55 protein-coding genes and 1 tRNA gene (2 of these 56 cut by a window edge) are annotated in these 57,671 nt (G+C 33.9%); 28 read left to right on the top strand and 28 right to left on the bottom strand.

The features are described 5' to 3' along the window. The 13 genes from ACSHW7_RS10095 to ACSHW7_RS10155 all read left to right on the top strand — a co-directional run. A protein-coding gene (locus tag ACSHW7_RS10095; protein WP_435679230.1) for a hypothetical protein crosses the window boundary here: on the top strand, window positions 1–195 show its 3' end. 657 nt of this gene lie to the left of the window's left edge; 195 of the gene's 852 nt are visible here — the last part of the coding sequence; its start codon lies beyond the left edge, outside the window; the stop codon is at window positions 193–195. Window positions 196–254: 59 nt separating this feature from the next. After that, complete coding sequence (locus ACSHW7_RS10100; protein ID WP_435679231.1) at window positions 255–6,602, top strand: LamG-like jellyroll fold domain-containing protein; 6,348 nt, start codon at window positions 255–257, stop codon at window positions 6,600–6,602. Between the two features lie 90 nt (window positions 6,603–6,692). Further along, the gene (locus tag ACSHW7_RS10105; protein ID WP_435679232.1) at window positions 6,693–7,958 is read left to right on the top strand and encodes a T9SS type A sorting domain-containing protein; all 1,266 of its coding nucleotides are present in this window, start codon (window positions 6,693–6,695) and stop codon (window positions 7,956–7,958) included. Between the two features lie 3 nt (window positions 7,959–7,961). Further along, complete coding sequence (locus ACSHW7_RS10110; RefSeq protein ID WP_435679233.1) at window positions 7,962–8,591, top strand: hypothetical protein; 630 nt, start codon at window positions 7,962–7,964, stop codon at window positions 8,589–8,591. A 50-nt stretch (window positions 8,592–8,641) separates the two neighbouring features. Continuing rightward, a complete protein-coding gene (locus ACSHW7_RS10115) occupies window positions 8,642–8,908 on the top strand; it encodes a hypothetical protein (protein WP_435679234.1) in 267 nt (88 codons plus the stop codon). 2 nt (window positions 8,909–8,910) lie between these two features. Next, the gene (locus ACSHW7_RS10120) at window positions 8,911–9,303 is read left to right on the top strand and encodes a hypothetical protein (protein ID WP_435679235.1); all 393 of its coding nucleotides are present in this window, start codon (window positions 8,911–8,913) and stop codon (window positions 9,301–9,303) included. Between the two features lie 321 nt (window positions 9,304–9,624). Beyond that, complete coding sequence (locus ACSHW7_RS10125) at window positions 9,625–10,869, top strand: tyrosine-type recombinase/integrase (protein ID WP_435679236.1); 1,245 nt, start codon at window positions 9,625–9,627, stop codon at window positions 10,867–10,869. A gap of 9 nt (window positions 10,870–10,878) precedes the next feature. Further along, entirely contained in the window at window positions 10,879–12,027 is a 1,149-nt protein-coding gene (locus tag ACSHW7_RS10130; protein ID WP_435679237.1) for a hypothetical protein, read from the top strand. Window positions 12,028–12,130: 103 nt separating this feature from the next. Next, on the top strand, window positions 12,131–12,475 hold the full coding sequence (locus tag ACSHW7_RS10135) for a helix-turn-helix domain-containing protein (protein WP_435679238.1): 345 nt from the start codon (window positions 12,131–12,133) through the stop codon (window positions 12,473–12,475). Then, a complete protein-coding gene (locus ACSHW7_RS10140) occupies window positions 12,465–12,851 on the top strand; it encodes a helix-turn-helix transcriptional regulator (protein ID WP_435679239.1) in 387 nt (128 codons plus the stop codon). The genes ACSHW7_RS10135 and ACSHW7_RS10140 overlap by 11 nt, the downstream gene beginning before the upstream one ends. 29 nt (window positions 12,852–12,880) lie before the next feature. Further along, window positions 12,881–13,285, top strand: a complete 405-nt coding sequence (locus ACSHW7_RS10145) for a hypothetical protein (protein ID WP_435679240.1) — start codon at window positions 12,881–12,883, stop codon at window positions 13,283–13,285. Between the two features lie 3 nt (window positions 13,286–13,288). Further along, entirely contained in the window at window positions 13,289–14,335 is a 1,047-nt protein-coding gene (locus ACSHW7_RS10150; RefSeq protein WP_435679241.1) for an AAA family ATPase, read from the top strand. 63 nt (window positions 14,336–14,398) lie between these two features. Further along, the gene (locus tag ACSHW7_RS10155; protein ID WP_435679242.1) at window positions 14,399–15,313 is read left to right on the top strand and encodes a DUF6371 domain-containing protein; all 915 of its coding nucleotides are present in this window, start codon (window positions 14,399–14,401) and stop codon (window positions 15,311–15,313) included. Between the two features lie 38 nt (window positions 15,314–15,351). Here the strand turns inward: ACSHW7_RS10155 and ACSHW7_RS10160 are convergent, their stop codons facing one another. From ACSHW7_RS10160 to ACSHW7_RS10225, 14 genes are all read right to left on the bottom strand, one after another. Continuing rightward, a complete protein-coding gene (locus ACSHW7_RS10160) occupies window positions 15,352–15,942 on the bottom strand; it encodes a hypothetical protein (RefSeq protein ID WP_435679243.1) in 591 nt (196 codons plus the stop codon). Between the two features lie 5 nt (window positions 15,943–15,947). After that, entirely contained in the window at window positions 15,948–17,888 is a 1,941-nt protein-coding gene (locus ACSHW7_RS10165; protein ID WP_435679244.1) for a DUF262 domain-containing protein, read from the bottom strand. Further along, window positions 17,881–19,221, bottom strand: a complete 1,341-nt coding sequence (locus tag ACSHW7_RS10170; protein WP_435679245.1) for a DUF262 domain-containing protein — start codon at window positions 19,219–19,221, stop codon at window positions 17,881–17,883. Before ACSHW7_RS10170 ends, ACSHW7_RS10165 begins: the two co-directional genes overlap by 8 nt. 17 nt (window positions 19,222–19,238) lie before the next feature. Next, window positions 19,239–20,162 (bottom strand): restriction endonuclease, encoded by a 924-nt coding sequence (locus tag ACSHW7_RS10175; RefSeq protein WP_435679246.1) that lies wholly within the window; start codon window positions 20,160–20,162, stop codon window positions 19,239–19,241. A 27-nt stretch (window positions 20,163–20,189) separates the two neighbouring features. After that, complete coding sequence (locus ACSHW7_RS10180) at window positions 20,190–21,359, bottom strand: hypothetical protein (RefSeq protein WP_435679247.1); 1,170 nt, start codon at window positions 21,357–21,359, stop codon at window positions 20,190–20,192. Continuing rightward, a complete protein-coding gene (locus tag ACSHW7_RS10185; RefSeq protein WP_435679248.1) occupies window positions 21,346–23,211 on the bottom strand; it encodes a hypothetical protein in 1,866 nt (621 codons plus the stop codon). The genes ACSHW7_RS10180 and ACSHW7_RS10185 overlap by 14 nt, the downstream gene beginning before the upstream one ends. Continuing rightward, a complete protein-coding gene (locus ACSHW7_RS10190; protein ID WP_435679249.1) occupies window positions 23,208–23,378 on the bottom strand; it encodes a hypothetical protein in 171 nt (56 codons plus the stop codon). The genes ACSHW7_RS10185 and ACSHW7_RS10190 overlap by 4 nt, the downstream gene beginning before the upstream one ends. A gap of 129 nt (window positions 23,379–23,507) precedes the next feature. After that, on the bottom strand, window positions 23,508–23,645 hold the full coding sequence (locus ACSHW7_RS10195; protein ID WP_435679250.1) for a hypothetical protein: 138 nt from the start codon (window positions 23,643–23,645) through the stop codon (window positions 23,508–23,510). 54 nt (window positions 23,646–23,699) lie between these two features. After that, window positions 23,700–23,972, bottom strand: a complete 273-nt coding sequence (locus ACSHW7_RS10200; RefSeq protein ID WP_435679251.1) for a hypothetical protein — start codon at window positions 23,970–23,972, stop codon at window positions 23,700–23,702. Window positions 23,973–23,997: 25 nt separating this feature from the next. Continuing rightward, window positions 23,998–27,105, bottom strand: a complete 3,108-nt coding sequence (locus ACSHW7_RS10205) for a type I restriction endonuclease subunit R (protein WP_435679252.1) — start codon at window positions 27,103–27,105, stop codon at window positions 23,998–24,000. Further along, the gene (locus ACSHW7_RS10210; protein WP_435679253.1) at window positions 27,092–28,318 is read right to left on the bottom strand and encodes an AAA family ATPase; all 1,227 of its coding nucleotides are present in this window, start codon (window positions 28,316–28,318) and stop codon (window positions 27,092–27,094) included. Before ACSHW7_RS10210 ends, ACSHW7_RS10205 begins: the two co-directional genes overlap by 14 nt. A 3-nt stretch (window positions 28,319–28,321) precedes the next feature. Beyond that, window positions 28,322–29,623 (bottom strand): restriction endonuclease subunit S, encoded by a 1,302-nt coding sequence (locus ACSHW7_RS10215; RefSeq protein ID WP_435679254.1) that lies wholly within the window; start codon window positions 29,621–29,623, stop codon window positions 28,322–28,324. 2 nt (window positions 29,624–29,625) lie between these two features. Continuing rightward, window positions 29,626–31,170, bottom strand: coding sequence for a type I restriction-modification system subunit M (locus ACSHW7_RS10220; RefSeq protein ID WP_435679255.1), 1,545 nt, complete (start codon window positions 31,168–31,170; stop codon window positions 29,626–29,628). Window positions 31,171–31,490: 320 nt separating this feature from the next. Next, window positions 31,491–31,567: transfer RNA gene (locus ACSHW7_RS10225), tRNA-Arg, on the bottom strand. Between the two features lie 202 nt (window positions 31,568–31,769). Here ACSHW7_RS10225 and ACSHW7_RS10230 point away from each other — a divergent pair. Further along, the gene (locus tag ACSHW7_RS10230) at window positions 31,770–31,958 is read left to right on the top strand and encodes a hypothetical protein (RefSeq protein WP_435679256.1); all 189 of its coding nucleotides are present in this window, start codon (window positions 31,770–31,772) and stop codon (window positions 31,956–31,958) included. 1 nt (window position 31,959) lies between these two features. On the opposite strand, the gene ACSHW7_RS10235 is transcribed toward ACSHW7_RS10230, so the two are convergent. The 7 genes from ACSHW7_RS10235 to ACSHW7_RS10265 all read right to left on the bottom strand — a co-directional run bounded on the left by ACSHW7_RS10235 (window position 31,960) and on the right by ACSHW7_RS10265 (window position 37,946). Continuing rightward, entirely contained in the window at window positions 31,960–32,235 is a 276-nt protein-coding gene (locus tag ACSHW7_RS10235; RefSeq protein ID WP_435679257.1) for an ATP-dependent Clp protease adaptor ClpS, read from the bottom strand. Between the two features lie 33 nt (window positions 32,236–32,268). After that, window positions 32,269–33,105, bottom strand: a complete 837-nt coding sequence (gene prmA / locus ACSHW7_RS10240; protein ID WP_435679258.1) for a 50S ribosomal protein L11 methyltransferase — start codon at window positions 33,103–33,105, stop codon at window positions 32,269–32,271. Between the two features lie 26 nt (window positions 33,106–33,131). Beyond that, window positions 33,132–33,884, bottom strand: coding sequence for a triose-phosphate isomerase (tpiA, locus tag ACSHW7_RS10245; protein ID WP_435679259.1), 753 nt, complete (start codon window positions 33,882–33,884; stop codon window positions 33,132–33,134). Window positions 33,885–34,085: 201 nt separating this feature from the next. Then, the gene (locus ACSHW7_RS10250; protein ID WP_435679260.1) at window positions 34,086–34,481 is read right to left on the bottom strand and encodes a hypothetical protein; all 396 of its coding nucleotides are present in this window, start codon (window positions 34,479–34,481) and stop codon (window positions 34,086–34,088) included. Between the two features lie 75 nt (window positions 34,482–34,556). Then, complete coding sequence (locus ACSHW7_RS10255; protein ID WP_435679261.1) at window positions 34,557–35,630, bottom strand: ABC transporter permease; 1,074 nt, start codon at window positions 35,628–35,630, stop codon at window positions 34,557–34,559. A 3-nt stretch (window positions 35,631–35,633) separates the two neighbouring features. Continuing rightward, window positions 35,634–37,301, bottom strand: coding sequence for a BT_3928 family protein (locus ACSHW7_RS10260; protein WP_435679262.1), 1,668 nt, complete (start codon window positions 37,299–37,301; stop codon window positions 35,634–35,636). 84 nt (window positions 37,302–37,385) lie between these two features. Continuing rightward, on the bottom strand, window positions 37,386–37,946 hold the full coding sequence (locus ACSHW7_RS10265; protein ID WP_435679263.1) for a DUF1599 domain-containing protein: 561 nt from the start codon (window positions 37,944–37,946) through the stop codon (window positions 37,386–37,388). 52 nt (window positions 37,947–37,998) lie between these two features. On the opposite strand from ACSHW7_RS10265, the gene folP reads away from it, so the two are divergent. Genes folP through ACSHW7_RS10280 form a run of 3 tightly spaced genes read left to right on the top strand, consistent with a single transcriptional unit; the run spans window position 37,999 to window position 40,504 of the window. Then, complete coding sequence (gene folP / locus ACSHW7_RS10270; RefSeq protein WP_435679264.1) at window positions 37,999–38,835, top strand: dihydropteroate synthase; 837 nt, start codon at window positions 37,999–38,001, stop codon at window positions 38,833–38,835. A gap of 36 nt (window positions 38,836–38,871) precedes the next feature. Then, window positions 38,872–39,654 carry a diadenylate cyclase gene (locus ACSHW7_RS10275; protein ID WP_435679265.1) on the top strand — a complete coding sequence of 261 codons (783 nt, stop codon included), beginning with the start codon at window positions 38,872–38,874 and terminating at the stop codon, window positions 39,652–39,654. A gap of 4 nt (window positions 39,655–39,658) precedes the next feature. Then, window positions 39,659–40,504 (top strand): DUF3667 domain-containing protein, encoded by an 846-nt coding sequence (locus tag ACSHW7_RS10280; RefSeq protein ID WP_435679266.1) that lies wholly within the window; start codon window positions 39,659–39,661, stop codon window positions 40,502–40,504. On the opposite strand, the gene ACSHW7_RS10285 is transcribed toward ACSHW7_RS10280, so the two are convergent. Then, entirely contained in the window at window positions 40,468–42,234 is a 1,767-nt protein-coding gene (locus tag ACSHW7_RS10285; protein WP_435679267.1) for an ABC transporter ATP-binding protein, read from the bottom strand. The two genes, ACSHW7_RS10280 and ACSHW7_RS10285, sit on opposite strands and share 37 nt — an antisense overlap. A gap of 77 nt (window positions 42,235–42,311) precedes the next feature. Beyond that, a complete protein-coding gene (truA, locus tag ACSHW7_RS10290; protein WP_435679268.1) occupies window positions 42,312–43,058 on the bottom strand; it encodes a tRNA pseudouridine(38-40) synthase TruA in 747 nt (248 codons plus the stop codon). 95 nt (window positions 43,059–43,153) lie between these two features. Here truA and ACSHW7_RS10295 point away from each other — a divergent pair, with 95 nt between their 5' ends. Further along, window positions 43,154–43,645 (top strand): metallophosphoesterase family protein, encoded by a 492-nt coding sequence (locus ACSHW7_RS10295; RefSeq protein WP_435679269.1) that lies wholly within the window; start codon window positions 43,154–43,156, stop codon window positions 43,643–43,645. A 68-nt stretch (window positions 43,646–43,713) separates the two neighbouring features. On the opposite strand, the gene ACSHW7_RS10300 is transcribed toward ACSHW7_RS10295, so the two are convergent. Further along, complete coding sequence (locus ACSHW7_RS10300; RefSeq protein WP_435679523.1) at window positions 43,714–44,127, bottom strand: DUF4293 domain-containing protein; 414 nt, start codon at window positions 44,125–44,127, stop codon at window positions 43,714–43,716. Between the two features lie 204 nt (window positions 44,128–44,331). Here ACSHW7_RS10300 and rho point away from each other — a divergent pair, with 204 nt between their 5' ends. Beyond that, window positions 44,332–46,029, top strand: a complete 1,698-nt coding sequence (gene rho / locus ACSHW7_RS10305; protein WP_435679270.1) for a transcription termination factor Rho — start codon at window positions 44,332–44,334, stop codon at window positions 46,027–46,029. A 1,051-nt stretch (window positions 46,030–47,080) separates the two neighbouring features. On the opposite strand, the gene ACSHW7_RS10310 is transcribed toward rho, so the two are convergent. Further along, entirely contained in the window at window positions 47,081–47,980 is a 900-nt protein-coding gene (locus ACSHW7_RS10310) for a T9SS type A sorting domain-containing protein (protein WP_435679271.1), read from the bottom strand. 90 nt (window positions 47,981–48,070) lie between these two features. On the opposite strand from ACSHW7_RS10310, the gene ACSHW7_RS10315 reads away from it, so the two are divergent. Continuing rightward, window positions 48,071–49,879, top strand: coding sequence for a M14 family metallopeptidase (locus ACSHW7_RS10315; RefSeq protein WP_435679272.1), 1,809 nt, complete (start codon window positions 48,071–48,073; stop codon window positions 49,877–49,879). On the opposite strand, the gene ACSHW7_RS10320 is transcribed toward ACSHW7_RS10315, so the two are convergent. After that, window positions 49,847–50,470, bottom strand: a complete 624-nt coding sequence (locus ACSHW7_RS10320; protein WP_435679273.1) for an NUDIX hydrolase — start codon at window positions 50,468–50,470, stop codon at window positions 49,847–49,849. The two genes, ACSHW7_RS10315 and ACSHW7_RS10320, sit on opposite strands and share 33 nt — an antisense overlap. A gap of 7 nt (window positions 50,471–50,477) precedes the next feature. On the opposite strand from ACSHW7_RS10320, the gene pyrE reads away from it, so the two are divergent. Further along, entirely contained in the window at window positions 50,478–51,119 is a 642-nt protein-coding gene (pyrE, locus tag ACSHW7_RS10325) for an orotate phosphoribosyltransferase (RefSeq protein ID WP_435679274.1), read from the top strand. 24 nt (window positions 51,120–51,143) lie between these two features. Beyond that, window positions 51,144–51,536 (top strand): SRPBCC family protein, encoded by a 393-nt coding sequence (locus tag ACSHW7_RS10330; RefSeq protein ID WP_435679275.1) that lies wholly within the window; start codon window positions 51,144–51,146, stop codon window positions 51,534–51,536. Here the strand turns inward: ACSHW7_RS10330 and ACSHW7_RS10335 are convergent. Then, complete coding sequence (locus tag ACSHW7_RS10335) at window positions 51,533–52,264, bottom strand: biotin--[acetyl-CoA-carboxylase] ligase (protein WP_435679276.1); 732 nt, start codon at window positions 52,262–52,264, stop codon at window positions 51,533–51,535. The two genes, ACSHW7_RS10330 and ACSHW7_RS10335, sit on opposite strands and share 4 nt — an antisense overlap. 82 nt (window positions 52,265–52,346) lie before the next feature. Here ACSHW7_RS10335 and rsfS point away from each other — a divergent pair, with 82 nt between their 5' ends. The 6 genes from rsfS (at window position 52,347) to ACSHW7_RS10365 (ending at window position 57,247) form a co-directional block, all read left to right on the top strand. Beyond that, window positions 52,347–52,718, top strand: a complete 372-nt coding sequence (gene rsfS, locus ACSHW7_RS10340) for a ribosome silencing factor (protein ID WP_435679277.1) — start codon at window positions 52,347–52,349, stop codon at window positions 52,716–52,718. A gap of 15 nt (window positions 52,719–52,733) precedes the next feature. Then, window positions 52,734–54,710, top strand: coding sequence for an ATP-dependent zinc metalloprotease FtsH (gene ftsH, locus ACSHW7_RS10345; protein ID WP_435679278.1), 1,977 nt, complete (start codon window positions 52,734–52,736; stop codon window positions 54,708–54,710). Between the two features lie 131 nt (window positions 54,711–54,841). Continuing rightward, window positions 54,842–55,453, top strand: coding sequence for an LUD domain-containing protein (locus ACSHW7_RS10350; protein ID WP_435679279.1), 612 nt, complete (start codon window positions 54,842–54,844; stop codon window positions 55,451–55,453). An 84-nt stretch (window positions 55,454–55,537) separates the two neighbouring features. Further along, window positions 55,538–56,341 carry a phosphatidate cytidylyltransferase gene (locus ACSHW7_RS10355; protein ID WP_435679280.1) on the top strand — a complete coding sequence of 268 codons (804 nt, stop codon included), beginning with the start codon at window positions 55,538–55,540 and terminating at the stop codon, window positions 56,339–56,341. Beyond that, window positions 56,331–56,981 carry a phosphatidylserine decarboxylase family protein gene (locus ACSHW7_RS10360; RefSeq protein WP_435679281.1) on the top strand — a complete coding sequence of 217 codons (651 nt, stop codon included), beginning with the start codon at window positions 56,331–56,333 and terminating at the stop codon, window positions 56,979–56,981. The genes ACSHW7_RS10355 and ACSHW7_RS10360 overlap by 11 nt, the downstream gene beginning before the upstream one ends. Then, window positions 56,978–57,247: an acyl-CoA-binding protein gene (locus ACSHW7_RS10365; protein ID WP_435679282.1), complete on the top strand. Its 270-nt coding sequence runs from the start codon at window positions 56,978–56,980 to the stop codon at window positions 57,245–57,247. The genes ACSHW7_RS10360 and ACSHW7_RS10365 overlap by 4 nt, the downstream gene beginning before the upstream one ends. A gap of 54 nt (window positions 57,248–57,301) precedes the next feature. Here the strand turns inward: ACSHW7_RS10365 and ACSHW7_RS10370 are convergent, their stop codons facing one another. Continuing rightward, window positions 57,302–57,671: the final stretch of a valine--tRNA ligase gene (locus ACSHW7_RS10370; protein WP_435679283.1), read on the bottom strand. The gene runs 2,264 nt beyond the window's last position; the window shows 370 of its 2,634 coding nt (coding positions 2,265–2,634); its start codon lies beyond the right edge, outside the window; its stop codon occupies window positions 57,302–57,304.

Consider the following 57,671-nt stretch of genomic DNA (forward strand, 5'->3'; position numbering starts at 1 on the left):
GTGCAAATACAAACTCCTAATAGCAGCTCCATTACAACAGCAACAACCTTACAAACCTTTGTTAAACCACAAAGTCCATTTACTGCTAGTGATACTCCCATACGATTATTTTCATTAGAGTCAAACAATCCGTTGTTACCTTTTGGGTCTGGTATTTATACTGATATATCTTTAAATGCAGCGCCAATGAGTTAACAGTTGCTATCGGCGGAAATGAGTATGTAATTGCAGGATTTTATCCCTCAGGTGAACTTTTGGCTGATGGAAGTGATGAACTTGTCGCTGTTTCAAACTTCAATAGTTCTTTTGTGCATATTTCGGTGCAAATTTCAGAAGGACAAACACCTATTCTGTTTATTAATGGTCGCCGTTTAAACCAAGCTTATCAAGATGTCTATACTATTGAAAATCCAGATTTTTCAATTACTGAACCTACAGGAACGATAACATTCATGCCAGGTGGAACCCAACTTTTTTGGAATACAATACAAATTGGTGGAGGAAAAGACAGTTTTATGGATGAAATACGTGTTTGGAAAAATATCATTTCAGAAGAAAGAATACGTACGGATTACCGTCGTTTTATTAATGGAAACAATGCTAATTTAATTTCATATTTAAGAGCTAACGAAGGCGTTGGCCCTTTTGCATACGACTTATCTCGCACTGGTTTTAACTATAACAACAATCACGGTGAACTCTATAACCGAAGCACACCTGAAGCAGATAAAGTAACTTGGATAAGTGGTGCAGGTAATGTGCCCACGCAGCAACAACTGGGTGTTCTTGGTGTAACCAATGAAAATGGTAATTACGAAATTACTGCCATCCCCTATTCTGGAACCGGAGAATCCTTTGATATCACGCCACTTTTAGGCGTTCACGAATTTGCCCCCAACCAGCAACTGGTTTTTTTAGGGCAAGGAAGTGAAGTGGTCAATAGTGTAAACTTTACGGATATTTCTTCCTTTAACTTTACAGGACGTGTAATTTATGATTCTCGTAATGTATTTCTGCCAATTACCGGTGCAGAAATAACGAATCCAGATATCGATGAGGTTGGATACAATCAATATCAAGTAGGTGCATTAAAATACCAAAAAGGTGAATATTGGCTCAATGATAATAACACCCCTACGGACCAAACAGATGATTTTCTTGAAAACTATGCCCAAATATTCAGTGAAGGTGTTAATGTTTATATTGATGGAGAAATTGTTCTCGATGAAAACAACACACCGGTAGTAACTGGAACGAATGGAGAATTTAACATAAGTGTTCCTATTGGGAACCATTATATTTCAATTGGAAAAACAGACCATGAATTTGAATTTGAAGGTAGATTTCCTGCTGCTCTAGGTACATTTCAAGAATTTTTTGAAGACCGAAATGATGTAGTAACATTTATTGATAACACAAAAGTTACACTTACGGGACGTGTTGTGGGTGGATCTGTGGAGAGCGCTAAATCCTTAGGATTTGGAGCTGATGGTTTTGAAGAATACCAGTACGTAGATGGAGATGGAATTCAACAATCGTTTGAGTTGTCAAGTAAAAATAATATAGGAGTTTCAAATTTAACCTTAGGCTATACGCCTCCGGCAGGCAATGTTACGAATGATACCCGATTAAACTTTAGCACGGATGAAACTTCAGGAGAATATAAAATATCCTTGTTACCCATAAATTATAAACTTGAAGCCGCAAGAGTAAACCTTAAAACTGGGGAAGACACAAATGGAAATGACATTATCACAAACGTCAATCTATTAAGTGCCCAAGAAGATGTCAATCTCAAAAATATTCCAGAGCTCATTGAGCCAGAAGTAGAAACGCCAGACGGAACCCTTTTAGAAGGTGCCCCATATCATTTAGCAAAAAATGTTATCTATAGAGCAATCCCCACGTTAAGAGTGATTGGGCAAACTTCAGAAGAAATTGTTGAGATAGACATTGATAATGATGGTGTTCTAGATGAAATATCTACTGAAGGTTTTCAATTCCCAGTATATAGACAGTTTTTACCTTATTTTATTGACCTTAAGCGTTTTGAAGAATATACAAATTATGATACGAATCCGCCTGTGGCTACCCAGGACCCTATCATAGATGGGGAGTTGTTGGTAACAAACAATTTGGCACTTGATAACTCAGGATTAATTGAGGTTGATGATGACGACCCTAGTCTTATTCATTATAGTTTTAAGGGAGGATTACCAAGAATTTCATCACCATACACTAGAGACATTACAATCAATTACCGCATTCAAGGAATAGATTACCCGGCTGAAAATGTTTTAACCGAAGGGATTATTCTGGGTGGTGCCAGTGATGGAAGTCAAACGTTTTTAACCGCAGCACCAGATATCCCAGACATTATATTAAGAGACCCTCCAGGATCTAGAAGTAGTGCTACCATTGAAAGCGGTGAGTCTATAAGTTTTATTAAATCTACGACCTCATCAGAATCCAATAACTTAGCAGCTTCAGTAAATATTCTTACAGGGGTTAAGTTGGAAACAGGTGGTGGCTTGGCTGGGCCTGTCATAGATTCGCAATCTGTCAATGAAGCGACTTTGGGAATAGGATTGACTACAAGTTCTGAAGACGCAACAAGTGTACAGAAAACCTATACCTTTTCGCAGTCCATTTCTACAAGTACCGAAACAGATTTTGTTGGCTCGGAAGGCGACCTTTATATAGGACAAAGTGTAAATTATGCCTATGGTTCTTATGATGATATATATGCATCTTATACAGATATTCCAGGAACCGATGATTTGGCATTGACCAATAATGAAAGTGTTCCGCAGACAATTTATATCGGAAAACAAAAGTCCATTTTCTTCAATGAAGAACCTTCTAACACGTTTTATATACTATCGCAGAAAGCAATTCTTGAAACTACCATTCCCGAACTAGAAACCATCATCAATGGAATAATTGCTGGTACGCTGGTACCGGGCGTGGACGGAATTCAATCACAAGCATTCTATGAGCAGCAAAAGTTTTTATGGAGAAAAACAATTCTTGAAAATGAACGAAGTAAATATCAATCATTAAATAGTGCACCACAATACAGAACAGACCTTATTGCAGATATTCAAACCGAGTTTATTGAAATAAATATGACTATCGCTTTTGTACAAGCAGAAATCGATGCACTCGTTGCCATGTTACCCAGTTCACCGGCGCAGGATATTGTGCAATTTCAAATAAGACAATTAGAAAAGAGAATTGCGCTCTTAAATCTCAAAAAGTTAGACATTCAACAGCTTCTTACACTAATTAATGAAAATTTCTCTGATAATATTTCATTTGATTCTGGTGTAGGTAATTTTACAAGAACTGTTGGAACTACAGTAGCTGTGAACACATCTACATCTGTCAATATAGAAACAGATCAGGCATTTGAAGCCCAATTAGGTGTTGTCTTAAATGGAATTGGACTCATTGGAAAAATTGAAGGTAAATATAGCCAAGGCACAAATACTACTTTGGGACAAGAGTCTGAAACAAGCACCGATATAAGTTATACGCTCAACGATCCAGATCCAGATAATTTACTAAGTGTTGATGTTGTTAATCTTTTCAACGGAAACGGACCTGTTTTCGCAACTATTGGTGGCCGTACTTCTTGTCCGTATGAAGATGCAGAAAAAGCCATATTTTACAATCCTGCTACGTATGACCCAACTGCAACATCAATTGAACCACTTCCAGAAGGTGTAGATGTTTTATTGAGTGTAGCAACACAACGTGTGGAAGTACCATTGATAAGTGTGGAGGTAGCGAGTGTGACGAATATTCCAGAATCTCAAAATGCTGAGTTTGTACTTTTATTGGAAAATAATAGTGTTACAGAAACTGACGCAGATTTTGTTCTGAAGGTAGATAATACGACAAATCCATTTAATGCAGACATCAACATTGAACCCAATGGCACTATTGTTACCGTGCCCTACGGTGTGCAAACACCCTACGCTTTGACGCTGGCTAAAGTAATTTCAGATGAGTTTGTGTATGAGGATGTTCGTATTGTTCTTCAATCATTTTGTGATGGTGAGGCAGTCAGTGACGATGTGCTTATTTCAGCAACATTTGTACCTGCGTGTTCTAGTGTTAATATTTCAGAACCTACTGAAAACTGGGTATATAACAGAGAAACAGCCTTTAATCAAGACGGAACCTCTAATCCAGTACAAGTTGATATAAATGGTTTCAACTTATCATTTAATAGTTTTGAAAAAATAGATTTAGAATATCGTTTGACAACTGCTCCCAACTGGAACAGACTTCAAACATATTATACAACACAGGCATTTTTTGACGATGCATTAGCCAATGGTGAAACTGAAATTTCATTGATCAATGGACCTAATCTAATATATCCATTTGATATTGTAGGTGCCGCATTGCAAGATGGAAATTATGAAATAAGAGCCAGAAGTAGTTGTGTTAACGGGACTGAATTCATTTCAGAAAGTATCCCAGGAACAGTTGACCTTACTGCACCGCGCCGTTTTAACGCCCCATCACCGCAAGATGGAATTTTATCATCGGGCGATGATATAAAAGCTAGTTTTAATGAGGATATTTTTTATAATTCAGCCATAAGTCAGATTACAATTACAGGTAGAACAAACCAATTACCCATCAACAATAGTGTTTCGGTAAAGTTTGCAGGAGGTAATGATGAAGCTATAATTGTTGACCCAGATATCATTAATGGAGATTTCTCTTTAGAATTCTGGATGCTCAATGAAACAACAGCTGGCTTTGCTCCAATTATTACCCAAGACCAAGGATTATCTGTTACTCTAAGTCAAACAGATATTTCGTTTGAATTAGGCGGAGTAACCGTTGAAGGAAATGTACCAAATGATGGCCTTTTCCATCACTACACGTTTACGTATGACGAGCAATTGGGCAGAATGAGTGTGTATCGTGACGACATGATACAGCAGGAGTTAAATGGCCTTGGCACTTTACAATACACAAATAGTAACGATTTGATACTAGGTAGTCCAGATTTCCTCGGAAATTTACACGACTTAAGACTTTGGGACAAACCATTGACCTTGACAGATGCCTTTGCAAATATCTACACAGACTACATTGGCAACGAACGGAATCTTATTGGATACTGGCCTATGGACGAAGGGCGTGGCGAAACTGCGGCAGATTATGCGCGTTTCAACAATATGATCATCAACGCAGGTTGGGATATCAAGCCCAAAGGTGAATCGTACCGTTTTGAAGCAGGTCAATTCCAAACATTGGACAACGTTGATTTTGTTCAAATGGATGACGAGACTGATGCTACGATATCGTTTTGGATGAAAACGGCAACCGCTCAAGAAGCAACGCTATTTAGTAATGGGCGAGGTGACGGAAGCGATTTGGTTCAAGCCAACGGACTTCAGAATAAATGGGCCGTAAATCTTGCGGCAGATGGTAATTTGAGTTTCGTTTCAGAAGGAACAAACTATCCTTTGACCACTCAATCGGTGGTTGACGATGATTGGCACCATGTTGCCTTACTTTTAAACCGAAATGGTTCTTTATTGACATATATTGATAGCGAACAAGTATCCTCTAACCCCACTCCAGCGATAGGAGGTTTCTCAGGAAACCGAATTTGGCTGGGAGCACGTGGACAGACTGACAATATAGGAGGTATTACTATTGACAGAGAATATACGGGTCAAATAGACGAATTTAGACTTTGGAACACGCTGCGTAACGTTGAGCAAATTTCTAGAGATCAATACATGGAGGTGGATCCATTTACCATTGGAATGTTGTTATATGCCCGTATGAATGAGCCTGATCCTGCAACCGGTAATGGACCAACCTATTATCATGCATTTAGTAATGGCGACGTGATTACGAGTGAAGCTGTTTTAAATAACGGAGTTGTAAATTACAATACAGATGTCCCTCCTATCAAACCAGAACGCGAAATTGTGAGTTTCCAAGTAAATAGAGTTATCAATGGAGACGAAATGATTATAGAACCAATAATTAGCAATGCCGCTTCTATCGAGGGTCAAATATTGGATATTACTGTGCACCGTATGTTTGATGCTGCTAATAATAGACAGGAATCGCCAATTACGTGGACTGCTTTTGTACAAAGAAATGATGTTTCATGGTTTGCGCCGGGTTACAATGATGTTATTGATATTATAAAAGAGGAAGGTGAAAATGCATCTTTTGATATTACAATCGTAAATCAAGGAGGTATGAATCAACCCTATACTATCACAAATATTCCACCTTGGTTATCTATACCCAATGCTACAGGCGTGCTAATACCAAGTAGTACCATAACGCTTACAGCAACAATTGATTCAGATTTAACATCGGGAGATTATACCGAGGACTTGTATCTAGAAACTGATTTTGGATATGACCAAAAATTGCAATTAGACCTAAAAGTACTTGCCATGGAACCCAATTGGGATGTAAACTCTAACGACTATGAATTTAGCATGAACTTTATAGGAAAGGTAAATATTGATGGTGTGTTTTCAGAAATGCATTTGACCGTATTGGGGCTTTTGTGGATGGAGAGGTTCGAGGTTCTGCAGATTTAGTTTTAGATACAAACTACCAAGAATACTTCGTTTTCTTAACGGTTTATAGTAACATAAGTTCTGGCGAGGATATCAGCTTTAGAATATGGGATGCCTCTCAGGGCAGTGTTTTACATGCGACTGCTAATGGTCAAAACCGCCATCACCTTTATTGAAAATGGCGTGCAAGGCTCACTTTCAAATCCCATTGTATTTGCCAATAATGGCGAGTATTTCCAAGACCTCAGCTTTAATGCGGGATGGACATGGATTTCTATGAATCTTGATGATGTTGATTTTCAAGATATTAATCAGTTGACCGAAACAATGACCTTAGCAACCTCAGACCGTATTACATCAAGTGCTCCCAACGAAAACTTTGTAGAATTATATTATTTAGATCCAGCAAACCCTAATAACAGTGGTTGGAGTGGTAGTATTAGTGCAAATGGCGGTTTGAACTCAGATCAAATGTTCAAAGTATTTACCGCAAATGAGCAGCCTTTGACTATCGAAGGAGTTCCCGTGGACATTGAACTTTGGAGCTTTGATGTTGCACTTGGCTGGAACTGGTTTCCGTATCCATTCAGTAGCAATCACAGCGTTAATGAGTCGCTATCTCTTTTAGAGCCTATGGACGGAGACATTATTAAATCGCAAACACAATTTGCAATTTTTGACCCCTTAAATGGTTGGAGTGGTTCGTTAACTACACTCAAAGGTGGAAAAGGATACATGCTCAAAGCTGCACTTGCACAAACCTTTACGTACCCCAACTACCTAAACAGAGCGCCAATACTTGGGGATAATTCGGTAAATTTTGAACGAGATCAAGTGGTTGAAAATTTTGCCACATTTTCTGGAAACATGAATGGAATTATCCAATTACCAGAGGGGTATAATGAACTTTATATTTATGATTCCCTCGGAAATATTAAAGGGTTTGCATATACACAGTCCATTGACGATAGATCGCTTGCGTTTGTTACTATTTATGGAGAAACGACCGAAAAGTTGAAATTTTTTGTAAGCGACGGAAAAGAAATGCAACCCACCACCCGCGATTTTGAATTCAAAAACAATGGTGTAATGGGAACCTTAAAAGAACCAATCGTTCTAGAATTATTTGAAAATGGAATCAAGTTATATCCCAATCCATTTGAAGATGATTTAACGTTGGACTTCAACGTTTCCGAAGCACAGACTATTACAGTTCAATTATTCTCTTTGACCAATCAATTATTATTGACTAAGGAAATTAGTGTGGATGAAGGCTTGAACAGCTACCAACTCAAAACCGAACTTGCCACTGGAGTATATTACCTCCACATAGCAATGAAGAATCGAACTATTGTTGAAAAAATAATCCGTAAATAAACCATGAAAACGATGAGAACACCATTTAATAATGTTCAAAAAATAGTTGTTTCCATGCTATTTTTTATAATGACCACGAGCATGATACATGCCCAAGACCCTAATTGGCAAGTGAACAGTAATGATTATGAATACAACATGACATTCCTATCTTTCTTGACCATTGACGGAACGAGACTCGCAAGTGAAAATGATAAAGTAGCCGTATTTGTAGATGGCGTTTGTAGAGGTACGACAAATCTAACGTACGTTGCGAGCCAAGATGCCTATTATGCGTTTTTAACTGCATTTTCAAATAATGCGGGTGAGTTGCTCACTGTTAAAGTATATGATTCAACAAATAACCAAGTGCGCGATATCAACACTACAATCCCTTTTTCCATTAATAGTCATACGGGAACATTATTTCAGGCTTTGAGTTGGGCAGATCCTGCTCTCAATGCTGATGCTGAAATCTTAGATTTTGGTTTTGAGGGGATTATCGCATTACAAACCACTTTTGAAAACCGAAATATAAATATCATTTTAGATGATACCGTTGATGTAACATCTTTGACACCAGTGTACCAATTATCAGACAATAGTGGTCTATTTATCAATACTGTTGCACAGACGTCTGGGGTTGATTTTTAAATTTCAGCAGTACCATAAACTATCAAGTAAGATCGCAGGACCAATCTACTTTGAACGAGTGGACGGTCACGGTGGAGCAAATTTCAAACGAGATAATTTATAGGAAACGTGACGCAGTTTGCTATCAAGCTGGGGCTATTAAAGTAACTAACAATCAAGAGGGAGTTTTTGTTCTTTTATCCCAAAATGGAAACCAAATAGATAGCAAGCCCATTATTAATGGGGAGGTCTTATTTGAAGGTCTTGAGGCCGGAGCATATAATGTGCAGTTGGGTGCCTTAAATAAGGAAATCAATATTAATTTAAGAGTCAATTAGTCATGAAATATATATTTTCAATTATAACAATCACACTTTTACTATCCTGCGGAAGCGATGACGAAGCGCCCACTTCAAACCTAACGTATCTTGAAGCGGGAATACAAATTGTCAAGCAAGATGGTAGTCCGTTAGACCCTTCAGATTGCATAGACCCTACGGGCAGTTATGCAGTTAGAATTTCAGTAAATCCAGAGGGAATGGGCGAAATCACTCCCACAAATGTTGCTTATACTGTAAACGGGAATACATCCAGTGTTACGTTTACTACTCCGGAAGATAAAATTATAAATATCGAAATTGTTCCAGGTTTGAATACAGTACAGTTAGTAAATTCAGGAATTACTGATACCGTGAGGCAAATTGCCCCTAGCGAATTTGAAATAGTCACTTAATTTCAACTAAATAACCAAGGGAAGAAAGGTCGTTTCATTAATTTGAAATGACCTTTTGTTTTATAACAAAAAAAAAAGTCTGCACATTGCTGTGCAGACTTTTTACTTTAAGTGACCTCGACAAGATTCAAACTTGTAACCTCTTGAGCCGTAATCAATAACAACCATACACTTTGATTATCTTTTGACTACTTAAATATACTGAAAAACAGACATATAGCGTATTTAACTAATATTTGTTAATATCTATTATAGGTCTATTACGTTATTTTTTCTGCAAATTTTCTGCAAATGATATATATTTACAGAAACATTAAAATAATGGATTACAATATTTCAATAAGGTTAGATAAGCGAAGGAAAAAGGATACAGGTTTGTATCCTGTAAAAATTCGTGTGTATGGTAAAGCTACTACAAAAGAAAAATGGTATTCTTTAAATATTGATTTAACAGAAAAGAAATTTGAGGAAATTTGGATAAATCCTACTAACAAAAATCTAAGAGGCGAGAATAAAGAGTTAAGATTAAAACTTCAAGCAATCGAAAACAGAGCAAATGATGAGGCTAAATCTTTGGATGTTTTTGATTTTAAAAAATTTGAATACAAACTATTTAGAAAAACATCAGATAAAAATAATGTTCAATATCATTTCAATCTAGCGATTAGAAAAAACATTGAAAACAATAAAATTAGTACCTCAGAAAGTTTTAGATATACATTAAACTCTTTAGCTAATTTCAGTTATGAAATTAAGAAATGCCCTATTGAAAAACTAAAATTTCAATATATAGATATTGATTGGTTGAAAGAATACGAAAAATATATGCTTACAAAAGGTAAGAGCTTAACAACAGTATCAATTTACACAAGAACTTTAAGAGTAATTTTCAACAATGCAATTGAAGCTACCGACCTAAATACTGAATACTATCCATTCGGGAAAAATAAATATAAAATACTAAGAACTAAAAAAGTCAAGAAAGCTCTAAATAATAAACAATTAAAAACTCTTTTTGAGGCAAAACCTTCTAATGAAAATGAAGCAAAAGCTAAAGATTTTTGGTTTTTCAGCTATGCTTGCAACGGTATGAATTTAAAGGATATTGCCCTACTCAAAAACTCAGATATTAAAGATGATAAGTTTACTTATTTCAGAGCAAAAACATTCGATAAAACTTCTGAAAAGAAAGAAATATCCATTTATCTTACAGATTTTACAAGAAAGGTGATATCAAAATATGGAACGAAAGATAAAAAAGATTTTGTATTTGACATAGTAGATATTAATGATGACCACCTTGTTCAATACAAAAAAATTAAAAACTTTACACGGTACATAAACGACCATATAAAGAGAATTGCTAAAGCAAATAAATTACCCCACGAAATTTCTACCTATTGGGCAAGACACAGCTTTGCCACAAACTCAATTCGAAAAGGTACTAGCATGGAATTTATTAGCGAAGCTTTAAATCATAGTGATCTTAACGTAACTAAAAATTATTTTGCTGGATTTGAAGATAGTACAAAAAAAGATTTTGCCAATACAATTATGGACTTTTAATTTATGTATATGATTAAGAAATTAGATAATAGGTTCAGTCTATCAAATGAAGAATTTAATGAAACTCTAAAAAAGCTAGATAATCCAGAGGGTATTCAAATGTTATTAGAGGATATTAAAAAATTCATTATTATCATTAGAAGCTACTTATATAAATCTCCTAGTTATGATGATTGGATAAAAATAATTTATGAGAAAATAGATGCATCTATACCTACAGAAATTAAAAATAAATGTAACTCTTGTAATGGGAAAGGCATTAAAAAAGAATGTAAAATTTGTAAAGAGTTTTATGATAATGGCGACTTAAAAGTATTAAATCCAATAATTGCATTTGTGGATTTCATAGAACTTAACAATCATTTATTTACTTCAAAAGAATTAAAATTTTCACTAACCCAAGAATTTTTTTCGAATTTTAAAATTGTTGATGGACAGGTTAGTTTTGATGCTAAAAGATTTGACAAAGTTTTAAATACTAACATTTTAATGTTAGTTAAAGAAAAATTTTCAAAGATGGATTCTTTAGTTGCGATTGATAAAATTAACGATATTCTCGAAGAGCTTGAAAGCCATAAAACAATTGCAGATGTTTCGGGAAGAGAAATGTATCAAATAGTTGAGCCTCAAATTAAGTTGCTTAAAACGATTTTAAATAAACACGAAAACAAATTAAAATTCTTAAAATTAGAATTTGATGCAAAAAGGATTAAAGAAACTGAGGCAGAAGATGAGAATCTAAAAACATCTTCTAATAACAGTAACGATGAAAGTCCTTATGACGAATATGAAAATGTATTTAGAAAAAGTATGTCTTTTCAAACTGTTATTGAACATTTTGAAATATTCACAATTAAAAATAGTCAAAATGGAAAACCTTTTTTGACTAATGAGCAACTTGATTTATTTATAAGAAGAGCATTCTGCGGTGAAATTAATTTACCAAAACAAAAATTCAATCAAATACCCAAAGGAGAAAAATTTATTATTCAATATAGATTTAGGGAATTTTATGACAAGAATTATGAACACTTTGGAACAGTTCAAGTTCAAGATGATTTTATTAAACTCTTGACTGATAATTTTGAAGGGTGGGAGTTTAAAAATGTAAAAAACAACTTTGCAAACAAACCAAAAACTACTCTTCAACTACTTTAGTGATTACCACAACTACATTTGTTACTACTGGTACTACTGGAAGTAAAAAAATCATATAAGAAACGTATATCTATGCACTATTAATAATTTTAAATAGTGAAACATGTACACATTCGAACAAACACAGCAAGATGTTGCAGAGGTTAAAAAAGACCTCAAAGAATTGAAAGCATTATTTTTTGAAAAGGCTGAAATAAATCCTCAAAATAATCAACCGAAGACTATTGACGAAATAGTTAAATTAACTGGGTACACAAAACCTACACTTTATGGTTACTGCCAAAAAAAAACAATCCCACATCACAAGAAAAACGGTCGTCTATTTTTCTTCGAGTCAGAAATAATTGATTGGATAAAACAAGGAAAACAAAAAATCCTTCTTGAAATTGAAGCTGATGCTAACGCTTTATTGTCGAACAAAAGAAAAGCCTCAGAAAATGAAAAATAGATTTATACTGATTGGTATTTCTATGGACCAAGATTTCAAAACTAATAACATAGAAATTATTGATGAATTTTCAGTTGAAGGAATAAAAGTACTTGCTGAAGAAATTTCGAAAAATCTAAGGAAAGATTTAAACTTTGTTGCAAGTACTCAAGAAGAAGCTTTTCTTACAATTGATGAACTTGCAAAACTAATCTCCATGACAAAAGGGAGTATTTATGGATTAGTTCATAAAAATGCCATTCCCTACCACAAAAAAGGAAAACTTTATTTCCTCAAATCCGAAATTTTAGATTGGATTAAGAGTGGAAAGCGTGACTCGAAATCTTCGCTTGAAGATAAAGCAAATGAGTATATCCTAAAGAACCCATTTCAATAAGCGTTAGCCTAACGTTAAAATAACGCAAAATGGAGAAACATAAATACAAATGTCATTATTGTAGTGCTAAATACATTCCAAAAAGAAGACACGTCCAAAAGTATTGCAGCAACAGTTGCAGAGTCAATGCTTTTAAACTTAGAAATAAGTCGAAACAAAACTTACCTCAAGCTAAGAAGGAAAAAAATCTACCTCCAAAAGACAAAATGAGTTTGTCAGGGGTTGGAAATGCAGCCGCAGGAACTTTGGCTGTAAATTTAGCCACTAGCCTATTTACGAAAGAAGAAAATAAACCAGCTACTAAAGGGGATATTCAAAAGTTATTGGATAAGGATTTAAACAAAATTCTTCTCATAAGGAATATGCCTCCCAGATTTGATGGTGCAATACCCTATTTCGATACTCTTCAACAGATAATAGTATATAAGATTTAGATTATGGGAATAGAAAAATCTAAAATTGGAATACCTGAAATATTACTTGAGACTGAAAGTCATATTAAAGCTTTTAATGATAAAAAGGAAGATAAGGGAATCTTTAAGGTTAAACCAGCTAATAAATGGATTGAGGAGGCCAAGACAAGACCAATACCAAAAAAGCTATTTGGAGAGTTATGGTTTGAAAATGAGCTTTGTATTATGTTTGCTGATACAAATTTAGGTAAGTCCATATTAGCAGTACAAATTAGTAATAGCATTAGTAAGGGTTATTTTATAAATGGTTTTAAACTTGAAGCTGAGAAACAATCCGTTTTATATTTTGATTTTGAGCTTTCAGACAAACAATTTGAAAATCGTTATTCAATAAACTTTGAACAACACTACATATTTGATAATGATTTTATTCGAGTAGAAATAAATCCTGATGCAGATATCCCTGAAAAAGAAACCTTTGAAAGCTACTTGTTTTCTTCTTTGGAGCAAAGTATAATAGAAACAAACTCAAAAATTTTAATAATCGACAATTTAACTTACCTCAAAAACGAAACAGAAAATTCTAAAAATGCTTTACCCCTTATGAAGTATTTAAAAGCCTTAAAAAGTAGATATAATCTATCAATACTAGCTCTTGCACATACACCGAAGCGAGATTTATCTAAACCCATTACGAAAAATGATTTAGCAGGGAGTAAAATGCTAATTAATTTTGCAGATAGTTGTTTCGCAATTGGGGAGTGTCATAATGATAAGCAATTAAGATATATAAAGCAGATTAAAGCTCGTAATACAGAAATTATTTACGATACTGAAAATGTAGTTATATGCCAAATTGATAAGCCACAAAATTTTTTACAGTTTGAATTTCTAGATTATGGTAGTGAACAAGACCACTTGAGACAAGTATCTAAAGAAGATAAGGAAATCTTAGAGCAAAATATTATTGAACTAAAATCATCAAATCCAAATTTAAGTTTAAGAGATATGGCTAAGCAATTAGGAACTAATCAAATGAAAATAAAAAGAACGTTAGATAAACATAATTAAGTGTAACAACTGTAACACACGTAACACCTGTTACACTTGTTACATCTGTTACGATTAAACGTTATGAAAGATTACAGATACATACTAGAGCCATATAACGGATTAAAAACTCGTCATACATGTCCAAATTGCAATAAAAAGTATGAGTTTACTAGATACATTGATAATCAGACTGGCGATTATATAAACTTTAATGTAGGTATATGCAATAGACTCATCAAATGTGGCTATCACAATAAGCCGAAGCAATATTTAGATAATAATAATTCAACTAAATCTACTTTCAGAAGAACCTACATTAAAACAGCAAAACCAAAATCCAATGCTGATATTAGTTTCATAAATAGTGAGATTATGCGAAAAAGCATCTCTAGTAACAATCTAAATTACTTTATTAAATATTTAGCAAGTCTTTGGGATTTAGAAATAGCTTATTATTTAGCTGAAAAATATAATATAGGTACGTCTAAATACTGGAAGGGAGCAACAGTTTTTTGGCAAGTTGATGTGAAAAATAATATTAGGAGTGGTAAAATAATGCTTTATAACCCAACCACTGGCAATAGAGTAAAAGAGCCTTTCAATCATATAACTTGGGTACATAAAGTTTTACAACTCAAAAGATTCAATTTGGAACAGTGCTTATTCGGCGAACACTTGTTATTAGAAGATATGAATAAACCTGTTGCAATAGTAGAAAGTGAGAAAACAGCAATCATTGCGAGTATTTATCTACCAGAGTTTATCTGGCTAGCTTGTGGTAGTTTAAACAACCTAAATGAGGCAAGAACAAGAGTTTTGAAGGGTCGTGATGTTGTTTTATTCCCTGATTTAAATTGTTATAATTTATGGAATGATAAAATCCCAAAACTTACTCCCTTTGCTAATTATAGAACCTCTACCCTACTAAGAGATAATGCAACTGAAAGTGAAAAACATAAAGGTTTAGATCTTGCTGATTATTTAATCAAGATATAAAATTTTTAGTTATTAGTTAAAACTTTATTTCTTGATATTTAACGCTCAACATCAATATTGAAAAGAGGAAAATAGTGCCCAATTAAATAATCCTCGACATAAAATCTGTTGACTGCTTCACTATAATAATTCATTGGTTGATAACTTAAAGAAACATTATCTTTAATTTCTTCAAGCATATCTTTATTAAAAACTGTTTCAAGACCTATTCTCATTTGACTTACAGTATTTGGTTTAGTTCCGCTATTTCGTTTTTTTCCATTCCAAAGTGATGGTGTACCCAGTTTCACATGCATTGAAATTCTATCTCTTAAATTTGTCGTTTTACCTACATATAAACAAACCTTCCCTTCGTGTGTAGCATTATTAATCCACTCTTTAGTAAAACAAATTTTAATTTGATTTTTATGGGATTTTTTTCCATTTACTAAAAATGTACTGCTAATAACTATTTTAGTAAAAGTTTCTAAACTTCCTTCCCACCAAAATATGTAAACTCCACTCTCCTTTTCTAATAATGAACTTGATATACCATTATTTTTTATGAATGATTTTATAAGTTTTGCGTTAATAGGTTTTAAAGCCTTTTTCGCTGAGTCAATTTTAACTTCTGAATATTTTGCTTCCATTAGTCTTATTTGCTCTTTTCAAGTAAAAAATCTAACATTTCAGATTCATGATTTTTTAATATTACTGGGTCATCCCAAGAATCAGCGTCTCTCATCATTAGCCATAATTTTAAGCTATCAATATTATTAGAATTTGTGTAAAAACTTTTTTTAGCAATTGGCTCATTATTACTTAGCTGTGAATTTCGTCCTCGATCAATTAAACATAAATTACCAAACCGATCTAAATTATATTTAGCCTTTATACCAGTATTAGAAGTTTGTGGCATAAAATGCTCAACGGAACTTCTAAAAGTGAACTTGAATGAGTCAACCAATTTCAATAAGTTTTTGGGCCAATCAATATTTTCTTGATTTCGCCATAATTTATAATCTAATCTATTAAATATAAAATTCTTTGTATTCACTCCCTCTTCAAATGTATACTCAACTTTATCAATTACACTTTCACATTCGTTTATAAATATTATCGTTTCGTATTTAATAGGAATAGCAATACCACGATCAAAAAAGAAAGAATCACTCATTTTCCATAGGTGCTTTCTAAAATTATTACCTAGTAGTTCGTTATTGACATACCCCCTATTTAAAAAACATAAAACAGCAGTAAACCAATTTTTGTAAATCCTAGTAGGAAAAGATACGTGGAACATAGATTGTAGCATAATAATATCTCTCTGTAACGAAATATTGTCATCTAAGTCAGTTTTTTCTTCGCCAAACGTATCTACCCAATTGTAGCTTGAGTTCTTTTCTCTATCATAATATTTTAACTTTGTAAGAGTCCATTGCAGTTCTCCATTATCTTCAGAATTTTTTATAAAATAACGATCAAATAAAAATTTTGATTTAAATAAAAAATAGCAAAATTCACGAACAAATTCTTCACCACTTTCATATTTCCTTGTTGAGTTCTTGTAAAATTTTTCAAATTGCAGAAGTAGTTGTTTGTCATCTAACATAACACTACCATCAGCTATCATAATACTTAAAACCTGTAATAAAAAATTCGGGAAATTAATTACTGGAGTTAAATGACTTTCATTTTTTCTGATATCATCTTTTTTTTCTGAAATTTCAGAAAGCGTTATTATATCAATTAATTTACTTTTATTTTCTGATCTACTTTTTGTTGGTAAAGTTTCCTTCAACATATCGTCATTAATCTGAGATGTTGATTTCATCAAAAGATTTGAATAATTATCAGGAATAACATCCCACTCATCGCCAAAAATATCTTTACGATAATCTGAATCAAATCCGAGTTGTAGTGATCGAGTTAAATTACTAGAGGCATCCCAAACACGTGCAAACAAAGTCCGTTCGTTCATATCCTCTAATTTATCCATCATTCGTGCTTTTAGAAGCTCATGTTTTTCTAATTGCTCGCCACGTACATTCATTATTTCAAAATAATGATTGAGGTCTGTATGTGGTGGCACTTCTACGTTTAGAAGTACTACTTTTTCTAATAAATACTTTTTAAAATCTACTATAGTGATTTCAAACTCTTCGCAAATTGTTTTTAAATTTTGTGCTATAATGTCTTTAGCATCAAGAATACTTTTTTCTGTATCCTTGGGGATATCTTTAAAATTCCCGAAGACATATTCTAGACTTATTTTTGATGAAGGTCTAGATTCAAATTGTAAGGAGTTTGCATTAAAGTCTCGTTCTTCCATTTTTAAAAGCTCACACATCAATAAATAAAGCGTGGTTAAACGCTGCTGTCCATCAATTACCTCTAACATTGTTTCTCTTTGAAACAACACCAAAGTTCCCAGATAATATAGGGTATCTTTAGAATGGCTTGCATTACTAGCAATATCAGTCAATAATTGCATAATATGTTCTATTGTCCAAGCGTATTCTCTTTGATATAGTGGAATTAAATATTGATTTTTATCAAATACCTTATTTATGGATAAAAAGTTTGGATTATGCATTGATTAAGGTATTTTGATTATTAAATATAACATCTAAGCCATGAACATTATCAAAATTTAATGCCACGGGTTTTACCTGATATGCTACAATTTCTTTAGGATGTTTTGCCCTAGCTATTAATTTTATTAAACTATTTGGATGTACTGCGTGGTTATTAACAGATTCAATTCGCACAGCTCTCAATCCTAGGCGAAGTCTAAAAGCCCATAAAAATAATTTATTAAATACTTGAGGTAGATGCTCAATGCCAAACTTACTCGTATAAAATAACAAAGCGCACTCGAACAGTTCTTTACAATAACCGTCACCAGTTCTGTGAGTACCTTTACCCGATACGATATAGTCTAAAATGTCTTTTTCTTCAACTGTATTTATTATGACGGTATATGTTTCGCTTTTATAATCTGTGAGTTGCTGGAGTAAGTCTTTATAGGTTTGGGTATATTCAAAAAAGCGTTGTCCATTTGTAATCACGTCATCTAATTGCTGAGGAAAAACGACAACACTATTATCTATCTTTCGACTTATTGAAAGATTATATTCTTTTACAAAAACATCATTTATACGCTTTGCAAACGTGTATGGGTAGTTATGTTCTTTAGATAATGTCACCCCTTTAAAAGTATCGATGTCATTCCCTGAAAAGTAATAAGCAGGCTGACTTACAATCCAATTTCTTAATCTAAATAAATAAATTGAAAATAAGCGCTGTAGTTTGTAACTCTCTGTGGCATCCCAAAGAGAAACTGCTTCTATTTTTTCTTTATCGGTCTCTGTTTCCATTTCTCTTAAATGAAATGCCTTAAGTAGATTATGAGGGTAAAGCGCCTTTCCTCTAGAGTTTTGCGAGTCAAAAAATTGAAATGCTTCATTGATACTAAAAATTTTAACTTGAACTACTTTACAATCATTCAATAAAAATCGTGTGATTTTTGGACTAAATTCTGAAACACGTGTTTTAATATGCCTATAATTTACTTGTAACTGTTGCCTCGTAATATGATTTTTAAAATCTTGTTCTGCTATTGGTATCATTATAGGATATCCTAACTCCTCCTCTATCTTTTCATTTATAGCTAAAATAAGAAGTGTCAATGTAAGTAAACGTTGTTGACCATCAACAACTTCCATCACCTCTAATGATTCATCCTTTTCTTTGTAAACTATAACCGTTCCTAATCTATATGTAGGATCTTTACTAAAGAAAATAATATCATTTATTAAATCATTTACATTCGTGATAGTCCATTTATAAGGTCTTTGATAAGAGGGAATTACTAGCTGTTGAGTTATTAGCTCTTTAATTGGAATAATATCTACGGTGGGCTTCATTTCAAATATAAAATTTCTTAGTTATCCTGCATTGTATCCCAGAAATCTGTATCTAATTCTTTAAGATGAATAGTCTCTGCAACTTGCATACCTAAACCGTACTCGTACATATATTCTGCTAATTGATCACCATCTATTAAAATAATAGTTGCTGCAGTATTTAAGTTTTTTACATAAGCTAAAGCACCTTTTGAGTAGTAAGAAGTGGTAATAAAGACACCCTTACTCATTGGAGCACCTAATAATGCTCCTGCAAATTTTTGTACTTCATCTCTACCAATACCATTATCTAGGGCATATCTTTTTGCTTGTATATGTATTCTCCCCAAGCCTAAGACATCTTCTTTAATAATACCATCAATACCACCATCATTTGTAGCACTTGTAACTAAACCGCTGTCTTTTATTTCTCCACCATAACCCATACGCTGCAATAGTTGAACTACCAAGCTCTCAAACTCAGTAGGTGTTTTACTGAGAATGGTATTTAGTAACTCGTCTTTCCGTGCCTTTTTAATTTTCTCGAAAGAAGCATATAATTTTTCTGCAGGAGTTTCTTTGGATGGTTTTTCAACTAATATTATTGGAGCAGATGGGTCTTTTTTAGTTTTTGACGCATCTTTCTTACTTTGTAGCTTATCAATATAGTTATGTATTTTTGTAGGTGTGGTCAGCATTTCATTACCCTTTTCATTCACCGCATACACACCTCTGCTTGGTCTTTCGAGCAACTCTGCCATATTTAGAGCACTCAAAGCCCAAGTAACACGATCATAAAATATATGACCATTTCCAGAAGGATACATCGCTGAAACTTCCTCGTCGGTAAGTTTAAAATAGCTAGCTAATAATGTAACAAACTCTTTGAGCTTAAGTGATTTTTCTTTTTTAAGAATGGTTAATGCTGGTATTCTAATTTCGTCGTGTTTAGGTATTGGCATAGTTTTGAAAATTTGGTTTTAAAATGTTTACTTATCACTTTCTTTATATTCGTAAATAGAACCAACATTAATAGCAATATCTTTTGTCAACTTAGCTAAAGGTCTTTTTGCAAAGTCTTTTTCACCATAAAAGTTTCCATAAGCATATCTGTATGCTTCCTCTAATGACAAATTAGCATCTGGAAAAGTCTCTTGTAATATTTGAATGTAATTGTCTTCCGAAAAATATCGTTTTCTTATAATTTCTTGAGCAACATCACGATGATGCGCAGCTATGTCTTCATAATTAAAAACGTTAATATTAGATTGTAGTTTTTTAGCTAATTCAGTATTAGATGGGTCATCTATTTTTAATTCAATAGTAATTTCATCAGTTAAACCTACAGAGCCATCATAAGTTAAAGGCTTATAGTTATATTTTAAAAAGCCGTGCTTTGGATTATCGTCGTAAGGACTAAAATGTGTATTCGCCTCAAAAGGCATACTACCTTTTAAATCCCTATTACACACTGTGCAAGAAGGGATTAAGTTGTAAAACGATAAAGCAAAAAGAGGATTTTCTCCTTTCGGCAAAAAATGATCTAACTCAGGGCGAGTTGTATGGGTATTCGAAGAACTCACTGTAAAAGTATACTGTCTATTACAATACGAACATATATTAATTCCCAATTTAGAAGTCAATTTATAAGCATTCCAAGTAGTATCAGGGCCTTGACTGATAAACCATTTATAATTAAATATTTTAGGGAGTAAAAATTCAATATCGTTACTAATTGAGATATAAATTGACAAATCCCTACAAGCAGTTGTAGAATCGTCATAAACTTTAAAGGCCAAAATATTTTTAACTTCAGTTTTTAGATACATTAAGTCTTCTATGATTTTTGAAATTAATATCCTATCAAAAATTAGCTTATCGTCAAACTTTATATTCTTATAATCTGAGATTGTTTTAATGAAATCTCTCTTTTTAAAGAAGGGTTGTAACAATGATTTCTTTATACCAGCATTTAGATCACCGATATCCTTTACAGCTTCTATAATATATTTGTTATTTGTATTTGAAGATATCTCCTCTATTAATACAAATACTTCTATATAAAAATTAATCAGTGGCTCAATATGCAAAAACATAAAAGATGTGTGCTCCTTTTCTATTTCTTTAATATTATCGCAACATTCTCTAAGTGATATCATCTCTTTTCTGTTTTAAAAGTAAAATTTGTTTTTCAAGGTTATTTATTTCACTATTTAATGCTTGAGTATCCGAAAAAACTTCAAAATACATTTCCATTAGTTTCTTTCTAACGATAGTATCGCCAACCATGCTGATTGTAATAAACAAAATCTCCTTCTCTTTATTTGATATATCTACTTTGTCAAACTTCTTCTTTTTTCCAATTAAACTATTTAATAAAGTAATAACCGTGTTAATTTTTTGTTTTGCAAAATCACCTATATGCCCTCCCTTCAGAAAGAAATTGTCAGATAATAAGTCATGAATATTTGCGCCAAATGATGAGTTGTCGTTCTTGTTATATAATATTGTGTTTCCTAAGTCATCTTTATCTAAGTAAACAGAATTGTGACTCGGAATATCTGAAAGTGTCAATGGGTCATGAGTTGTGAGAATAATTTGTAGAGTCTTATTTTGAAATATTTCAGGAATCACTGAAATTAAGGAATTTATATATGATTTTTTCCAAGTAGGATGAAACCCAAGATCTCCCTCATCAATTAAAAGAAAATAATTTTGATGTACAGGATATTCGCTAATTTCATCATAGTGTCCTGCGTCTAGCCTATTTTCTATAATATTATTTGCGTCATCTAGTGAAGAAAACAACTCATAAAAAGACATCTCTCCGGAGCTTAGGGTAACGTCGGGTTGAAAAGTTAAAAATAATGTTTCATCATATGCAAATACATCTCTAAAAGATAACAAAAGTCTCTGATATGAATCAATTATCGATATTACATTATTAAAGTCTACTGTTAATTCATTGGTATAGTTAATATGATTATCCTCATCAACCATCTCCAATAGAAGTTTAGTAAAACTCTTGATTTCATTCTTTGGAAGATAGTATTTATTTTCTCGTTTTTCTATAAAGGCATTATCTAAAAACCAAAATAATGCTTCTTTAGTAGAGGTAATTTGAAGAAATTCTGGATTATCCTCACTAATGTTATTCTTTATGAAACCTTCCTCTAAGAAGTCATTCCCTGTTCTTTCTAAAATAGAATGTATTTTGTGAATTATACTGTCAAGTATATGTAATTTTAATCTTAAGTTTTTACTGTAATTATTATATTCAACACTTTCCTTAATTTTAGCTTTAGTGTCTAGTCTCAACTTATCTAAGAACTCTTGTTCTTTACTTATTCTTTCTACTTCTTGTAACTTAATGAATCTATCAAAAAACGGACGAAAATTTCTTGAAGTATTTGAGTTGTCTTTTTTAATAATTGAAAACTTTAGTTTGATTTTCGTAAATGAGGTGATATTTATTTCATCAAGAATATCTTTATACTTTTCTTTCTCTATAAAAGTTATAATTCTTTTTAAGCGCTGAGAATTATGGTATTCCCAAAGAACATTAAATTCATCTCTTACCCATCTTGTGTCTTTCTTAAATTGAGATAATTTTGATAAATTATGAATATTAGAAATATCACCATCCTCATTGTTTTCACCCAAATAAGGACTATAGTAAAAAAAAAGTCCTCCTGCATTTGTCCACATAATATACGGATCCTTATTATCTTCCTCAATAACTAATTGACAACTTTCTTTTATCAAATTAAGAATAGTTGTTTTACCTGTACCATTTGCACCCACGATAGCAGAAACTAATTCAACATTAATTCCCCAAAAGTCTTTTATAAAATTTTTGTTGATTTTTTTGTCAATTATGATTTCAATGCCACCTATTGTAGAAACATCATAAAAATATTTACCACCAAGATTAATTGTAATACCTAAATGATTGTCACCAAAAAGGTATGGTTTACTATTTGGATATATATAAATTGCAGCAATCCTCATCTATTTTTAGATTTTATGTCTCCCTCAGTAATACGCTCTAAAACAACATCACCACCCTCATCAAATTTCTTTGTTTCCGCTTTAGTTTTCGATTTCGATGTTAATTTCGTTTTCAATTTCATCTCCTCAATCCCCAACATTTGCCAATTAATCCACGACCTTCCCATTTAAAACTTTGTACAAAAATGGCTTGCAGTTTGGTAATAACTTCACTCCTCTTATATTCAATAAAAATAAATGCATTAGACTGTGCATTGTAAGCCAAAGTATCTATGCGTTTACTTCTAATAGAGAACTCAGATTTTTACTAATTGCAAATCCATTAACTCATTCAAGTTGCTTTCAAAAAGTGATTGTGTTTCTTTTTCTAATTTAAATGGCTTCTCTTTTAAGTCACTAATAGATTCCTTTGATTTTAAGTTATATAAATGCATCTGTTTTTTTAACTATTTTGTGGTATTAAAGAAAATGAATTATAGAATAAAAAATCAATTAGAACTTATAACAAACTCACCAAATCTTCTTAAAGCATTGACAAAAGCGTTATTACTCCTTTTACCAAAAGCACTATCATTTCCAGCTGGACCATATTTATCAATATAAAAACTTATATTATCAGCTAAATGGACTACGGTGATAGCTTCTCTAGAACATATTTTACTTACACGCTTCATATAATCATATGCTGTTGAGGGATTGCCTGATGGCGTAAACTCACTATACCCCTTTTTTATTAAATATGTTTTGAATTTTTCTAACATAGTTGTAATTTTTTTATTGAATATATTAAACACTTCCACCTACTCCCTTAAACTTCTCCACAAAAGAGGAAATCTTTTGAAAAACACTTTGTTTTTTAGTTAAGTACTGAGGATTTAAAGGACTCATTTTAGGTAAAATGGAATTTAACTCTGTACCGTTTTCACTAGCATATTCACGTTTTAAAGATGCTATTATATAACGTTTCGCTGCTTCCTCGTTAAGATTTTCATCTTTAATTAAAACTGTCGCTTCTGTTTTTTGTCTTTTTTGTGCATACTCAAAGAATGCATCTATAATAGTCGCTTTTTCTTTTATTTTATCTAAATCTGTTGCATTAATAAAATCAACAACTAAACTTTCTTTTGCTCTGTTGCCTACACTAGCACGAATGACACGTCTTATTTCTTCTACTAATTCTTCTTTAGTTTTAGATTTCTTATTGTTATCAAAAATTAATTCCAGAATATAATCTAAGTTAATCTCTTGAGATTTTAATAAATCTATTTCAAAAACCACATCATCCCAATCAATACCAGATTCCTCTGCATCGTTTCCTTGTTTTTCTCGTCGTAACCAATCGCGAATATCATTATACGTAGAGCGATAATCTTGAATGGTTCTTTCTGTAGGAACTTCAATTGCTTGCATACTTGCAATATCCTCATCTGTTAAAAAATTCTCTTCTTTAAATTCTTCAATTGCATGTGAATCTGTTATATCAATACCCTGAAGTTCTTTCAAATAATTAAACTCATCATAATTTTGCAATATGTTTTCTACACGTAAATATTCTCCAAACAGTTTTGAAAATTCTTTTTTATCTTTTTCAGTTACAATGTCTTCAGGATTAGGGAACTTTTCTTTTAACTCATTTATTACTTCTATGTAACCACGGCGTGCTTTACCTGTCGCAATATCTGTAAAGCCTTCTAGGTATTCCTTATAGCTTTTTTCTAACACTACATTTTTCGTACTGCTATCACCAAATAATGTAATTGCATCAATAGTCGCTTTTTCTAGGTCTCTAAAGGTGACAATATTCCCAAAGGTTTTTGTAGCATCATAAATACGATTGGTTCGTGAAAAGGCCTGCATTAAGCCATGATAACGCAAATTCTTATCTACAAACAAGGTATTTAATGTAGGTGCATCAAAGCCTGTTAAGAACATCCCTACGACTATTAGTAAATCAACTTCTTTATTTTTAACTTTTTTTGCTAGATCACGGTAATAGTCTTGAAAGCCTTTGCTTTCAATTCCATAATTCATTTTAAATGTGGCGTTATAATCATCAATAGCCTTTGATAAAAACTCTTTAGCACTACTATTCATTGCTGTAGGCTCAAAGGTTTCTTCAGCTATTTCTCCAATAGCGTCTTGTTCTTCATTTGCTGCAAAAGAAAAAATGGTTGCTATTTTTAAAGGTTTATCACTCCCATTTTGAAGGGTATTTAAGGCTTCATAATAACATTTAGCTGCATCTACGCTACTAACGGCAAACATAGCGTTAAAACCGCTGTTAGTTCCTTTTGTTCTATGTGTTTTTTGTCTGAAATGCTGTAAAATGTATTGTGAAATCTCTTTTATGCGCACAGGATGAAGCAACGCCTTTTTATTTTCTGCTCCCGATAGTTTTTTTAAGTCTTGTTCAGTTTCAATACCTTTAAATTTAGGGCGAACATCATTATAATCTACTTTAAACTTTAGTACTTTTTCATCTCTAATAGCATCTGTAATTACATAAGAATGCAATTCTCTACCAAAAACACTTGCTGTAGTTTCTGAACCTAAAGCATTTTCAGGAAAAATAGGTGTTCCTGTGAAACCAAACTGATAGTATTTTTTAAACTTCTTTTTTAAGTTCTTTTGTGCTTCACCAAATTGTGAGCGGTGTGCTTCATCAAAAATAAATACGACTTGCTTTTGGTAAATAGATAAGTCGTTTTCACTTTTAATAAGATTGTTAAGTTTTTGAATAGTTGTAACAATAATTTTATTATCCTCTTTATCTATATTCCTTTTAAGACCTGCAGTACTATCTGAACCGTTTACACTATCTGGTGAAAAACGTTGATATTCTTTCATGGTTTGAAAATCTAAATCTTTTCTATCAACCACAAAAAATACTTTGTCAATAAAATCAAGTTTTGTTGCTAATCTTGCTGCCTTAAAACTTGTTAAGGTTTTACCAGAACCTGTTGTATGCCAAATATAACCTCCACTTTCTGTTGATGACCAACTTTTAGAATTAAAGGAACTTTCTATTTTCCATAAAATTCTTTCTGTAGCAGCAATTTGATAAGGTCTCATTACCAATAGCGTATTACTAACATCAAACACAGAATAGGTAAACAGTACGTTTAAAAGTGTTCGTTTGTCAAAAAAAGTTGTTGTAAAGTCTTTTAAATCTTTAATTAAAGTATTGTCTGACTTTGCCCAATTCATGGTAAAATCGAAGCTGTTTTTATTACGCTCTATTGTATTGGCAAAATATCGACTGTCTGTACCATTAGAAATTACAAATATTTGCAGGAATTTAAATAATGAGTTTGATGTATTAAAACTCTCCTTGGTATAACGATGTATTTGATTAAAAGCCTCACGAATAGCTACCCCGCGCTTTTTCACTTCCACTTGAACTAGAGGCAAGCCATTTACTAAAATAGTAACATCATAACGATTGGCATTTGTCCCTTTTTGCTCGAACTGGGAAATTACTTGTACCTTATTACGCACCACATTCTTTTTATCTACTAAATAGATGTTTTGAATATGCCCATCATCAAACACAAAATCATAGATATAATTATCCTGTAGTTTTCTTGTTTTATCTACTAAGTTGTCACTTGGTTTATCTAAATATTCTATTACAAAACGTTCCCACTCTTTGTCTGTAAACTGCATATTATTCAAATTTTGCAATTGTACGCGAACATTAGCTAACATTGCAGCAGGTGTAGTGAGGTTTTTTATATAATCATATCCTTGATTTATTAAATCTTGTACGAGTTCTTTTTCTAAATCTGCCTCTGTTTGGTAAGTTGCAGGTGCTTCATTAAGTTCTGAAAACTTTTTGTATTTGTCTAAGACAATAAAGTTATTGGATTCTGCTATGGTTTTATACTGTTTCATTAGCTGCTGTTATTGTTGAGACCACTTCCTCTATTGTAGAATCCGTTGCTATTTCTCCTTGCAAGTATTTAGAATTATCCAATAAATTTTTAAATAATAAATTAACCATTTCTTTTTCGGGTGTTGTAGGCTCTCTTACCTCTTCACTTGACAATGTGCTATGACTATAAAAATTCATAATTCGACTTACATAGGCTTCTCTATTATCATTTGGTAATAAATCAGACCATTTTTGATGCCCAAGAAAATTAGCTGTTTTTTCATATAGATTACGCAGTAAAACAAAATGATATTTTGACACTTCATTTTTATCAATTGCTTGCTTAATAACATCTCTTAAATATAGATGATATGAAAAACTTTTGTTTGAATCTCCCATTTTTTCTATTAAATCAAAAGTACCATCTTCAAGCTTATTTAACATATAACAAGCTTTACTTCCAAGTTCATTATATAAAACATTATAAAAAAGAGGATTATGTGTTGAAATAATAAACTTAATTCCATTTGACTTCTTTATGAGCTGCGCTAAATTAACAGCTAGTTCTATTAAGTGGTTTTCATCAAGTGAACTTATTGGGTCGTCAATAAACACATATTCCAAATCATCAAATTGATTGCTTGATCTATCTTCAGCTTCTGGAATATTTAAAAGCTCAACAATTTGCTCTATTAAACTATAATATACACACCATATAAAATTACTTTCTTCCCCTTTAGATATTTTAATATTATCCTCATTTTGGTCGTCACCACTTGTTACAGAAAATGTTACCTCTGAATAAGCTTTTATGACAATATTATTCCCATTATCATCCTGAGTAGTATACTCTTCATTAAAAAAAGGTGTTATAGAATCGCTGGTAAAATGTTGAAAATTGGTTACGATATTATTGTCTAACCCTTGATCTCTGAGAAATTGCAACGCTAAATTTGTAAAGTTATTAGGCCGTATTATCAGCTTTCTATTTGTATCTGCATCTAAATCATTATCCCAATAAAAAAGGTCTTCAGTAAATGCATTATAATACATTATTTTGATAACAGACTCTTCTTGTTCTTCTGGTTCCTCTCCTGTATCTTTTGGATCAATCAATAACCTAAACTCCCTTGATAAGCGTGTTTTTCCTGAACCATTAAAAGCATATATTAACTGTACTTTTTTCGTACAATCTTTTAATAATTGTGCTATTTCTGTTAATGACTGACTCATATATTATGCTTCTAAAGTATCTTTAGGGAACGTAAGTAACTTATTTCTGTAAAACTCGTATTGTTTTTTTCGTAGCTTAATTTCTTTAGGTAAACTTTCACTTATGGAAGTGGTAAGCATATCGAATTTATCTAGAATACTTACAATGCGCTCTTGTTCTTCTGGTGAAGGTATAGGAATTATAGCTTTCCCTAATCCCTTAGCATTAATAGCAGAAATTTTACCAGTACGAATATGTTTCTTTATTTGGTCATGAAATTGTCTTGTTCTTGTAAAATAAGCAACATATTTAGGATTCAAATTACTCTTGTAATAAAAACAAGCATCATGAATAACAACACCTTCTTCACCCAACCAAGCTGTTCCTGTGCCAATATCTTCAATTGTTTCGCCAGCAGCAACAATTACTACATCACCTTTTTCGGCTAATCTAAGATTTTTCTTTTCTACTAAATCTTTACTAACAAATGATTTGGTTTTGTCTGCCCATGTATCGTAATGTGTATACATTTCACCATAGTGTATACATGGGACACCTTCTGAAATCATATCCGTTTTTACAAATCGTTTGCCTCTAATAAACTCGCCTAAACTTTTATCATCCATAGGCAGGTGTTTTACCTCACCTTCATTAAACGTTAATAAACTCTCACGGTAGTAGCAATACTGTTTTTTACGTGCTGAAAGTTCCGCAGTAAGTTCCTCAATAAGCCGTTCAGTAAGTCCTGTAAACGTGTTTAAAACAAGAACTATTTCTTTTTGAATTTTGATTGATTTTTCTGGATTATTTGGAGATGGGATTGGGATTTTAAAATTTTCAAGTGTTCCTTTCCTGACACCTGACAAAGTACTACCTTTTAAATTATTTTTAATAGCCTTTTGAATGATGTTAGACCTAAGGTAATAAACCAAGAAAATTGGAATAATTACATCATTTTTAGGTTTTATTGCGAAAGTTGATTCATTGATATCAAAATTTTGTGTGTCAATATCAACTAATGCAATTTTTCCAACAGTACCGACAGCAGAAAATAAAATATCACCCTTCTCTAACTTGCTTCGTTTATTAATAATATCTTTTGCTTTTTTAGTAATTTTAGCTGTTTTACCGTCAACAAATTCAATCTTTTCACTTCTAGAATAATCTTTTGTTGTAACGTACCAAATAGACAGTTCATCTTCATTAACGTCATTTAACTTGAAATTTTTTCTAGGATTTAATCCTGTTGAAATTGAATGACTAATTTCCATTAAAGTCTTCCATTCCACCTCAACTCCTTCTAACAATCTATCTAACAAACTCATCCTTAAATCTCTTTTACAATATTATCAATTTCGGTACGTAGTTTATCTATCTTTTTAACTGTGGTAGCCAGTTCTATATTCAACACTTCAATATCAATTTTCTCACGAGTATCTTCTGGCACTACATAACTATTTACAGATAAATTATAGTCATTTTTTGCTATTATAGTATTATCTATTGTGGTAGCTACATGTGTTATTTCTTTTTTAGAATCGAATATTTCCATTACTTTATCAATGTGAGCACTCGTCATCTCATTGTTATTTGTTACTTTTTTAAAGTAATCCTCGCCTGTAGCATCTATAAATTGTGTTTTATTTTCTTTTTTATGTTTTGATAACACTAAAAGAGTAACCGCTATGGTAGTACCGTAAAATAAATTAGGTGCTAAATCAATAATGGTTTCTACATAATTATTATCTACCAAATATTTTCTAATTTTCTGTTCTGCACCACCACGATAAAAAACACCAGGAAAACACACCAAAGCTGCTCTACCTTTACTAGATAAATAGCTTAATGAATGTAGTACAAATGCAAAATCTGCTTTAGATTTCGGCGCTAATACACCAGCAGGAGCAAAACGGTCATCATTAATAAGAGTAGGGTCAGCATCACCAATCCAATTTATAGAATAAGGAGGATTGGAAACAATTGCATCAAAAGGTTTATCATCACCTAATTGCGGATTTATCAATGTATTACCAAGCACAATATGAAACTTATCGTAATTTACGTTATGTAAAAACATATTCATTCGCGCTAAGTTATAAGTGGTATGGTTTATCTCTTGCCCATAAAAACCTTCTTCTATAATATGATTATCAAAGTGTTTTTTTGCTTGTAAAAGTAAAGAACCAGAACCTGCCGCAGGGTCGTAAATTTTGTTTATCTTTTCTTGCTTGTGCATGGCCAATTGTGCAATCAATTGCGATACGTTGGTTGGGGTAAAAAATTCACCGCCAGATTTACCTGCATTAGCAGCATATTTATGAATTAGAAATTCATAAGCATCACCAAATAAATCAATCTTGCTATCTTTGAAATCACCCTCTAGTTTTAAGCCTTCTACGCCTTTTAAAACATGTGTCAATCGGCTATTTTTATTCTCTACTGTGTTACCTAGTCGGTTACTTGTAGTATCAAAGTCTGCAAATAATCCTTTTATATCTTCTTCTGATGGGTAACCATTTGCAGAGTTTTCTATTGAAGAGAATATTGCAGCTAAATCTGTATTTAAATTTTCGTTATTGTTAGCATTCTTAACTACATTAACAAAAAGTTGACTTGGATATATAAAATATCCTTTCGTTTTAATAGCATCATCTTTTATTTCTGGTCTGATTACATCATCTGATAGATTTGAATAATTGACACTTTCATCACCACCTTCTATATAATTAGTAAAATTCTCACTAATGAAACGATAGAAAAGTGTACCCAATACAAAGTGTTTGAAATCCCATCCATCGACAGAACCACGTACATCGTTTGCTATTTTCCATATTTGACTTTGTAATTCGGATCTTTGATTGTTGCTTGACATTTATTTTATTTAAAATATTTATTCCAATGTAGGAACAGAATTTAAGATTTATATTTTTAAGAAATTTTATTCTAATCGTTAAAAATAGAATATTAATCTGATTTAACACTGCGGATTCCCTCATTTACTCAACACTCATATTTTATCTAAAAGACGGAAATTACTCAGTGTTTGATTAAATATTATTATTCTCTTAATACTGTAAAAATTAAAATTTTGTACCTAAGGAGATAAAAGGGAATAAATCGTTGATATTCTGCAAATATTCTGCAAATAAAAAAACCAGTATTTACAAAATATTTGTAAAGTACTGGTTTTACTGGTGACCTCGACAAGATTCAAACTTGTAACCTCTTGAGCCGTAATCAAGTGCGCTATTCAGTTGCGCCACGAGGCCATATTTGAAACAATTACTGTTTTGTTTCGGGGTGCAAATATAAATAAATCACATTTATAAATTAAACCATTTTAATAAAAAAATAGCAAAATCGGCTTATATAACTTAAGATTTAATAGTTTGTGAATTTATTAAGAGTTTTTATATCAAGCTTATTAGGAAAAATATTTCGGGATGCTTACATTTATAAAAAACTAAAAAAATGACATCAAAGGATACTAAAGATAGTTCAACACCAGATATTGTTAAAGACGCAGACAATAACTCAAACAGAGACTACATTCTTCAAGATAATGCTAAAACTAGATTTGGAGCCAAGTTTATAATTATAGTACTTATTATACTTGTACTTGCCGTTATCGCAACATCTTACTTTATAGGCTGGGAATAATTTATTGAATTTCAGCACTCAATCCAGCGTCTAGTAACATGCTACAACGTGATTCTAATTCATCGTAAGGACCAGTCTTTACGGTGCATTTTCCTTTATAGTGCACTAAGATAGAGCATTGTTCAGCTTGTTCCGGAGTGTGATCGCAAGCATACATTAGTGTTGTAATAACGTAATCAAAAGTATTTACATCGTCATTGAACAACACAATTTGATTTTCCTTTAAAACTTCTTCAAGGACATCAACTTCTTCTTGGTATTTTCTTTCGGTGCTCATAGCGTTAAGCGATTAATTAAACAACTAGGATTATTATAAAGATACAAATTTTGCAGCAACCCATTTGTTTTTTTCTTTATTGCTAACGAAATTCAGTCCGAGCTTATTGCAACATTCCCTAATTATTGGGAGGTCTTCAATATAAAACCCGCTAAGATATAATTCGGCATTTGGCAGCATACTATTCTTGTACACTTCCATATCGTTCAATAAGATATTACGATTGATGTTCGCAATTACAGTGTGATATTTATTTTTTGGGATTGCACTTGCATCACCCAACATAACCTGTATGTTTTTACAGTGATTTCGGGTAACATTTTCTTCACTATTTTCAACGCACCATTGGTCAATGTCAATGGCATCAAGGGTCTTTGCGCCTTTCATTTCAGCAAGTATGGCGAGTACAGCGGTACCACAACCCATATCCAAAACTGTCTTTCCCTCCCACTTGTTTTCTAAGATATACTGCATCATCATAAACGTAGTTTCGTGATGTCCCGTGCCAAAACTCATCTTTGGCTCAATCACAATCTCATATTTACAATTATATGAATCATGAAAAGGCGCACGCACGGCGCAGGTTTCATCCACGACAATAGGGTCAAAATTTTTCTCCCATTCTTCGTTCCAGTTTACCTGCCCTATCTCGGTAACTTTATGGGTAATTCGCATTTCATCACTCGCCAAAATATAAATATCTTCCAGCACATCTTCTCGCCATTCATCTTTTTGAATATAAGCCTTTACCCCTGTTTCATGCTCCACAAAACTTTCAAAACCAGCAACACCAAGCTCTGCAATCAATATTTCGGTGCCGGGTTGAAGCGGTTGCACGGTAAAGTCGTATTCAATATATATTTGTGACATATCTTCGGAAATAGTAAGGGTGACTTTTATTTAAATGAATTTATAATCGCGATAAAATCTTCAGCTTTAAGTGCTGCTCCCCCAATCAATCCTCCGTCAACATCTTCTTGACCAAAAATTTCTTTAGCATTGCCGGGTTTTACACTTCCGCCGTATAAAATAGAAACATTTTCGGCCACCTCATTTCCGAAGGTATCACCAACAAGTCCTCTCACATAATGGTGCATTTCTTGCGCTTGCTCAGGGCTCGCGGTTTCTCCCGTTCCTATGGCCCAAACTGGCTCGTACGCTAGAATAATTGACTCCCAATTTTCTGCTTTTATATGAAACAATCCTTCCTGCAATTGCTCTTTAACTATGTTAAAATGATTGTCACTTTTTCTATCTCCAAGTTCTTCACCAAAACAAAAAATAGCCGTCATATCATTTTCAATTGCTGTATTCACTTTAGCGGCAAGGATTTCATTAGTTTCCCAAAACATTGCACGGCGCTCACTGTGACCTAAGATTACCGTATCTACTCCCACTCCAAGCAACAATTCTGCCGATACTTCACCGGTAAAGGCTCCATTACTAGCCTGGTGCATATTCTGAGCTGCAACAATAATATCACTATCCACAAGCGCTTGGTTAGCACTCTGTAAATTTGTAAACGGGGGCGTTACAATGACCGTAACGTCCTCAGGAAATTCGCTATCTTTAAGCTCATCCAATAATTCATACGTTTGCGAAATATCGCAATTCATTTTCCAGTTTCCTGCTACTATTTTGTTTCTCATAATTATCGCCACACCGTTTTGGGAGGGGTATCCTTTAGTTATTATTTCTTTAATTGTGAATAATCAGTTCTGTAATTATCCATATTTACATATTCCGTATATCTGAAATTCCATAAATTTTTTTCGCCAATGACTTTTTATATTCTTTTGTGATAAGAATTCCATTTTTATAATGCCAAATATCTGGATGAAATGAATTTCCTATTTTTTCTGAAAAATGCCACCCGTTTCAGGATTATAAATTCTATTCCAGTTATCATTAATATTTGGCACAAAATAATTTTCAACAACCTCTTTAGGATATTTATAAGGATTTGTAAACGGTCCTTTTTCAAAGTAATATATAACTGGCTTACCGTTATGCATGAAGTAATCTGTTATCGGCCAATCAAATATTTGAGATAAATTTTTATGGCTTGAAATAAAATACTCATTTACTATTTTATCAAATGCCACTTTACGTTTGACAACAATAAATGGAATTCCAAAATTACCTCGGGAATCTTCTGCCAAATAAGTATCTATGTTAAATAACAGTTTTTCATCTTCAAAAATTGACCAACCTAATAAGGTTTTTGAGTCGTCAATTTTATCCATTGGTTTTGTTCCGCAACTATTAAAAAAAATTGCGATTACAATTAAAATATTAAAACTAAAGCCTTTCATATTTTCTCACCTACTAATCTTAGGATCCAACAACCCATAAATAATATCTACAAAAATATTGATAATAATAAACAAAGTGGCAATAACGAGCACTGTCCCCATAATAATGGGGAGGTCACTTTTATTTAATGCATCTACAATTTCCTTCCCGATTCCATTCCACCCAAAGATAAACTCAACAAACACTGCACCTGCAAGCATAGAAGCAAACCATCCCGAAATTGCCGTCACTACTGGGTTCAAGGCGTTTTTCAATGCATGCTTTCTAATTATTTGTGGCATTGACAAACCTTTTGCTTTTGCTGTGCGAATGTAATCCTGATTCAAAACTTCCAATAATGAATTTCGCATTAATTGGCTGACAACCGCTAGCGGACGTATCCCCAAAACAACAGCGGGCAAAATCAAGTTTTTCCATTGAATATATTTTCCCTCGCCAAAATCGTCCACCTCGTAGAGGCTTCCGGTCATGTTCAATCCTGTGTATTCGTTTAGCAGAAAACCGAAAAACCATGCAAATATAATCGCGCTGAAAAATGAAGGAACACTCATCCCAAAAGTGCTAACCAATTGTATTGTTTTATCTATCCAACCATCCTTAAACAATACAGAAATAATCCCCAATAAAACGCCCAAAAACATAGCAATGGTAATGGATGAAATGGCAAGTATAAATGTATTTGGTAATGTTTCGGCAATGACGGTGCTTACTTTTTTTCCGCTTTTTTGAAAGGATTCTCTCAAATAAGGAAATTTTAAAACGGTAGTCACATTTCCGAAGCTAAACAACTTTAAAGCAGTGTATTTATTGGGCGCCAAAAAAGTGTAATCGCCTTCGGTTTTACTGTGAAATGAGATGGGCGACAAATCGTTGAGATACAATAAATATTGCGTGCCGATAGATTTATCGAGACCGTACTTTTTTTTCACCATCGCTACTTGCTCGGCATTTTGGTTTTGACCGAGCATCATTTTTGCGGGGTCATCCGGCAACATTGCAAATAGCATAAAAATAACCGTAACGACCCCAAAAAGCGTGAGTAACGCGTAACCTATTTTTTGAAGTACGTAACGTCCCAATCTCTATTTTTTTATATCGTCCATAGTGAGCGCCTTATACTCAAAGTCTTCGCCAAAAAGTAATTTTCCGTACTCTTCAATGGTTTGTGTATAGCCTGCTTTTAAACGACGCTCGTTTACAGTTTTGGGATTTTCAATGGGCCAAATATAGTGGGTGCCATCTGCCATTGTACTTCCCTGGGTTCCGTAAATTTGAGGTTTTTCCTCTCCCATTAAATAGCGGTCTTCCATCATTGCTACCAATCTAAATGGGATTTCCTCAGCTTCTCCAGCTTTTTTAATCATAGGTAAATATTCTGGAATTTTATCTGGATTATGTTGTAAAACGTACCACGCCGCAGTATTTGTTGGCTCACCAACAACGGTTTTTCCCGGATATCCTTTTGTGTCGAAATATGTTGAAACAAACTGAATATTTGAAGCGTCAATCACACTTTGCATTCTCCAAAGACTATCCATATTTGCTCCTTCATTTTGCATCAACATACGGTACTTTTGGTCCAAAACCGCAATGCTATCCAATCGCTTTTTTAGGTCAAAATCCAGGTTTGGGGTTGCATTGTCCAATTGTTTCAATCTTAAATCTTCTGCATCGTTAAAATGTAGTTTTTGTACAACGGTTCCTTTTTCTAGTGAAACGATACCCGGATTGCTACGAACAATTGTTTTTAAGGTTGTCATATCGCAGAAATAGAACTTGAAATTTAAATCGTAAAATTCTACCAATTTTTCAGTCTCTTCCTGTGAAGATGCTGAAAGCCCAATCACTTTATAGCCATTTTTAATAGCTTCATTTGTTATCTTTCTTATTGGTAAAAATCCGTCTTTTTCGGTATTGTCTAGATTGTACGCGATGATTGCGATTAAGTTATCTTCGGCTAAAAATTCTTCGGTAAAATCTTCTCCTTCTCTTTCAATGGAAAAATCATGCACAGGTGGTTCGTAGGGTTCGCGTAGAAATTCGGTAGTAACGCCTACCATTTTTCCGCCTTCTAATTGAGGGTCTTGTCCCGTAGTATTTACAATAATTTGCGACTTTCCGTTTACCTCATATTCCCAATTATATTGAATTAAAGGTGGCAACGCATCTGGCGGCGTTTCCATTCCTTCTTTAATATTTGCGCCTACTTTATAAGCTCTAAAATCAACTACCGGCAAATGAGACAATACGTGATATCCTAACCACATGCATAATATAAAAGCAACAAACACGATGATCGTGCGTGTAAATTTTGCAAAGAATGGCTGAATATGTTTACGCCCAGCGAATAGAATTAATATTAAAACGAGCAAAACAACATCTTTATAAAAAGACTGCCAAGGTGTTAGTTTTAGAGCATCACCAAAGCACCCACAATCTGTTACTTTATTAAAATAAGCCGAGTAAAATGTGAGGAATGTGAATCCAACGATTAAAATCAATAAGCTCCACAATGTAAATTTCTTTGCGTAGCCAATAATGAGCATCACACCGAGCAATACTTCAAAAATCACAACAACCACGGCAATCAACAACGCGTAAGGAACTAGGAATTCTAGATTCAATACTTCTGGGGCAAAGTAATCACCCAATTTAAATGAAAACCCAACTGGGTCATTCAATTTTATCAATCCACTGATGATGAATAATATTCCAACAAATATTCTTGCAAATCCTATTAATACTTTCATTTTCTACTGCTTTTTAATCCTTAAAATTCCTGCCCGACTAATTTCTGCAGGCGGGTCCTAGGTTGGCACTCTAGAGTGTAACTTTCAATCTTCGGTTTTATTTTCAACTTCGGCTTCTAGGTGTATCATCGCGAAAATCGCATAATTAATCATGTCTTGATAATTGGCGTCGATGCCTTCACTTACCAATGTTTTTCCTTGATTATCCTCAATTTGTTTCACCCTTAATAGCTTCTGCAAAATCAAATCGGTAAGGCTGCTTACGCGCATATCTCGCCAAGCTTCGCCGTAATCGTGGTTCTTATCGAGCATTAATTGTTTGGTCACGGCAACATGCTCGTCGTACATTTGGACTGCTTCTTCCAACCCTAAATCTGGCTGTTCTACAATTCCTTTTTCCAACTGAATCAAAGCCATTATCGAGTAATTAATAATACCTATAAATTCGCTTACTTGCCCTTCGTCCACACGTTGCTCCTTATTTTGTTGCAATCCACGAATTCGCTGTGCTTTGATAAAAATCTGATCTGTCAAAGAAGGCAACCTCAAAATACGCCACGCACTCCCGTAATCTTTCATTTTATTGATAAAGAGCGCTCTACACGTTTCAATAATTGCGTTGTATTGTTTAGACGTATCTGCCATAGTAAGTGTAAGATTTTGCGTAAATTTCGTGGAAATAAATCAATTATAAAAATTGCAAACAATCAACTGTAAAGGTACGTTAATTGACATGGCCACGCCACACGTGATGGGTATAATTAACGTAACGCCAGATAGCTTTTACGACGGCGGAAATACAACTTCCATTAGACCCATCATCGCACATGCCACAAAAATGCTGGACGAGGGCGCCACGTTTCTCGATGTGGGCGGGTACAGTTCGAGACCCGATGCGAGTGACATTTCGGTTTCCGAAGAAATTGAAAGAGTTGTTCCTGCCATTGAAGCTATTATAACAGAATTTCCAAAAGCATTGATTTCCATAGACACCTTTAGGAGTGAAGTTGCAATGGCTGCGATTGAAGCTGGCGCTTGTATGGTGAATGATATTTCGGGCGGTTTGTTGGATTCTGAAATGTATAACACCGTAGCCCGTTACCAAGTTCCCTATATCTTGATGCACATGCGCGGAACACCGCAAACGATGAAAACCAAAACGGAGTATAAAAATATCACGAAAGAAGTTCTGTATTATTTTTCAGAAAGAATTGCTGAAGCGCGCAGCCACAACATTAATGATATTGTTATTGATCCAGGATTCGGATTTGCAAAAAAGGCTTCCCAAAGTTTTGAATTATTGAATTCTTTAGAGCTTTTTAAATCTTTAAACCTACCCATTCTTGCTGGAGTTTCAAGAAAATCTATGATTTACAAAACCTTAAATTCCGAACCCAAAGATGCGCTGAATGGAACCACAGCTTTAAACATGGTCGCACTTCAAAAAGGCGTAAGCATCTTGCGAGTGCACGATGTAAAAGAGGCGATGGAATGTGTAAAACTGAACGAACAACTAAGTGCCCATCAATTATAAATTGTATTTTTAAATCTTAGCAAAAAACAACCAACATTGGATTTCATAGAATTTACAGACTTTAGAATCATTGATGCCATAGACATATTTCTTGTTGCCGGCTTACTCTACTACCTATATCGCCTTGTAAAAGGCACGGTTGCCATTAATATTTTTATCGGGATTGTAATCATATACGGCATTTGGTGGCTCACCGAACTGTTGGAAATGGAAATGTTGAGTAAAATTCTCGGCGGATTTTTAGGCGTAGGTATGTTTGCTTTGATTGTTGTATTTCAGCAGGAGATACGTAAATTTTTATTGATGCTCGGTTCAACCCAATTCAATATAAAACGGATTTTCAAACAATTTAAATCCATCTCAAAAGACAGCATTGCGGTTACGAACATACAGCCCATTATTGATTCATGTCAAAAAATGGCATCATCAAACACCGGAGCACTTATTGTCATCAAAAGAAACAACAGCCTCGACTTTGTAAAATCGAGCGGAGACGAAATGGATGTTGAAGTAAATCAACCCATTATTGAAAGCATTTTTTACAAAAACAGCCCGTTACACGATGGCGCAATGTTGATTGAAGGAAATAGAATTACAGCTACGCGCGTTATTTTGCCGGTTTCAAATGACAGGAGTATTCCGTTGCGTTTTGGTTTGAGACACAGAGCTGCTGTGGGAGTTTCAGAAAAAAGCGATGCGGTTTGCTTGGTTGTTTCGGAAGAAAACGGACAAATTTCTTATCTCAAAGACGGTGATTTTGTTCTTTACGAAACCATAGAAGAACTCACTCAGATTATCAATAACGATTTAATGCAATAAAATCATGAATTGTAAGAATTGTGAAAGCGAACTTTCAGAAAACAATAATTATTGTTCGGAGTGTGGTGCAAAAGTAATTGACCGAAGGCTTACAATTGGTTTTTTTATTTCAGAATTGAGAGAAAATTTTTTCAGTATTGATTCTAATAGACCACTACGGACGCTCATCGATTTAGTTTTCAAACCGGCTACCGTTATAGATGGTTACATTAATGGTGTAAGGAAAAAATATTTAAATCCATTTGGATATTTCACTTTGGCGATTACACTATCAGGAATTTTCTATTACGTTCTTAACAACTTTTTTCCGGAGCTCTTGGAAGCGACAGTAAATTTTGGCGATAGAATTCCTACCGAAGAAGAAAAAGAAGCAGCAAAAAACACCTTTTCAACAATATTTGAATACCAAACTTTTATCTTCTTTCTTTCAGTTCCAATCATGGCTCTTTTATCTAAACTGATATTCTTAAAGAACAAAAAATACAATTATATAGAACACCTCATCATTAATTTATATGCTTATTCTACAACATCAATAATTTTGGTTTCGCTTTATTTTTTAACGTTTTGGAACGTTCATTTGTATCAGATAGCATCATTTTTTGGTTCCTTTCTGCTTTTAGGCTACTATGTTTATGTATTACAGCAACTCTATAATCTCAGTGCGCTACAAACTATATTGAAAACCATATTATTTTTAGCAATTCTGTTTACAATTACAATAGTGATTATCGTGATATTATATTCAACAGGTGCTTTAGACAAATTCATTGAACAAGCCATCGAGCAAGCGAAGCAAAGAAAAGCAACTGCTTATATCGCCTCCTCAGTCATAAATTGGACTTCGTAAAGATTACGATAATAGCCATTTTCTCTTTTAAGTAATTCTTGGTGCGTACCACTTTCTACAATTTTTCCAGCGTCCATTACTAGAATTTTGTCCGCTTTTTTAATAGTGGCAAGTCTGTGCGCAATCACAATTGAAGTTCTCCCCTGCGTTATTTTCTCTGTAGCAGTTTGTATCATCTCTTCGGAATAACTATCCACCGAAGATGTTGCTTCATCCAGAATCAAAATACCCGGTTTACTCACATACGCTCTTAAAAAAGCAATCAATTGTCTCTGTCCAGAAGACAACATAGCGCCTCTTTCTTTTACATTGTACTGAAATTTGCCAGGCAATGAATCGATGAATTTTGAAACACCAATTTCATCGGCAGCAGCTCTTACTTCAGCTTCTGAAATTTCTGGATTGTTTAATGTTATGTTGTTCAAAATAGTATCTGCAAATAAAAATACATCTTGTAAAACCACCGCAATTTCCTTCCGAAGTGAAACCAGTGTATATTCATCAATAGAAGTTCCATCAATTGAAATTGCGCCACTGTTTATTTCGTAAAACCTATTCAATAAATTAATAATTGTAGATTTTCCAGCTCCTGTCGCTCCTACGATTGCAATCGTTTCGCCACTATTTACTTTAAACGAAATATCTTTAATCACTTCCTCTCCCTCAACATACCCAAATCGAACATTTTGAAATTCAATTATTCCTTGCGTTACTTCAAGTTCCTTTGTGCCTTCATTAGCGATATGCGATTTCGTATCTAAAATAGCAAACACTCTATTTGCGGCAACCATTCCCATTTGTAGCGAATTGAATTTATCTGCAATTTGGCGCAAGGGTCTAAATAGCATCTGTGCCAATTCAATAAATGCGACAATTAAACCTAATGTAATAAGGCCACCTTCTGCAGCATTGAGACCACCAAACCATACAATTAAACCTATGGCTACGGAGGATGACATTTCAGCAATAGGAAAAAAGATAGAGTTGTACCACACCGTTTTTACCCATGCTTTTTTGTGCTTTTCATTAATTTCTACAAACTGCCTGTACTCGGTTTCCTCACGTGCAAAAATTTGAACGATTTTCATTCCCGTCAATCGTTCCTGCACAAAACTATTGAGGTTTGCCACTTGATTACGCACCTCTTCAAAAGCCACTTTCATCGCACGTTGAAATACACGAGTAGCATAAATAATTATCGGCATTACTGCAAAAGTAATTAAAGACAAACGCCAACTTTGATAAAGCATAAAACCAGCAATAACTGCCATTTTTAGCAAATCGGCAATTATCATAAAGAGCCCTTCGCTAAAAATACTCGAGATAGTTTCAATATCATTTACGGCACGTGTTGTCAATCTACCCACCGCACTTTTATCATAATATTGCATCTTAAAACTCGTCATTAATTTGAAAAGTTTTACACGTAAATCTTTGATAACATGTTGTCCAAGCCAGTTTGCATAATAGATAAAAGCAAATTGAAAAACGACCTCCAGCAATAACACTCCAATCATCAAAGAGACCAGCAATACCAATAAATTACTGTCTTGAGGCACAAAGGCATCATCCACGGTTCTTTTTAAAAGATAAGGTCGTAAAATGGCAAGCACGGACATGGCCACTGCCGCGAACGCCACAAAATAGAATATCAAACGATACGCATTTGTGAACGCCAATAAACGTTTAAACAACTTAAAATCGAACGCCTTACCAGTTTCTTTTGCCATATACATTCTCCACGCAGGCGGAGAGTTTCATTTTTTCCGCAGCAGCGGAAATTTTATTTATTTTTTTGTCGGAAATATTACTCCTTTAAAAAAACAGCTTCGGGATACTCAATCTTTGTCAAGTATAAACCATTGGCGGGAGCTGATGTTCCCGCTCTTCTTCTATCTTTTGAAGCAATAATTTCCTGTAAATCCTCAACATTAGTTTTACCGAAACCAACATCCAGCAGCGTTCCCACAATGGCTCTTACCATATTTCGCAAAAACCGGTCAGCCCTAATGGTAAACTTAAGAATATCGCCTTCAATTTCCCAATGTGCTTTTTCGATTTTACAAAAATAGGTTTTTACATCTGTATTCGACCTTGAAAAACATTGAAAATCCTGATACTGTAATAAGATGTTCGCGGCTTCATTCATCTTTAAAATATCTGGTGATTTGTATAATTGGTAAACCAATCCTTCCAAAAAAACATTCTTTTTTTCTGAAATGAGATACTCATATTCTCGTGCCGTTGCATGAAATCTAGCATGCGCATCTTCAACCACCTTATGTATTGCAGTTACTGAAATATCCCGTGGTAAAAAGGTATTTATTTTAAAAATAAAATTCTCTTCAAATGAAAGATCATAATCAAGATGAACAAACAATTGCTTGGCATGCACACCAGCATCTGTTCTTCCCGCTGCGTGAACTTTAATTTTCGTTTGCAATAAAACGCTCATTTTATCTTCGAGAACTTCTTGCACGCTTAACGCATTGGGTTGCATTTGCCAACCTGAATAAGCAGAACCATTATAAGCTATTTCGAGAAAATATCGCAAGGGGAAAATTTTAGTAAAGGTATCAATTTAAAAGAATTTTAAGTTCCTCGAATAGTGATTACAAACCTTTATTTTTGTTGTCTAAAATTTCCGAAGTGAAAAAAATCCTGCTACTCAGTGACACCCATAGTTATATTGACGACACTATTTTAAAATATGTCAAGCAAGCTGACGAAGTGTGGCACGCAGGAGATATTGGCGATCTTAAAGTGACTGATGCAATCACAAATTTGAAACCTTTAAAAGCAGTGTATGGTAATATTGATGATGCAAAAGCGAGGGCTACTTTCCCTTTAGATTTGAGGTTCCACTGCGAGGAAGTTGATGTTTGGATAACGCATATTGGCGGCTATCCGGGCAAATACAATCAGCGTATAAGGGCTGAAATATATACAAACCCTCCCCGACTTTTTATTTGTGGACATTCGCACATTCTCAAAGTGATGAATGATAAAAAGAACGGATTATTACACATGAATCCGGGAGCCATTGGCAAACACGGATTTCATAAAGTGAGAACGATGCTTCGTTTTGAAATCGACGGAGCGCAAATTAAAAATCTTGAAGTTATAGAACTAAAACGTTAGCCCTATAAACAAAAAACCCTTACAGATGGCATTCTGTAAGGGCTTGCACTAATAATACTAAGTTGTGTTTATCGTAAACGATCTACAGATTTTACAAGGTCCTCATCCCGTTTGATAGCTTTGTTAGCCATCACTAAAAAAACGATAGAAATGATGGGAAGTAACACCCCAATACCCTTCTCAGAGACCACTAATGCCTCTCCAGATAGTGCTAGTAAATTGTAAACAAAAACTCCCAGTAATACAAAGTTTAATATGATGTTTAAGCGATTTAATACAAATTGCATTTGGCGCTTTTTGAATAATAAAATAGATATAATCACAAGTGCTATCGACAAGAAAATAAGGATAAAAATCAATGGTTCTTTATTTCCTATCAACACATTACCCTGTTCATCAATAAGTACAGGAAACCAAACATAGAGTGCTCCCATGATGAGGGCAACTATAATTAAATAAATTGTTTGTATTCTTTGTAACATAGCGTTGTTTGCACAAATGTGAAGCAAAAATAAGGTTTCTTTTTAAAAAATATAACCGTAGAATATAATTTATTATTGTATTATTGCAGTAATTAATGTAATCGTTTCAATCTCGGTTACTTATCTTCAACTAAATTTTTTCTTGGGCATTCTCGCTCAAAATACTCACAAACTTAGACAGTATTAATAAACTACATTTTTTACATGTTAGAAATTTCAGAATTAAAAGCAAAAAAGTTACCTGAGCTACAGGAACTTGCACAAGTGCTTAAAGTACCAAAATACAAGTCATTAAAAAAACTTGACTTAGTATATCAAATATTAGATTATCAGGCCGCAAATCCATCAGCTGTAAAGGCTGTTGTGAAAGATGTTGCTCCTGTTCCGGAGAAAAAGGAGGTCAAAAAAGAAGAAGCGAAAGAAACTTCTGATAACAAACCTACACCACGACCAAAACAACAAAGAACTCCTCGAAAGCCACGTGAAACAAAACCTACCGACGACAAAAAACCTCAGCCTCGTCAACAAAATAGGCCAAGTAACGATAAAAAAGAAGACAAAAACGAAGCTAAGCTTGAGAAAAAAGACGACGCACGTCCAGATTCAAAAAAACAAGCTAACGATACAAAAAGTAACGATAGCCGTAATAGAGCGAATGACAATCGCAACAAGAAAAGCAACAATGACAATAAGCCGCAACAGCGCGACAATAATAAACAAAAGAAAGATCACCGAAATAACGGTAACAAAGACACCAGAAACAGATATAAAGAACCCGATTATGAATTTGACGGCATCATAGAAAGTGAAGGAGTACTTGATATTATGCAAGATGGTTACGGCTTTTTGCGTTCTAGCGACTATAACTATCTTTCATCTCCCGATGACATATACGTGTCTCAATCACAAATTAGACTTTTTGGTTTAAAAAGTGGTGATACTGTTCTTGGAGAAGTTCGCCCACCTAAAGAAGGTGAGAAATATTTCCCATTAATAAAAGTAAATAGAATCAATGGTCAAAACCCTAACGTTGTTAGAGACCGTGTTTCTTTTGAACATTTGACGCCTTTATTTCCGCAGGAAAAGTTTAATATTTCAGATAAGCAAAGTACCATCTCTACACGTATTATTGATTTATTTGCTCCTATAGGAAAAGGGCAGCGTGGTATGATTGTAGCTCAGCCAAAAACTGGTAAAACGATGCTACTAAAAGATATTGCTAATGGTATTGCGGCAAATCACCCAGAAGTGTATCAAATGATTCTTCTAATCGATGAGCGACCTGAAGAGGTTACTGATATGCAGCGAAATGTGCAAGGTGAAGTGATTGCTTCAACGTTCGACAAAGAACCTTCTGAGCATGTCCGCATAGCAAACCTTGTAATTGACAAAGCAAAAAGATTGGTAGAGTGTGGGCATGATGTTGTTATTTTATTAGATTCTATTACACGTTTAGCGCGTGCTTATAATACAGTACAACCTGCCAGCGGTAAAATTTTATCGGGTGGTGTGGATGCAAATGCATTAAACAAACCAAAACGTTTCTTTGGTGCTGCTCGTAATATTGAAAATGGAGGATCATTAAGCATTATCGCAACAGCATTAACCGAGACAGGTTCTAAAATGGACGAAGTTATCTTTGAAGAATTTAAAGGAACTGGTAACATGGAACTACAACTAGATAGAAAAATATCCAATCGTAGAATATTCCCAGCCATTGACCTTACTTCTTCCAGCACACGTAGAGACGATTTATTGCTTGATGAAAACACTATCCAGAGAATGTGGGTAATGCGTAAATACCTAGCAGATATGAACCCTGTAGAAGCTATGGAATTCATCAACGAGCGTTTTAGAACAACAAGAACCAATGAAGAGTTTTTGATTTCTATGAACGGATAATTTAATAATCATAGAACGAAACAGGGTGGTTACTTTAATATATATGTAACCACCCTGTTTCGTTTACTTTATATTCAAAATAGTCTGTTTTTTAATATTTTTTGATAAGAGTTCTATTTACTGTATAAATAATCAAGGTATATAACGGTTTTCAATTGAAACATATCAATATTATTATTGACGAATGGCAACCCCACATAATTACCAACTATATCAATTACTTTGACAGTTTTTATAGAATTTCAGAATTATTTTCTAGGTTTAGCTAATTATTTATAGGATTTAGAAAAATTATAAATTCAACTTCGTTTAAATGGGTCGTTTTAAGATATCCATTTTCCCCCTTTATTAATTCTATAAAGGGCTCAGCAATCAACAAGCAACAACCGTCCAATTCCGCAACCCCAAGTTATATAAGCTATCAGTATCTATCAAAAACGGTCTACTAGAATAGTTTGCAAACTACCTTACCAATTCCATCTTAAATCATCATTAGAACCATCAGGACAAACTACAGCGACGGACACCTAATAATTCGCCTGAAGGAAATCTTACTTAACAACCAACGGCGGAAGTGAAATCTATTACGAAATAATTTACCACGTCATCGTTTTGAGTAAAATAAAAACCACTTTGATTTTTTTGGAATCAACGATAAATCAATAATTCCCTCTCCAATAAATAACCGATTAGACGAAGTAACCCCGTTAATATCTTCATGAATGCAAAATGAAATACCATCTATAATTGGCTCTAATGTCGAATGTCTACTTGAAAATCCTTAAATTCAAAAGAACCAAATATAGCAGTAGTGTCAACTTGTAAATAATAAATATAAAATACTCCCGTATCATTTTCCCCTTTAGTCGAAATGACACTTACAGTATTATCATTGGGTCTTTAAACAAATATTGTGTGCGAGTTAATCGAGATTGAAAAACCAAAGAAAACATGTAAGTGAAAATAATTTTATGAATAAATGTTTACAAACTTTATATACAAAAAAAGCCTCAGCAAAATGCTGAGGCTTAATTATTTGATAAGGGTAAACTTATTTCTTAATCACTTTGTGAGTCAATGAACCTAAGTTAGTGTTCACGTTTAAGATATATACACCTGAAGCCAAAGCAGAAATATCAACTTGACCATTGCTAATTGTAGCGCCAGTATTCTTACCTAAAATGTCAACTAGTGTAGCACTTTCTATAGTTACGTTTGAAGGTACAGATACATTCAATACATCAGTTGCTGGGTTAGGGAAAATGTTAACGTTTTCAACCAAATTACTACCATTGCTAAGAACTTCATCAAAAGCCATTACGTTGAAAGATGGGAAAGATTCAGCAATAAGACCAGAGATGTTCGTCCAATCAGTTGCTCCAGCACCAAATAGGTCATCAGTGTCAATTAAATAAGGCTCTACATCGATAACATCTAAGCTACCTTGCCAGTTCCAACGAATGTCTCCAGCAGAGTCTCCAGCACCTACAGTTGCAACAGACATCCAGTAATCACCAGCTGGCAATACTACTTGACTTCCTACAGCAGCAGTTACATTAATTTTAATGTTAGTGTTTGCACCGTCATCAACAGTTAATTCAAATCCAGGGTCACCATTTGCAATCAAAGGTAAATCTACAAGACCTTCACCTGGAAAAGATGGGTTAGATGCAGGAACACCACCATCATCAGCGTAAATGAAAAATGCAACACCGTCTATAGTTGCACCTAAAGGTAATCCACTACTAGAAAATCCAATAAATTCAAAAGTTCCTAGAGTTGTTTCACTGTCAAGAGTTAATAAATCTGCACAGAAAACACCAGCGTCGTTACTACCGTTTGAAGTGATTAGCCCAGTAGTATTATCGTTTGGTCTGTTTGCAATCTCCACTTGTGCTACTGAAGAAATAGCGAAGCCTAATGCTACTGCTAAAAATGTAATTTTTTTCATAATTGAAATTTTTAAATTAATTAAAGTTTAATATTGTTGAACAAATATAAAAAAGGAATTATAATTACCAACTTATTCTAAATAAAATTTATGACAAAAGCGACTAAATACACAAATTCACTATCAATCATCATAAATATAGCATTATTATTAGGTTTTACAATAATCCATTACGGTTGTACCAATAATCATAGTCAGGAAAAAAAGAATCAAATTTCAACAGAAACACTTTTTGAAACATCAAATGGCACTGAAACGCCTACTTATAACGAGATAATTGATTTTCATAAAAACCTAGCAACGAATTACACAACTATTTCACTCATTGAATTGGACAATACAGATAGCGGTGAACCGCTTCATGTCATTATATATGACGCAAGTGACAGAACTTATAAAAACACCAATGAAGTATTTGACAAAAAAAACGACAGAAACATTTTGCTTATCAATAATGGTATACATCCGGGTGAGAGCGACGGGATAGATGCATCTATGTTATTAATACGTGATTTGGCAAATGGAAAAATAACAAGTCCGAAAAACACAATTATCGCGGTTATACCTGTATATAATATAGGTGGGGCGTTAAATAGAAATAGCACCTCCAGAACTAATCAAAATGGCCCACTTAACTACGGCTTTAGAGGAAACGCCCGCAATTATGACCTCAACAGGGATTTTATAAAAGCAGACACAAAGAACGCGAGAGCCTTCACAAAACTTTTTAGAAGTCTCGAACCCGAATTATTCATCGACAATCATGTGAGCAACGGTGCGGATTACCAATACACTTTAACACATCTTTTTACACAACATGACAAGCTGGGTGGCGAAATGGGTAATTATTTAAATCAAAAATTTATGCCGTTGTTAGAGGATTCACTTGCTCAAAAAGAATGGGACATCACACCTTATGTAAACGTCTTCAACAAAACCCCTGAGACTGGTTTCTCTCAATTCATGGATTCGCCGAGATATTCCACAGGCTACACTACACTCTACAATACGCTTGGAATGATGGTAGAAACGCACATGCTAAAACCATATAAACAAAGAGTAGAAGGCACTTATGAACTCATGAAAAGCTTTATTGAAATAGCAGACGCAGACGCTACCAACATTAAAAAATTGCATCAAAACGCAAAAACTCAATTCAAAGAAAATGACAACTACCCTATTCAATGGGCAATTGACAGCACAAATATCACAACGCTGGATTTTAAAGGATACGAAGGCAGCATGATTGCTAGCAACATCACAGGGAAAGAACGTCTCAAATTTGACCGTAGCAAACCATTTACTAAAAAAGTAGATTATTATAACAATTTCAAACCGTCAAAAGAAGTGACAATTCCGTCACACTATATAGTGCCTAAAGGATACTGGAATGTTTTAGAATTGCTGAAATTAAACAGAATTAAAATTTCCGAAGTAAAAAATGATACAACACTTACTGCAGAAATATATCACATCAAAGATTTTGAAACATACAAAAATCCTTATGAAGGCCACTATCCACATTACAACACCGAAACTTCTACCACAACCGAAAAAATCACTGTCTCCAAAGGAGATTTCATCATTTCAACAAACCAAGAAGGTATTCGTTATTTATTGGAAACATTAGAGCCCAGCGCGATAGATTCATTTTTCAATTGGAATTTTTTCGATACTATTTTACAGCAAAAAGAAGGTTTTTCTCCCTACGTTTGGGAAGATAAAGCCGAAACGTTACTACAGGAAAACTCTTCGCTTAAAGCCAAATTCGATTCAATTAAAAAAGCAGATTCAAACTTTGCAAATAACTGGTATGCGCAATTAGATTGGTTGCACAAACATTCACCAAATTATGAGAAAGCACATTTAAGATTTCCTATCGTTAGGGTGCGTCGTTAAGTACTCTTTGGGGAAAAGTAATTTAATATTTTCGTAAGATTCCGTGAGGGCTTTTTGGGATTTTTCAAAGTTTTTCCACTTTGCTTTTTTAATGCCCTCGTTTGTTTCTGGCACTAAATCACCTGTGTAATCGCTGAACATTTCGTACCAATATGTTATTTTTAATTTAAACTTATCGTTCCGCTTAAAAATATGATACGTTTTTGTGATAAACTTTCTCACTACCAAATCCTGCACGCCTGTTTCCTCCATGGTTTCTCGTACAGCGCCTTCTTGGTGACTTTCGCCTTTTTCAATTTTACCTTTAGGGAGGTCCCATTTACCATTTCGGCGTATAAAAAGGATTTCTTTTTTTTGATTAAAAACCATAGCACCACCAGCCTCAACAACTGGTAATTTTTTCCGCAGAAAACGCTCTAACTTTTCCTCATTTTTATGATAGAGGTTAACATATAGTAGGTTCCCTTCGTTGATTTCGGTAATCAATTTTTTAAACTTTACCATCTTTAACGGGATGGTAGTGTATTGCTTTCCAATCTTTTTTTCAGTAGATAAAATAATTGGTATGTCGTTGACGAAAACTTTATACATTTGTACTATGATTTTAAACAAAGAGACAGCGCAGAAAACTGCCGAATTACTTTTGCAAATTAATGCAATAAAATTACAACCACAAGAACCTTTTACATGGGCTTCTGGATGGAAATCACCTATTTATTGCGATAATAGGATAACTCTTTCATTTCCAGGAATACGCAATTATTTAAGAGAACAACTTGCAAAACAAATTGAAGAAAAATATGGCAAGCCTGACATTATTGCTGGTGTAGCTACCGGTGCAATAGGTATTGGAATACTTGTTGCCGACTATTTGAATGTTCCTTTTTGTTACGTTCGTCCTGAAGCTAAAAAACACGGGAGACAAAATAAAATTGAAGGGCTTGTTAGCGAAAATCAAACCGTTGTAATTGTCGAAGATTTAATTAGCACTGGTAAAAGCAGCCTTCTTGCTGTAGAAGCACTGGAAGAAGTAAACTTGAACATTAAAGGTATGTTTGCTATTTTCTCGTACGGCTTTGATATTGCCAAAGAAAATTTTGAAAAAGCAAACGTTGAACTCAATACATTGAGCAACTATGAGCATTTATTGATAAATGCTGAAAAAACTAAATACATAGCTTCAAAAGAAGCTGAACTTCTGGGACAATGGCGTGAAAACCCAAGTACTTGGATGCAATAAAATCGTAAAAAATAGAATTATTTCATGGAACTGAATAGCAAGAAAGTAATAGTAAATAAAAGCGCAGCAGACCTTTGTGCCTACTTGAGCGATGTTAAAAACTTTGAAAACTTAATGCCAGAAAACATAAGTAAATTTGAAGTAATAAGAGAAGATGCTTTTATTTTTGCCCTAAAAGGAATGCCAGAAATCGCACTTGAAGTCAAGGAAGTTGAATCTCCAAACAAAATTACATTGGGCGCCATTAGTGATAAAATTCCGTTTACGCTCGAGGGGCATATTGATGCCATTGACGACAAAACTTCAAATGCTGAGCTCATTTTTAAAGGTGAATTTAACGCAATGATGGCGATGATGGTCAAAGGGCCTATCACAAAATTTATTGACACCCTTACAACAAATCTTACAACTATTTAATGAAGTAATTTTATTTCTTTTAAGCCGAAATGTAACAAAGATTCATTCTCGGTTTCCACGATTAACAAACCGTTTTTCGTTACACCTTTGATGATACCGTTAAATTTTAGCCCATCCATATTTTCAAATACCGAAACTTTACCCAACTTGTATAAATGTGCGTGATATTGCTGATGCAGTTCATCAAATTTATACGATTGTAGTAGTTGTAGTTGTTTTAAAATTTCCGAAGTGAGCATACTCAAAACGCTATCTCTGTCAAAATTTTGTCCACTTGCTAAAAAAAGCGATGTTGCATTGGGTAGATTTTCAAATTGAACTTCATTTACGTTGAGCCCAACTCCAATAATCACATCTTTAATATTCTCTTTTTTGATACTTGTCTCTATAAGAATTCCACAGCATTTTTTTCCTTCTGCCATAATGTCGTTTGGCCATTTTATTTTAATTTTTGGTATTCCCAAAGATTTCAGCACAGAATAAACACCTAAAGAAACCGCCATTGAAATGTAAAATTGGTATTTCAAGTCAACATTTTCAAACTGCTTATATATACTGAATGTCAAACTATTAGTGGGTTGAGATTGCCAAGAGTTTGTATGCTGTCCTCTTCCCTTTGTTTGATTTAGAGTGACGACAACCGTTTCGTCGCTCAAATTAGTTGACGACCGCAACTCCTTGACATAGGTATTTGTGGATGGGATGGCATTAAGTTTGATTAACTTCACTTAAATTTATTAGTTTATATAGTGACTGCAAAGTAAGTAAACAAACAAAAAAGTAATAACTTTGTAGAAATAAAAAAAGTGAATGTCAAAGAAAGAAAAAGATACAGATGCGCTCATCACAAATATTATAAGAGGCATTGAAGAAGTGAAAGGACAAGACATTGAAATTCTTGACCTTAGAGAGATTGAAAACACAGTTACAGACTATTTTATTATTTGCAACGGTACTTCAAACACACAAGTAAACGCAATTGTAGGCTCTATTCAAAAAACGGTGAGCAAGGCAATCAAAGAAAAAGCTTGGCATATTGAAGGTAGCGAAAATAGCGAGTGGATACTCATGGATTATGTACACGTCGTTGTACATGTTTTTCAAAAACACATTAGAGAATTTTATGATATTGAGGGCCTTTGGGGCGATGCAAAATCAGTTAAAATTCAAACTACACACTAAAACCTATACGCCCACATGGCTGAAGATAAAAAAAGTCCAAAAGAAAACAAAGGTAAAAAACCAGATATGAAGAAGCCTAAATTCAGTCCTTACTGGATCTATGGAAGCATATTTTTAATTTTTATTGCCATACAACTTTCAGGAGGTAGCAACTGGACACAACCCAAAAAGACTACCCAAGCCGAATTTGAAACATACCTAAAAGATGGTGATGTTGAAAAGGTTGAAATTGTAAACAAAAAAGTAGCGCAAGTGTATCTTACACCAGAAGCGCTAACTGAAGAGAAGCACGTAAAAAACAAAAACAAAGGTTTTATGGCGAAAGCCGGAGACCCTACGTACCAGTTTGAATTTGGTGATCTTCAAAATTTTGAAAATAATTTTCAACAAATCAAAGAGCAAAACAATCTTGATACTACAATGGTTTGGCAAACAGAGTCAAATATTTGGGGTGAGGTAATTATTGGTTTTCTTCCATTTATCGTCATCATTGCCATTTGGATTTTCATTATGCGTCGTATGTCTGGTGGCGGTGGCGGTGGTGCCGGAGGACAAATCTTCAATATTGGAAAGTCAAAAGCTAAATTATTTGACGAGAAGATTGATGTAAAAACATCTTTTAAAGATGTTGCTGGTCTTGAAGGTGCAAAAGAAGAGGTACAAGAAATTGTTGATTTCCTCAAAAACCCAGAAAAATATACTTCTTTAGGTGGTAAAATACCTAAAGGCGCCTTGCTTGTTGGACCTCCAGGAACTGGTAAAACGTTGCTTGCTCGTGCCGTAGCAGGAGAAGCAAAAGTTCCTTTTTATTCTCTTTCAGGTTCAGACTTTGTTGAAATGTTTGTTGGTGTTGGTGCATCCAGAGTACGTGATTTATTCAAGCAAGCAAAAGAAAAGTCTCCAGCCATTATTTTTATAGATGAAATTGATGCTATTGGGCGTGCCCGTGGTAAAAGTAATTTCTCCGGTTCAAATGATGAACGTGAAAACACATTAAACCAACTCTTAACAGAAATGGACGGTTTTGGTACGGGAACAAATGTAATTGTTATAGCAGCTACCAACCGTGCAGATGTTCTTGACAAAGCATTAATGCGTGCTGGTCGTTTTGACAGACAGATTTATGTTGATTTACCAGATGTAAGAGAACGTAAAGAAATTTTTGAAGTTCACTTACGTCCCTTAAAAAAGGAAGAAGGACTAGATACAAGTTTCCTTTCAAAACAGACTCCTGGTTTTTCTGGAGCTGACATTGCCAATGTTTGTAATGAAGCTGCATTAATCGCTGCCCGTAAAGAGAAAAAAGCAGTTGGTAAACAAGATTTCTTGGACGCAGTTGATAGAATTGTAGGTGGATTAGAAAAGAAAAACAAAATAATCACTCCCGGAGAAAAAGAAGCCATTGCTTATCACGAAGCTGGCCACGCGACTGTAAGTTGGATGTTAGAACATGCCGCTCCCCTAGTGAAAGTGACTATCGTCCCTAGAGGACAATCCTTAGGTGCTGCTTGGTATTTACCCGAAGAACGCCTTATTGTTCGTCCAGAACAAATGCTCGACGAAATGTGCGCAACGCTTGGCGGAAGAGCTGCTGAAAAGGTAATATTCAATAAAATTTCGACAGGCGCATTGAGTGATTTAGAAAAAGTGACCAAACAAGCTCGTGCTATGGTTACCATTTATGGACTCAATGAAAAAGTTGGTAATTTGACATATTACGATTCTAGTGGTCAAAATGAGTATAATTTCAGCAAACCATATAGTGAGAAAACTGCTGAGTTGATTGACAAAGAAATTTCTAATTTAATTGAAACTCAATATCAGCGTGCTATTGAACTTTTAGAAGAACACAAAGATAAATTGACCGAACTCGCCAAAGTTTTACTGGACAAGGAAGTTATTTTTAAAGACAATCTTCAAACTATTTTTGGCAAAAGACCATTTCACAAAGAAGAATTGGAAGATGAAGTTGAAGATATAAAAACCACTTAATCTTGAGCTGACTAATATTGAAACAATACAGTAAATAAGACACAAGCAAAGTTTACATAGATAGCCTTTTTCTCTGTCATTATTTTTCTATCTTTGAGATTAATCGATGTATAACTCCTCAAATTTGACAAATGAGTCTGTTTAAAAGACTTTTAAATCCTAAAAAGCACTCTGAAGACAAAGCAAGAGCTTTGGAAAAAGGGGAGCATGGAAAATATTACCCTGAGGACAAATTACCCATCGATGAAAAATTCACCTATAATTTCAAAAAGAATGGAGGTAAATTTCTTTATTGTGAAAATGATGCTGAAATTTCCGAAGCCTTTGATAACATTTTAGCTGAAAACGATTGGTATGAAAAAGACACCTTTTGTATTAATCCACTTTTGACTTCAAAATTTGATGGCTATAATTTAAATTTCATTAAAAAAACCAGCGCTGCTTTTTTTCTATCTACATGCGAATCTCTAGTCGCAAATAATGGTTCGATTCTTCTGTCCTCTAACCAAATGAAAGAGAAAAAATTAGACGAGCTACCCACTAATATAATTATATACGCAACAACAAGCCAATTTGTTGAGAATATTAGTGAAGGTCTTCGTCAAATTAAAAATGCTGGGGGCAAGTTTATACCAACAAATATCACTACAATTCAAGACTTTGAAACGAATAAAGAAAAGGATTTTATGACCTACGGAAGTAGTACAAAAAACTTATATTTGCTCTTGTTGGAGGACTTATAAAAAAGTAACAAGTCACGCTATTTCCAAACCATTCAAAAAGCAAATAGCATTTCCATCTGAAGTAAGAACCGACTAAAACCACAGATGAAAGAAGTTATTGTGCGCTCCATTTCTGGCGCCTTATACATATTGATAGTCTTATTTTCTATGTATACCTCGCGAGAATGGTTTATGGCTCTCTTTTTTGTTTTTGCAATTCTCGTTCTTCGCGAATTTTTACGCCTTGTTCATCTCACAAGTTATCTAGCCTTTGCACTTCTAGCTGCAGCAATGTACTTTTTAAGCTATAATGTGTTTGACGAAAATGCGGTCCACCTCTATTTAATTTTATCTTCATTCGTTTGTCTTTTTTTATTGAAGGATGTACTCTGGACGAGCAAAATCCCCATGTTTGAAAAGAAAAAGTACATTACCACCATTTTCTATATTATTAGTGGCTTTGTATTCCTAACGCTCATTCCATTTTACGAAGGTGTTTTTATGCCTAAAATTATAGTTGGTGTTTTCATTTTAATTTGGTCGAACGACACCTTTGCTTATGTGATAGGTAAAAATTTCGGTAAGCATAAATTGCTGGAACGTATTTCACCTAAGAAAACCGTCGAAGGATTTTTGGGCGGAATGGCTGGCGCGTTATTAGCTGGTTTTATTATCTTTAAAACGATGGGCATCTTTAAATTACCTATCTGGTTTGTGCTCGCGTTAATTGCATCTGTCTTTGGTACTATTGGAGATTTAATACAATCAAAATTTAAACGACAAGCAGGCGTAAAAGACAGTGGCATGTTGATGCCCGGGCACGGAGGATTATACGATAGACTGGATAGTATTATATATGCCAGTCCATTTATTTATGCATTTTTAGAAATTGTACATTATGTTTCATAAAGAAGGTCACAAAATTATTTTAATTACACTCTTTCTTGTAGTAGGTGTGAGTCTGGCGACAGATTATTTCATTACAAATCAATATCTAAGAGGTGGACTTCTCATTCTCGCGGTCGTGTTTCTAGTTTTGATTTTGCAATTCTTTAGAAATCCTAAAAGGAATTTTATCATTAACGACGAACAAGTTTTATCTCCCGTGGACGGAAAAGTGGTGGTAATAGAAGAAGTTTTTGAAAAAGAATTCTTTAATGAAAAACGTTTGCAAGTTTCGATATTTATGTCGCCTTTAAACGTGCACGTAACAAGATATCCCGTGGGCGGAGAAGTCATTTTGAGCAAATACCATCCAGGTAAATTTCTCGTAGCCTGGCACCCTAAATCTTCCGAAGAAAATGAACGCACCACTGTAGTCGTAAAAAATAAGTACTTCGGAAATGTATTGCACCGTCAAATTGCCGGAGCCCTCGCAAAAAGAATTGTAAACTATGCAAAAGAAGGTACAAATATATCCCAAGCGAGTGACAGCGGATTTATAAAATTTGGCTCCCGTGTGGATGTATTTTTGCCTTTAGGCACTAAACTTGACGTTACACTCAACCAAAAAGTAAAAGGTGGTATCACCGTTATGGCATCAAAATGACGAGCGAAGAAATTGACATAGAGTTTACCAAATCTGTCGCATTAGTGAACACTCACAATGACCCATTCCCGGCTGATGTGCTTTTAAAACTGTATGCATATTTTAAGATTGCCACGAATGCACCTTACAAGCCGAGCGACAGCAAAGAACCTTTGATTACGGCATTTAAAACAAATGCGCTTTTCCAAACCAAACACTTGACCGAAGACCAGGCAAAACTATTATATGTAGAGACCGCAACTCATTATTTTCTCTACCGAAAATAAAAAAATCCATTAAAACTGATCTTTTAATGGATTTAAAATTTAATAATTGAACGTTTAGCTCAAACTCGCTAATGAAGCTTTAATAGTTTCAATTTTTGCTATTGCGTCTGCTTCTTTTTTCTTCTCGTTCGCAACAACTTGCTCGGGCGCTCCACTCACAAATTTTTCATTTTTAAGTTTCCCTTGAACGCTGCGCAGGAAACCTTCGGTGTATTTTAATTCCTCTTTAAGTTTTTCAATTTCGGCTTCCACATCAATCGCGCCTTCCATGGGGATAAAATATTCGTTTGACTTTACTCTAAACGTTAGCGCGCCATCCAATGCTTCGGAAATATAATTTAATTCTGAAATATTAACCAATTTTGAAATAATCCTATCAAATTGCGCATCCATCCTTTCAGCATTGATTACCGAAACTTCAATT

Origin of the sequence: Patiriisocius sp., from assembly GCF_051252435.1 — a bacterium.
In the GTDB taxonomy this organism is placed as follows: Bacteria; Bacteroidota; Bacteroidia; order Flavobacteriales; family Flavobacteriaceae; genus Patiriisocius.

Bases quoted from the DNA above. Each gene is read 5' to 3' on its own strand.
- ACSHW7_RS10105 (WP_435679232.1), top strand. From the start codon at position 6,693: ATGCCTCTCAGGGCAGTGTTTTACATGCGACTGCTAATGGTCAAAACC.
- ACSHW7_RS10110 (WP_435679233.1), top strand. From the start codon at position 7,962: ATGAAAACGATGAGAACACCATTTAATAATGTTCAAAAAATAGTTGTT.
- ACSHW7_RS10120 (WP_435679235.1), top strand. From the start codon at position 8,911: ATGAAATATATATTTTCAATTATAACAATCACACTTTTACTATCCTGC.
- ACSHW7_RS10125 (WP_435679236.1), top strand. From the start codon at position 9,625: ATGGATTACAATATTTCAATAAGGTTAGATAAGCGAAGGAAAAAGGAT.
- ACSHW7_RS10130 (WP_435679237.1), top strand. From the start codon at position 10,879: ATGATTAAGAAATTAGATAATAGGTTCAGTCTATCAAATGAAGAATTT.
- ACSHW7_RS10135 (WP_435679238.1), top strand. From the start codon at position 12,131: ATGTACACATTCGAACAAACACAGCAAGATGTTGCAGAGGTTAAAAAA.
- ACSHW7_RS10140 (WP_435679239.1), top strand. From the start codon at position 12,465: ATGAAAAATAGATTTATACTGATTGGTATTTCTATGGACCAAGATTTC.
- ACSHW7_RS10145 (WP_435679240.1), top strand. From the start codon at position 12,881: ATGGAGAAACATAAATACAAATGTCATTATTGTAGTGCTAAATACATT.
- ACSHW7_RS10150 (WP_435679241.1), top strand. From the start codon at position 13,289: ATGGGAATAGAAAAATCTAAAATTGGAATACCTGAAATATTACTTGAG.
- ACSHW7_RS10155 (WP_435679242.1), top strand. From the start codon at position 14,399: ATGAAAGATTACAGATACATACTAGAGCCATATAACGGATTAAAAACT.
- ACSHW7_RS10160 (WP_435679243.1), bottom strand. From the start codon at position 15,942: ATGGAAGCAAAATATTCAGAAGTTAAAATTGACTCAGCGAAAAAGGCT.
- ACSHW7_RS10165 (WP_435679244.1), bottom strand. From the start codon at position 17,888: ATGCATAATCCAAACTTTTTATCCATAAATAAGGTATTTGATAAAAAT.
- ACSHW7_RS10170 (WP_435679245.1), bottom strand. From the start codon at position 19,221: ATGAAGCCCACCGTAGATATTATTCCAATTAAAGAGCTAATAACTCAA.
- ACSHW7_RS10175 (WP_435679246.1), bottom strand. From the start codon at position 20,162: ATGCCAATACCTAAACACGACGAAATTAGAATACCAGCATTAACCATT.
- ACSHW7_RS10180 (WP_435679247.1), bottom strand. From the start codon at position 21,359: ATGATATCACTTAGAGAATGTTGCGATAATATTAAAGAAATAGAAAAG.
- ACSHW7_RS10185 (WP_435679248.1), bottom strand. From the start codon at position 23,211: ATGAGGATTGCTGCAATTTATATATATCCAAATAGTAAACCATACCTT.
- ACSHW7_RS10190 (WP_435679249.1), bottom strand. From the start codon at position 23,378: ATGGGAAGGTCGTGGATTAATTGGCAAATGTTGGGGATTGAGGAGATG.
- ACSHW7_RS10195 (WP_435679250.1), bottom strand. From the start codon at position 23,645: ATGCATTTATATAACTTAAAATCAAAGGAATCTATTAGTGACTTAAAA.
- ACSHW7_RS10200 (WP_435679251.1), bottom strand. From the start codon at position 23,972: ATGTTAGAAAAATTCAAAACATATTTAATAAAAAAGGGGTATAGTGAG.
- ACSHW7_RS10205 (WP_435679252.1), bottom strand. From the start codon at position 27,105: ATGAAACAGTATAAAACCATAGCAGAATCCAATAACTTTATTGTCTTA.
- ACSHW7_RS10210 (WP_435679253.1), bottom strand. From the start codon at position 28,318: ATGAGTCAGTCATTAACAGAAATAGCACAATTATTAAAAGATTGTACG.
- ACSHW7_RS10215 (WP_435679254.1), bottom strand. From the start codon at position 29,623: ATGAGTTTGTTAGATAGATTGTTAGAAGGAGTTGAGGTGGAATGGAAG.
- ACSHW7_RS10220 (WP_435679255.1), bottom strand. From the start codon at position 31,170: ATGTCAAGCAACAATCAAAGATCCGAATTACAAAGTCAAATATGGAAA.
- ACSHW7_RS10230 (WP_435679256.1), top strand. From the start codon at position 31,770: ATGACATCAAAGGATACTAAAGATAGTTCAACACCAGATATTGTTAAA.
- ACSHW7_RS10235 (WP_435679257.1), bottom strand. From the start codon at position 32,235: ATGAGCACCGAAAGAAAATACCAAGAAGAAGTTGATGTCCTTGAAGAA.
- prmA (WP_435679258.1), bottom strand. From the start codon at position 33,105: ATGTCACAAATATATATTGAATACGACTTTACCGTGCAACCGCTTCAA.
- tpiA (WP_435679259.1), bottom strand. From the start codon at position 33,884: ATGAGAAACAAAATAGTAGCAGGAAACTGGAAAATGAATTGCGATATT.
- ACSHW7_RS10250 (WP_435679260.1), bottom strand. From the start codon at position 34,481: ATGGATAAAATTGACGACTCAAAAACCTTATTAGGTTGGTCAATTTTT.
- ACSHW7_RS10260 (WP_435679262.1), bottom strand. From the start codon at position 37,301: ATGAAAGTATTAATAGGATTTGCAAGAATATTTGTTGGAATATTATTC.
- ACSHW7_RS10265 (WP_435679263.1), bottom strand. From the start codon at position 37,946: ATGGCAGATACGTCTAAACAATACAACGCAATTATTGAAACGTGTAGA.
- ACSHW7_RS10280 (WP_435679266.1), top strand. From the start codon at position 39,659: ATGAATTGTAAGAATTGTGAAAGCGAACTTTCAGAAAACAATAATTAT.
- ACSHW7_RS10285 (WP_435679267.1), bottom strand. From the start codon at position 42,234: ATGGCAAAAGAAACTGGTAAGGCGTTCGATTTTAAGTTGTTTAAACGT.
- ACSHW7_RS10300 (WP_435679523.1), bottom strand. From the start codon at position 44,127: ATGTTACAAAGAATACAAACAATTTATTTAATTATAGTTGCCCTCATC.
- rho (WP_435679270.1), top strand. From the start codon at position 44,332: ATGTTAGAAATTTCAGAATTAAAAGCAAAAAAGTTACCTGAGCTACAG.
- ACSHW7_RS10310 (WP_435679271.1), bottom strand. From the start codon at position 47,980: ATGAAAAAAATTACATTTTTAGCAGTAGCATTAGGCTTCGCTATTTCT.
- ACSHW7_RS10315 (WP_435679272.1), top strand. From the start codon at position 48,071: ATGACAAAAGCGACTAAATACACAAATTCACTATCAATCATCATAAAT.
- ACSHW7_RS10320 (WP_435679273.1), bottom strand. From the start codon at position 50,470: ATGTATAAAGTTTTCGTCAACGACATACCAATTATTTTATCTACTGAA.
- pyrE (WP_435679274.1), top strand. From the start codon at position 50,478: ATGATTTTAAACAAAGAGACAGCGCAGAAAACTGCCGAATTACTTTTG.
- ACSHW7_RS10330 (WP_435679275.1), top strand. From the start codon at position 51,144: ATGGAACTGAATAGCAAGAAAGTAATAGTAAATAAAAGCGCAGCAGAC.
- rsfS (WP_435679277.1), top strand. From the start codon at position 52,347: ATGTCAAAGAAAGAAAAAGATACAGATGCGCTCATCACAAATATTATA.
- ftsH (WP_435679278.1), top strand. From the start codon at position 52,734: ATGGCTGAAGATAAAAAAAGTCCAAAAGAAAACAAAGGTAAAAAACCA.
- ACSHW7_RS10350 (WP_435679279.1), top strand. From the start codon at position 54,842: ATGAGTCTGTTTAAAAGACTTTTAAATCCTAAAAAGCACTCTGAAGAC.
- ACSHW7_RS10355 (WP_435679280.1), top strand. From the start codon at position 55,538: ATGAAAGAAGTTATTGTGCGCTCCATTTCTGGCGCCTTATACATATTG.
- ACSHW7_RS10360 (WP_435679281.1), top strand. From the start codon at position 56,331: ATGTTTCATAAAGAAGGTCACAAAATTATTTTAATTACACTCTTTCTT.
- ACSHW7_RS10365 (WP_435679282.1), top strand. From the start codon at position 56,978: ATGACGAGCGAAGAAATTGACATAGAGTTTACCAAATCTGTCGCATTA.